The following is a 57,671-nucleotide window of genomic DNA, read 5'->3' on the forward strand; positions in this document are numbered from 1 at the left end:
TGGCCGAAGAGATCAAGCAGTATATCCATGCGCATTACGGAGATGAGCTGACACGGAATGATCTGGCGGAGATCGTCTATCTGAATCCCGATTATCTCGCCCGGCTGTTCAAAAAAGAGACCGGCGTTTCCTTAGGCAGCTATGTGATTCACGTCCGGATCGCGGCCGCCAAGCAGCTGCTGGAGACCACCCGGCTGTCTGTGTACACCATCGCCAACAAGGTGGGCTACACCAACTACTCCTACTTCTCCAAGCTGTTCAAGCAAGAAGTGGGCCTGTCGCCCAATGAGTATAAGAAGGAGCAGCATGATCAGCCTGCAATGTGATGCTTCCGTAAATTAAATAGTTTGTAAGGATGCTTGTCACAAAATGGATATCGAGAAACGTTATATAGATGTTATATAGATGTTGTCCAAAGAGGAGTGAGTGAACAATGAACATTACCAGATCCAAGACTATGAAAAAAATGATTGCCGTAACCACATTGTCGGCCACGCTGGGGATTGCAATGATGGGCGGCGAATATGCTCCACTAGTGAATGCTGCGGCAGCCAGTATCGTCACAAATGTTGGCAGTGTTTTCAAAATCAGCGACAGTCCGACGTTGAAAGATGTATTGCAACAAGGCTTATCCAGCGCACCTAATCAGGCGGTTACACATGATGGCGTGACGTTGATCTTAACTGACCTTATCTATGACGGCAACGAACTTGTGATGGGCATCCGGCAGGAAGGCGGCACTGTGAAGAAAGATAAAAATATCCTGGACACCGGCAAGTTGGACACTTCCGCAAACGGGAAAAAAATGTATTACAATACGTCCGTTAGCAGTCTGTCAGAAGACCCGGACGCAGCCTTGATTAGACTGTCAAAAGGAGTCGTCAAGCAACAAATTACGGATGAATTTGAGCTGACGCTGAAGGCTTATGTCAGGGAAGTTGAGGAGCCGTTCATCTTTACCATTCCTGTGAAAAAAGTCGCCAGCCTCATAAGCATAACACCGGGCACTACCAAAAAGAGCGGCAAATTCAGCTATACCGTAACCTCCTTTCAGATGACGCCGTTAACGATGCAGCTTCAAATAAGCTATAAGGGTGAGTTTCCCGCAGCAGTCAAAAAGCATCACAAGCTGTTATATGACCTTGTAGATGAAAAAGGAAATGTATTCTCACCAAACGGCAGTGACAATCAACCTTCAAAGACAGGGAAGGATGAACAGAACTACGGTTCTTTTGTAACTGTCCCCCAATCCATAACGATTAAACCTTTTATATATAAATTGGATGCTAAAGGCCAATTATTTAAGGACACCACAGGAAAGTGGGCGAAGTCTTATTATAAGGATTTGGAATTAAAGATATATCAACGTTAACATTAGCAAACATGCAATCAGACGCTCGGGATTCGCTCCCCGGGCGTTTTTTTTTTTTTGAAAAACAATCAAAATATATTGTAAAACGATATATTTTATGCTAAATTCAATGTAACAACAATTAAACGAGGTGCATTTTATGGAACGGGGAACAACACTTTTTTTAAAGGCAGCTGTGATTCTTATGGGCATTCCGGTTCTTGCTTTGTGTATATTTGCGGTGCCTGAGATCGCGGGTTTTGCAGCCGAATTGTATCCGGATATGACTTTTATTAAATATCTGGTATTTATCGACTTGTATGCGTCAGCGGTCCCCTTTTACATTGCGCTGTACCAGGCCTTCAGACTGTTAGGCTATATTGACAAGAACAAAGCTTTTTCGGAATTATCTGTGCGGGTCCTTAAGAATATAAAATACTGTGCCGTTGTCATCAGCGGCTTGTATGTGGCAGGCCTGCCCCTCTTCTATCTCATGGCGGAGAAGGACGATGCTCCGGGCATCATCGTCATCGGTTTGGTCATCATTTTCGCCTCGCTGGTAATTGCCGTTTTTGCTGCTGTTCTCCAGAAGCTATTAAAAGAGGCCATCGAACTAAAATTAGAAAATGACTTAACAGTCTGAGGTGAAGACCATGGCGATTATAATCAATATTGATGTAATGTTGGCGAAACGAAAAATGAGCGTTACCGAGCTTTCCGAGAGGGTCGGCATCACGATGGCTAATCTGTCCATTCTCAAAAACGGCAAGGCAAAGGCGGTTCGTTTATCCACTTTAGAGGCGATTTGCAAGGCTTTGGAATGCCAGCCTGGAGATATACTGGAATACAGAAGCGACGAAGAGACTTAACGTTAACAAGCGGACATATGCTAATAGGGCACTATTGTTTAACAAAAACAGCGGAAGCTTCGGACTCTTATTCCCGTCCATGGCTGCCGCTGTTTATTTTATGAAGATCAGTCTATTCCATTGGATGCTGCTTCACCTGCAGTGACACAGCACTTTTGGGTGCCATGCTGAAGGACAGCGGCTCCTCTCCCGGCAATCTTACCGCCACGGTCTCATGCTCTTCCCCGTCGTTGAACAGGACTGCCCCTACCGATCCGTCCAGGTTGCGGAAAGCAGCGGAAGTAACTGCGGGATGAGTGGAATTGGACTCCAGGCGCAAGGCCTTGGGCCGGATGACTTTGCTGAAATGAGCCAGCGCGTAATAGTCGAGCGTATACGTTAGCTCCCGGGTCTGCTGGTCGATCCGGACAATGCCGCGGCAGGTGCTTCTGCCGAAGCCCGGCACCGCCGGTCCGTTCTGTTCATCCAGTGCCATATTCCACAGGACGAACGATTTGCTGTGATTGCGCAGAATCTCTATCCCTGTGCGGATCACATTGGAGAAGGCCTGTTCAAACGGCGGAATCCATTCGCCGCCGGAGCCTTCGGTGAAATGCACCTCTTTGTCTTCAAAAGCCTGCTTCACCCGGGACTGCGCCGGGGCTGTGCCGCCATACCAGTGCCAGGCCACCCCGTCCACCGCTTCTCCGGCAGCCGCAAGCACGGCGAGCGGATAATCCGGCCGGTCCCAGTTATGGTCATAGCAGAGAATTTTGGCGTTGATCTTGTTCCTTACAAACGCAGGCTTCAGGTATTCCCGAACAAAAGTGGCCTGCTCTTCCGGCAGCATAAGCATTCCCGGATAATGAGGCGGTTCGAACAGCGGCTCATTCTGCGGAGTGAAAGCATAAATAGGAAGTCCGTGCCCGGCGTACGCCTGAATGTACCTGACAAAATAATCGGCATACACTCCGTAATATTCCGGCTTCAGCTTGCCTGTGACCATCGACCCGCTGGTCTTCATCCAGCCCGGCGCGCTCCAGGGCGAAGCCATCAGCTTAACCGCCGGATTCAGCGCCACCGCCTGCTGCAGCAGCGGAATGATGTCGACTTCATCATGGGCGACAGAGAACCGGTTCAGTTCCATATCGGTTTCCCCTTCAGACAGATCATTATAGCTGTACACCGTTCTGGCGTAATCCGAGGCGCCCATCGGATTGCGCAAGACGGATAAGCCAATTCCGGCTGCCGGATCGAACAGCCTCTTCATCAGCTCCGTTCTTTGCTCCGGGTTCAGCACCCGGTTAATCAGATACGCCGCCGAATCGGTAAAAGACGCCCCAAAGCCATCCATCTCCTGGTAGGTTTGACTTTCGTCAATGGTAACGGTGACGGTCGCTTGCGCTGAACCGCCAACTTTCTGCTGCTCAGGCGGCTGCTCGATGAAAAGCTCGTTTTCACCTGTGGACCTGTACATGATAAGTTCCTGCAATGTGGTTTCCCTCCAAATGACTATTTATTTTAACTGTTATTTAGCTGTTCCATTCCCTTTCAAAAATCAGGTCGGAACACTCTCTGTTGCACTTTATACAGCAGATACCCCTATAATCCACCGAAAAATAGTATCTATTGCACTCTGTACAGCAGAATTTCACAGAAAGGGTGCTTTAGAGATAAAATTCAGAAATCTGTTGCACCAAATACAGCAGAATGCGATTTGTCGCAAAAATTTGACGCTTTCTATTGCAGAAAGTGCAATCACTCAAGCTAAGGCGGTCACCTTATGTTCCATAATCCTATAATTACACTCTGCTGATTCACCATTCTCCGGTTCATTCCATTCAGTGATAGAACAGGCCCTCCAAAGAGGCCGCATTTCCAACACAGCTTACTTCAGCCCCAGCTTTTCCTTGTTCTTCTTCATCTTGTCCGTGCGGATTTCTACAATTTTATCCCATTTGTTATTATCCAGGAAGGTTTTGTAGTCGGCCAGGAGACGGTCAAAGCTTGCATCATCCTTGGAGCGGAGCATACTGACCATGGTTGTGTTCCACTGGGTGTTGATAGCGGTGAGGGCCCGCGCTTCCGGTGTCCCTTGGTCCGGATTGATATTCTCCAGAATAAAATGCGGCTTCAGCTTGCCTTTGCCCCATTCCTGCATCTGCTTGATGGATTCCGGAAAGGCATCTTCGCTCAGGGCTTTGTCGCGGTCATGTCCGAAGAACATGAATTCGCCCAGCCGGTAATCCTTTTTGAATTTGTCGGCATTGTTTAACTGCAGGTCCTTCACCGCTGGCAGCAGCTCCACCTTGCCGTTCGCATTGATCTGGTAGGTTTCGCCTTCAATGCCGTAGTTCATCAGCTTCTGGCCTTCGTCACTGAGCAGGTAGGTGAAGATCTGCATGGCCTTGGCCGGGTCTTTGCATTTCTTGGTAATGAAGCTGATCATCCAGCCGGTAATCCCGGACTGGTTCAGCGTTGGCGCATGGCCGGCTGTGCTCTGCGGCCCGTCGATTGCGATGTATTCCTTCCCGGGGTTCGCACTCATAAAGATCTGCAGGTTCCCGCCCTGCTGAGGCGTTCCGTCAAGCAGCATGGTGGCGTATTTGCCGGATTTTACTTTTTCTTCAAAAGCCGTTCCGTCATCGGCAAAGCTGTCATCGCTGATTGCGCCGTCTCTGTACACGGCATTTATCGTTTTCAGCCAGGCCAGATAATCCTCATCCAGATTGCGGTTGTAGAATCCGCCTTCCTTGGTTTCCATCGGCACGCCGATGAAATCCTGCAGCACATCTCCCAGCGAGCCGGTGCCTTCACCGATGGAGTTGAAGCCGAACGGAATCAGCTCCGGAAACTTGGTTTTGATCTGGCCCATCACATTTCTGAACTCTTCCGGCGTGCCAGCCGCTGGGCTTCCGAGCGCTTCATAGACATCCTTACGGATCACAAAAGCAGTTTTAGCCGGGATGTTGCCGCTGTCATAATCCGCCTGTGTATTGGAATAGTTCGGATAGCCATAGGTTTTACCGTCCGCCAGCTGGAACCAGTTCAGCGTATCGGCAGCCGCCACTTTAGTGAAGTAAGGGTCATACTTCTCTGCAAGATCATTCAGCGGCAGGGCCCAGGTGGCAGCCTTCTGCACCACCGGCGAGTTGGAATCGAAGATCGTCAGCAAATCCGGCATGCCGCCCCCGGCAAAAAATGTGTTCAGCTTCGTATCATCTCCGGTGATGAATTTGATGTTGATGTTCAGATCCTCTTTGATTTTCTTCGTGACCACATCTTTGCCGAAATCGGTATTCCACCAGTCCGCATTCACGTACCAGGTCAGCTCTGTGGTTTCCTCTTTTTTGTCCAGCTTCCAGGCCGGAGTTTCAGCATCTACAGTGTAACGGCCCTCAATCGAAGGCAAATCCGTCTTGCCTGAGCCTGCCGAGTTGCCGCCACCGCCGCAGCCCGACATGACAAGTACAGCCGCCATCAGCACCGTACAGAGCTTGAGTCCTTTTTTGCCATAAGTTTTATTCATGTATTAGTCCTCCTCAAAGTTTTTAAATTTCCGATTTGGGTATTATCGTGACTATGGAGAATGTTTGGACTTCCGGCCGCTGTTGTCTGCAGATTTCTTGATTTTTACCGTTTATATCGGTATACGCTTTCATAAATCCCCCCTGTCACCTCTATTCCTTCACCGCCCCCAGCATCATTCCGGAAATAAAGTACCTTTGCAGTATTGGATAGATCACAACAATCGGCAGAGTCGTAATGACAATCGTTGCGAGTTGAACCCCTTTGGTGGTCGTTTCGATGACTGCTGAGCCGCCTATGTTCTGCATGGACTGGGTCTGCGACTGGACGATGATCTCATACAGCTTCATCTGCAGCGGATACAGCGCCTGATTGGTGATGTACAGCTTGGTGGTCATGAAATCATTCCATTGCCCCACCCCGTTGAACAAAGCAATGGTGGCCATGGCCGGCATTGACAGCGGGATGAAGATTTTCAGGAAAATGCGCCAATCGCCTGCACCGTCGATCTTGGCCGATTCCTCCAGGGATTCCGGGACATTGCGGAAAAAGTTCATCAGAATTACGACATCGTAATAACTGAACAGCGCCGGAATAATGTACACCCAGAAGCTGTTAAGCAGACCCAGCGATTTGATCAGCAGGTAGGTTGGAATCATGCCCCCGGAGAAAAACATCGTAATGACACCCATGGCAACATAAAGCTTGCGGCCTTTTATGTATCTTTTGCTGAGCCCGTAGCCGATCATCGCGCAGAAAAACACATGGGTCATGACGCCGGCAAAGGTTTTGGAGATGGAGACGAGAAAGGACTGCCAGATCGTGTTGTCATTGAATACCGCCCGGTAATTTTCCAGGGAAAATTCCTTGGACCAGAAGATGAATCCGCCTTCGGCTAGCGCCTTGCCTGAGCTGAGGGAGGAGATGATCACATTCCACAGCGGAACCACAATCACTACCGTAACGAGAAACAGCAAAATAATATTTATGGCATCAAAGATCCTGCTGTCGAAATCCTCTTTAACCACTTTTCGATTCACGGCGGATGCCTCCTTTACAGCACAGATTGATTGTCATTTAATTTGCTGGTGATCTTGTTCGCGGTGACGAGCAGAATCACGGAAACGATGGAGACCCCGAGTCCGACAGCGGTTGCATACGAGAAATCACCCTGCGTCATCCCCATCCGGTACACATAGGAGTTGATAACCTCGGCCTTCTCCCGGTTCTGGGAGTTCATGAGCACCAGTGTCTGATCGAGATTAGAGCCCAGTAAACCGCTTACAGTAAGGATCAAATTTAAGCTGATGATCGTCTTCATATTGGGCAGCGTGATATTCCAAATCTGTCTGATCCGGCTCGCACCGTCGATTTTGGCGGCTTCATAATAGGTGGGATCAATCTTGGACATTACCGCCAGATACAGAATCGTTCCCCAGCCGGCCTCTTTCCAAATATCCGACAACGTGGCGATCCACCAGTATTTCCCCGCATCCAGCAGAATGTTGGAAGGCTTCGAGATCAGCCCTAATTCAAGCAGCAGCTGATTGAACAGCCCCGACGTCGAGAACCAGGTGATCAGCATGCCCCCCAGCACGATCCAGGACAAAAAATGGGGCAGATACGAGATGGTTTGCACCAATTTTTTGAAACGTCCCATGTTCAATTCGTAGATCATAACCGCCAGAATAATCGGAATGACGAACCCGATGGCCAGCTTCAGGAAGCTGATGCCCAGTGTATTCATAACCGCGTCCCAGAAATATTCGTCGGACAGGATGATTCTGAAATTATCCAGACCTACCCACGGGGCCGAGGACAGTGTATCGATGACTGTGTAGTTTTTGAAAGCAATCGTTAAGCCGTAAATCGGAATGTAGCAAAAAACAATCATAAAAACAACGCCCGGAATGACCATCGACTGGATCTCCCATTGCCTTCTGAAATCTGCCACCCATTCCTTCATCCTTTGCCCCATAGGCTTTTTAGCCAGCTGATGGACTGCCGGTGCGGGCACCAGGTCTAGTTTATCCACGTTCACCGCTCCCCCTTTCAGTATTTCAAATCAATAAAAACGTTTTTATTTTTGGCAAAAAGATGCCCCTCCCAGGCATGATTACAAGCGAAACGGCTTCGCCTTCCTTTCATCGACGATACCGTTTCGGCGTAAATCATCCTGCCCGGCATTTCAAATCCGCTCATTCCGGTCTAGCTTCACATGGCTTGAGCCTCTGACGATAAGCTCGCCTTTCAGTTTCTGCGCATTGCCCTGTTCTTGTTTCTGTATCATGCGTACCAGATGGTCGATGGCCAATATCCCCTGTCTGGCAATCTGATTCCTCACCGTCGTTAACGGAGGTGAATAGTACTGGGCGATATCAATATCATCAAAGCCGACCACGCTGATATCGTCCGGAACCTCGTAGCCATGGGCTTTGAGCGCTTGGATGCAGCCGATGGCACTAAGGTCATTGCCCGCCAGAAAAGCATCCGGAAGCTTCTCGGGCTGTGCCCGGATGAAGGATTTTACCACATTGTAGGTGCTTTCCTCTTCAAAATAACCCTGTAAAATATATTCCTTACTCACCGGAAGACCGTACTGGCGCAATGCCGCCAGGTATCCCTCCCTGCGCTGTACGCTGTCAAACATCGTATCCACCCCGGAGATGTAGGCGATTTTCTTATGCCCCAGCCCGATTAGATACTTGGTCGCTTCATACCCCGCCTCAAAGGAGTCAAAAATAATGCTGCCCATGTTCTCGTTCTCCAGCACCCGGTCCAGAAACACCGCTTTGATCTTCTCCTTGTTCATCGCTTGAATGTCTTTGTCGCCGATGCCCAGTTCTTCATAAATAATGACACCGTCCACACGCCTGCCGAGGATATTGCTCATCACGACCTGCTTATCCTTCGTAACAAATACGTTCAGCCCGTACCCCAGACGGTCGCACTGCCGGGACATGGCCTCCACCAGCTTATAGAAATAGGGGCCTGCCACACTTGTTGTAAAAAAACCCAGCATCATGGTTTTCCCCGATTTCAGCTGTTTGCCGTTCAGGTTAGGTACGTAATTCAGCCGCTGCGCCACCTTAAGCACATGCGATTTGGTCTCCGGATTCAGAACATCCACATCATTTAACGCATTCGACACGGTTGAGATCGAAACCCCGGCCTCCCTGGCAACGTCTCGGATTGTAATTTTTCCCATCTTCATTTATCCTTTGCTATAAAAACGTTTTTATAGATTATAAAGTAACATAAAACCGTTTTCAGCACAATAGTTTTTCTTGTGAAGGCGGACGCTGCCGCTCTCCACTGTCAAACATCCCCGTTGCTTCTCTCCATGTTTGGTTCTGTGCCGGGTTTACCGGCCAATAGCGCCTTAGCCTCGTCCGCCCAGTCCAAATAGGCCTTGTAGACATGCTCCCCGAACAGGACAGTCAGATAAAAGTACAAATGATCCTTGTCGGTATGGAGAACACGCTCCAGATTGCCTTTGAACATCTGAATCAGCTGGAGATTCTGTATATGCCGTTCCTTGAAGTCTTCAATCCGCGCAAGATTGCTCTCATCCGGAACCAGACTTCCAAAAAAGAGCTTGAGCAGGATCTCATATTTCGTATACTCCTTCTGCTCGGGAAGCATTACCCACTCCTTCAGCAGCTCCCGCCCTTTGTCCGTGATGGAATAGATGTTTTTCTCGGGGCCTTTGGAGCCGGTGCCCTTATGTTTGACTACCAGCTCCTCGGCAACCAGCTTCGCCAGGGTGGGATAAATCTGCCCATAACCAACTTCCCAGAAACCGCTGATCATCACATCTATCTTTTTCTTAATATCATATCCGCTGAGGTCCTCATGGTTCAGCAGGCCTAATATGATGTAGACCGTAGTATTTTCCTTCGGCATAATCTTTCCTTAAGCTCCCTCCGTATAGTTGCTTTTGGCAGCAGATTGCTTCTGGCCGCCGAAGCCTACCCGAAGCACTTGCTTCGGACACACCGCCTCGCAGCTGCCGCACAGAATACATTCATTGCTGTTCATGTCCCTGTTCTGCACCATTTCATTAACCTTCAGGCTCATCGGGCAGGCTCTGTCGCATTTCTTGCAGCTGATGCAATCCTCGGTTCTGGCCTCCAGATGCAGTGAGGGGTAACCCAGCTTATTCTTGAGGGTATTGCCCAAGACCATGAACGGGGCCATCCAGCAGAGCGAATGGCAGAAGGACCGGCGCCCGAAAATCAGGGACACACTGACTATTAATAATACGACAGCAAAGTACGTAATGAAAGCCGGAGGGGCAGAAACTGAAATTCCGTGGTCGGTAAAATAAACCGGGTTGACGGCTTTGATCCCGCCAGCAGTCACAAATCCGGCCAGAATAGATAGAACCCACGGCAGCCAGATCAGGTATTTGATGATGTTCTGCCTTGATCCTGCCGGTTTATTCACAACCTGGCTGCAGGTATCCTGCAACCCCCCAGCCGGACACACCCAGCTGCAAAAAGCCCTCCCAAACCATAAAGAGGAGCCAAAAAGTGCGGCAAACAGCAAAAAGCTTCCGGTAGCAATACCGGCAAAACTGCCTTGGACAATCAGATAAGGCGAGAAATAGTTCAAGGTAACCGGAAACAGCAGCATTGACAGCAGAAGGAGAGTCTTTCGGAGCGTTTGCTTACGCATGCTTCATCACATTCCATTCTTTTTAGAATAAAGTCGTCCCTTACAGGGCAAGCAGTATATCATGATGATATAGAATATGGTATCAAGTTGATACAGAAGCTGTCAATGAGCTTTTTGCCATTCGATAGCCGGATTAAAGCTTGCCAAGTACTTTTTTTGTTGCTGTTGACTCGATTATTGAAAAGTTATGCTTTACTTTATCGCCAGCGGAGCAGTGCTGCCGCAGGTTACAGCCGCTCTTCATGTGAAATAGAAAGAGCCGGCATGCCTATTACAGCAGCCGGCTCTTTTCATCTATCTTGGCCTATTTTTAGATACCGGGCGCAGTTCCGGGTACTCTCTTGATCTCATCATCCTGATCCGGATTTTTCAACTTCCGGCTGAAGAGGATAAACAACACAAGCCCCATTGCACTCGTAATCACTTCAGTTACGGTCATGGACCAGATCACGCCATGCAGTCCGAAAAATTTATGCAAAAGAATAATTACGGGGATATACAGCACGCCCTGGGTAATGGACATGATCGCTGTCGGTATTCCCTGCCCTGTCGCCTGAAAGATGCTGGTGAACAAACCGGTGAACCCATTGAACAGCGCCGACACCAGCATGGCTCCGATGATATAAGCACCCATTTCCAGCACAGAAGGATCGTTCGAAAACCAGGAAATCACCGAATCTCTGAACACATATACCAGACCTACAAATAGTACAGCCATACTCCCGATATACAAAAAAGCATGTCTGATGCCCGATTTCAGTCTGGGTATATTTTTACTGGAATAGGTAAAGGCAAAGAGCGGAATCAGGCCCAGGAACATTCCCATGGACAGAAACTCCGGAATCTGCACAATTCTGAGCGCCACCCCGAACCCGGCGACCACACTTTCTCCATACTGGATGGAGTAGTTGTTGAGCAGCAGCGTAGTCACAATCATAAATGCGGCCAGCAGCAGCTCGGAGATGCCGATTTTGTAAATTTCCAGCTTATCCTTCAGCGATATTCTGTAGTACTTCAGGAAACCTCTTAAGTTATCGCTTTTCCGGTCCAGATAGTAGACATAATAGATTGCGGAGCCCAAATTCGCCAGACACATAGCCAGCGCCGCTCCAGCAACATGCCAGTCCAGAACCAGGATAAACAGCGGATCAAAAATCAGACTTAATGCCGTACTGACAAATATGCCGTACATCGATTCCTTGGAGGCCCCTTCCGAGCGCACCATCTGTTCCAGCGCAAAATTCAAGACAATGGCGAAGCCGCCCGCAAAAAGTGTCAGTGTATAGGTTTTGGTAAAATGGGCCGTTGCCGCATCTGCACCCAGCAGCTGAACGATGGGGTTAACCGCTAAAAACGCAATCAGGGCAATGACCAGCCCTGCCAGGATACTCGCGTAAAAGGTATACCCGGCGATCCGCTTGCCTTTCTCCGTCTCCTTCTGTCCCGCAAGCCGTGTGACAAAGGTTCCCCCTCCAACCCCCAGCACATTTCCGAAGGCCATCAGCACGGTAAAAATCGGCAGCCCCAGCGTAATAGCTGTCAGCATGCCCGTATTATGCAGCAGGCCGATAAAATAAGCATTAATAACATTGTAGACCGTGCCAACCGACATCCCGATCATCATCGGAATGGATAAATGGGCAATAGCCTTCTTCATCGGCGCGGATTCCAGGTAATATTGATTCGACATTTTTTTTGCCATCATAAGTCCTCCCCTTCTTTCTTGACCAACAATTAATTGGTGATGTTATTTCTTAGTTAGAATTCTAAGTAACACGGCAATCATAATAGATAGAAACCTAACTGTCAATACTCTAATTAAAACTCCGCAAAACAAAACTTCCTCCGGGCGCTCAACAACGGCATTTCTGCTAAACAAAAACAAAACGGCCGCACCATCCTTTATTGGATAGCGCTGCCGTTTTCGGTTGCGGGGTGCGGGTGAGTGCGGGTGCAGGTGCGGGTGAGTGCGGATACGGTTGCGGGGTGCGGGGTACGGGTGCAGATGCGGGTGCGGATACGGGTGCAGATACGGGTGCGGGTGTCTAGGCCTTCCTCTCAGAGTAGCTTGTGTTTTCTCCCGGTCCTTCCAGGCATCCTTGGACTCGGCGGCAAGCTGAAGTGGAAAAAGTGAACTTAAATCCTCTCCATCCCGTTTCTCCACAAGCATTAGTTGGAAAAAGGATAACTAATCTGACGGATTTACACCCTCTCAGGAGAATTCGTCTAAATTAGGTTTACTTTTTCCAACTATTCCTTCTACAGCAAGCTTTTTGGTCAATTTAAGTGGACAAATTCCCACTACTTCGTCTCATGCCTTAAAACCCGGGCAGCTTCCTTATCGCACCAATGTTCCACACAAGTGGTTATGCCGATGGGGCTGCCGGGTTGTCCTCAGCGACCATTGTTCTGTTTCTTCCGTTGCTCTTGGCACGGTACAGTGCCTGATCTGCCTTCTTCAGCAGTTCCGCCTGCTCTGAGGCATGCTGCGGATAGTGGGCGATGCCCTGCGAAACGGTAACTTGCGTTGGAATAGGCCCCTTCCTCTGCTCCAGCGCCCGGCGTACTCGTTCGGCCACATTGAAGGCTTCAGCCGGGCGGGTGCGGGCCAGCAGAATGACAAATTCTTCACCGCCAAAGCGGTGGCACACATCATCCGGGCGAAGCGAGGAGACGATCACTCCGGCCACATGCTTCAGCACCTCATCGCCGGTGACGTGGCCATAGGTATCGTTCACGAACTTGAACCGGTCCACATCCAGCACGATCAGTGAAAATGGAATCCCTGAGGCCATCCACTGGCTCAAGGTATATTCCAGCGACCTCCGGTTCTTCAGCCCGGTCAGCGTATCGGTCGCTGCTTCCTGTGTCAGTTGATCCGTCTGTTTCTGGATGTCCGCTACCGCCAGAAAGACTGCCTTGGTCAGCAAATCGGCCTCCCGGCTCCAATGCGGCTTGGCCGGCGGAAGCACTATTTTTTCCTTGCCCATCTTACTTACCAGATCGGCCAGATAGACAAACGGCCGGGCCAGCCTGTGGGCCACAAAGATCACCGCGCTTAGCAGTATTATGAACGGAATCAAAGAATAGGCGATAATGGTCTCAATATGCCTGGTCAGCTCCTGGCTTATTGGCCCCGTCGGAGAGACGACCACAATTCCCCAGCCGCTCTCTGGAACACTGGAGTATCCGGCGAGCAGTTCTTTTCCATTGAGGCTGCGGACCTGCTGTTCCCCGCTTTGCCCCTTCATCAGCTTCTGAACAACCCTGTTGCCGCTGATATCCTTCCCAAAGAGCCTCTTGTCCGGGTGATACAGCAAATGTCCGCCGGAATCCACAATATAATAATAGGAGCCAAGCTCATCCACGTTGTTATTCCCAAAAATCCTGGACAGAACGTTATCCTCCTGCAGGTAAATAGTACCGCCCAGTATACCAAGATATGTACCGTCATTGCTGAAGATCGGCTGGCTTAAGAAGACGATTAGTCTATTGGTGTTCTTTGTCATGTATGGAGCAGAAATATAAGGCTGTTTGAGCTCCAACGCTTTTTTAGCCGCTTCAGAACTGATATGTTTGCCGGGGGTCCCTATAGCAGACGGCTCCAGGTTGCGGACCACTCCATCCTTACTGATGACAATGATGGAATTAAAATAATTGCTGCTGTAACGCATCAACTCCAATTGATGGTTTACTTGTTCCGGTGCCATGGCCTCCACATTGGAGAGCATCTGCGCATTATGTGCCAGGCTGCCGCGTATGGATTGAAATAAGGAATCCATTGTTCTCGCCATGCGGTCAGCATTGGAGAAATTCAGATGGAGCGTTGTCTCCATCAATGATTGTTTTTTGGAGTCATATGAACCCACCATAATTATGGTTGAGGTTAACAGAACCACCAGCGTCACAAGGCCCGTAAAAAGCGATGTTAGACTGAGCTTTTTACGTCGACGCCGCCCGGGCTTTCTCTGTATATGCAAACTATTACCCTCCTTGATTCTGGAAAACGGCTTAGCTCCATAATACAACAAACAATAAGGTTATTCGACAAGAAATGAGCATCACTCCTCATTTCGCTCATAGTGGTTTGCCGCGTCCTTCCGATGGAAATAATCATACTGTAGAATGCGAATCAGATCATATGGAGCGGATATTGTGCAAAAAATCTCTGCCTATCAGTTATTTACCATAACTTTTATTTTTCAGCTCGGGACGACCATTATCTTTGGCTTTGGAGGTACGGCCGGCCGGGAGGCATGGATTGCCGAACTGATTTCCTGTTTTCTGGGGGTAATCATTATTCTAATCTATTACTTATCAGAAACAAGTAGATGGGGAAGGAGTAAGCTAACTGGTAGCCGTGTTTATAATGGAACACTCCAGCCTGTACGGCCAGCCATTCGGTTCCGGCAGACATCACCGCCCAGAAGAGAATATACACAACCGTCATGATCTCGAACATCCGCAACCGCTCATACCCGTAAATAAACAAGTATCCAAACGGCGCGTACATAAAATAAGAGAATAGATCAATCAACTCGTACGTTGAGTTGTCCCCCGCATCATATAGATCAAACGGCGGTGTCCCGATCGAATGGTCGAACACAACCCCAAAGGTAATGCCAATAAGCAGATTAAAGGTTGTCTGGGCGGGGGAAAACCGCCGGGGAAGCAACCAGACCGCCGCAAAAGCCAGTACAACGATCCCGATGACGAACCACTCATTCCCATTAAAATGATTGTCATAGACGATTATTTTCATCAGCGTATCCATCCTTCCTTAGACACCATTCGTTGAAAGAGACGCCCCATCAGCAAAGTATAGATCATTAAAGCTATGATCATCACCGCCTCCATAAAGAGGTTCCACCCCGTATAGATAAGCACGGAGTTCCACCTTAGCATCGCTCCAACGAACATCTGTACAAGAAAAGTATAGACCGATATTCCCCAGCGGGTGCTGGCTTTGGAGGCAGTCAGAAACACATTCGCAAAGGTAAGAAGGACGAAAGTAACGAAGACGTCATTTTCCAGGATCATAGATAGGTAGCGGGGGATACTACTTGTATTTATTTGGATCAGTTTTAGATTGTAAGTCAAAACCGTTAATTTGTTAGTCACAATAACTTCAATAACCATAACCAGAAGAAAGTTGGCGGCCAGTGGCAGCTTATTCGGCAGGCTGACCATCACTGCAATACAGAACCACGCGAGCAAGAGAAATATGACAACGACCAATGTAAAATGCCTCCCCCAGATTTGTTAAGATTTGACTTCTAATTTTCCCTATATGCATGTGGCTTATGCACGAAAATAACCCCACTATATCTTTTCTGGTATGTAAAAAAGAAGAGCGGAGCCCGTCATGGACTCCACTCTTCTATCGCCTTCTGATATGCTGCTCCCTAAGTCGTCCGGCTTCGCTGAACTCAATCTATCTTCGCTCCATAGGAGCGCAGGAACAGGACAGCCTGTTCCATATCCATCCGGACACCGGTAACATCCAGAGCTTTCAGATTCATCCCATCCAGCTTGGCGCCCCGCAGATCGGCCCCCTTCAGCATGGCTTTGCTCAGCGATACCCGTGTCAAGTCACAGTCCCGCAGATCAGCCTTTGTCAGATCACTCTCCGAAAGATCCGCTTCATGGAAACGGATCCCGCGCAAATCCTGCTTTCCGAGCTTGGCATGACGCAAATTCGTATAAGACCAGTCGCCCTGGCTTAGCGTAATGCCGTCAATCTGAGCGCCCGAGAAGTCCGATCCGGTCATTTTGCAGGAGATAAATTTGGTGACGAAGAGATTGGCACCGCTGAATTTACAATTTTCGAACGCGGATTCGGTATGGATAGATGCATTCAGGGCAGCGCCTTTAAAATCGCATTCCATGAAACGGCAATGGCTGGTATCGATTTCTTCCATAGAGGTATTCATGAACGTGCAGTTTCTAAACGTGCAATGGATAAGCTCCCCGTAACGTAAATCATGCCCGTCAAAACGGACATCCGTAAATTCCCGGTCGTTGTACTGATACATATGATTCCTCCGATGATAGAAAGTTCAACACATCATTAATTTTAACATATGGATGTCAAGTACATTTACCAGTTTGTGTCATTTTCTGAGTGATTATCGGATGAGGTTTCCCCCCTGCATTTTTTTATATTGCCGGTTCGCTTTGAAGAAGAAGAATAGATAAAGAATAATTACAGTGGGCAGGAGGTATATGCCCAATCCCCTAAAAAGTGCAAACGGTGTTTCAAACAGAAAGGCCCGCCAAAACGAACTGCCTGTCTTCTCCCATAATCCGGGTGTCAAATAGAAGGCTTCGGGATTCAGCAAAGCAGCCGGCTTAAAAGTGCCTGTAGTCCCCAGCACTACACAGATAGGAAAATAGGTCACGGAAATCGAGAGCCACATCTTGGACAGACGTTTATACCGCCCGGCTTTAGAATCGGCATCCGAAAAAATATCCTCACTCCCCTGGCCGCTCACCTTCCTGAAGTACTGATACCCCGAAGATTTCGAACCCTGGATATGCTTCCAGCCGCTGTCCTCAAAGAGGGCCCGGTAATCCTCGAAATCCGCTTTTCTGGTAAAAGGACGGTAATCCATTTTTATGCGGGTATCCTCTGGTTCAGCCTTTTGAAAATGGTAGCAGATAGACTTCCCCACAAATTCCCAGCCCTGTCTGGCCATATGATTCAGCCATTTCTCTTCTTGGTCAAAATTCAAAAAGCATTTAAATTTCCGCATTGCGTTCCCTCCCGTCTGGGTTCCAGATTCTCCGCGTCGTTTCGATCATATGACTCATCCGTTCGAAGTCGAGGCTTAGAACCGTTCTTCCTGCTTCCGTAATAACATAGACCTTGCGGCGGCTGCCGACACTGCCAACAGGTTCAATGAATCTCAGCTTAATCAGATTCTCTATCGCTCCATACAGCGTTCCCGCTGCCATTCGCACCTGCCCTCCGCTGAGCTCCTCAACCTTCTGAAGGATCAAATAGCCGTGGGCCGGCTCATGCAGAGCAAGCAGGATATAATATACCGTTTCCGTCAGCGGCAGATGTTTGTCTCTCCCCATACCTCTTCTCCTTTATTTGAAATGAATCCGGGTACTCCAAGTGCTCTCAATAATTCAGTAGAATTATTTAGCCGTGAATTACTTAGTTCAACTGTATAGTTAAACTATATACAACTTAACTGTATATTTCAACTGTATAATTATCTTTCCTGCGTTATAAGTGACCGAGAGGGCAATCTACAATATGAGCCTGACCGGCCATTTGCAAAAAAAACCCCCTTTTTCAGCAACAAAAAGCGGGGAGGATTAGACTCTCCCCGCTCTTTTTGCTTCCAAAGAGGTTTCGGTCATTATAGAACCCGGAACACCGGCTGGTCTGCAATAAAATGAACCGGCACCTCGGGAAACTGCGCGGACAACAGCCCGGCCAGATGTTTCATACCGGGTGCTTCGCTTTCTGCATGGCCCAGCATGATCAGAGCCTTATTCCGTCCCTGGCGGGCAGCGTCCCTGATGTACTCCGGTGTCTCCCATTCCGGTCCTTCCCCGGCTATGATAACATCCAGGGAATCTTGATCATACAAGGGGATTGCCGTGGAGCCGCCTCCTCTGTAGCCAACGAGTATCCCCGCTCTTGCACAGGAAGCGGCCAAATTCCCCGCAACCCGCACATAGGGAATTTGCAGCTGCAGCTTCAAATGCTCCGCGATTTCTTCAACCTTCATCTCAGGAAGGGCCAGAATGGAAACCGCCGGCCGGTGCTCGGTTACATATTCCTGCCAGCCCAGCTCCCGGAGAAGCCCGTCCATGATCCCATCCGGTGTGTAGCGGTGCAGATAATCATGGAAACGGTAAATCCCGAGGCCCGAGCCTGCGATCAGTTCAGCTTTTTGCTTATACACCGGGTCCTGCTCCAGCTCAGCCCCATGATGCTGGTGGCTGTAAAATACTCCTTCATGTGTGATAATCAGGTTCGCTCCAAGCGTTATAGCCTGCTCGATGACATATTGCGAAGCGGCGAAGGCAGTTACGATTCCTCGCACCTCTGTCTCCGGGTTCCCAGACTCCAGCTTGTCTACGGTCTGTTCCGGCCCGGCGGTTCCAGCCGTCAGGTGAGCGATGAGTTGTCCGAACGTGAGCATGATAATATCCTCCTTGTATGCACTGTTTGAATGGACTTGAATGCCTTTTCTATCGGGGCGAATGTACCTACTACAGGCACTCCTTATACTCAAAATAATCAAAATCCGCAGCATGAAAGGTGCCGCTGAGGTCCTGGGCACACATTCCGATAAAAGTCCCTGTAAACCTGATGTACGCCGGGAAGTCATCGGATAAATGATATATATCCAGGTCCGGGCCAATCTTCTCCCAGCTTGTATTGTGTACACTGTAATAAAACTGTGCGAATTCCCGCTGGATCACTACCTTTAGCCGGCAGCTTGAACCGGGCGCCAGAGGAATCTGAGCACATACAGAATCGTCGTATACACCGTCCACGGACCGCACTATCCCCAGACACTTGCCCAACACTTCATCATGGGTGATCCGCAAGTACTCATAATCCTTTGTGTCATAATAGACAATCAGCCCGGCCATCTGCTGAAAATGCTCCGGCTCGAACTCAAGCTCCGTTTCAGCACTGCAGCAAAAAGCCTGCTGGCGCAGGGCAACCAGACTCTGGCGGTGCAGGGAGCTCATTGATTCTCTTCCTCTCAGGCGCAGGAACCCTTGCCGTTCCTTCAGCGAGAGCCAGGATTCATCGGCAGGAACACGCAAGGTGCTCCAGCGCACATCCAGCTCCGGCGCGTCAAAATCATCCCTCTCCGCAGCTGCCGGAAAGGGATGGGCCGGAATATCCGGGCCTTCGACGGTAACGGAAGGCCGGTTTGTTCCATCCGCAAGGGCCAGCCATGCTTCCTCAGTAAACACGCAGCGCTGTATCGCCGTCTCCCGGCCCAAATTGCAGTATTTCTCCTTCACCGGACGGCCGCATAAGTGAACCATATACCACTCATCCGTATGCGTGTGGACCAGACAGCCATGCCCCGCCTTTTGCAGCTCCAGTCCGTTGTCGCCGGCAGAAGTCAACACCGGATTATGCGGACCGGTCTCATAAGGGCCTTCAATATTCTGTGACCGGGCGACCGTCACCGCATGGTTATACTGAGTGCCGCCTTCAGCCGTAATGAGGTAATACCAGCCGTCTTTCCGGTACAGATGCGGGCCTTCCGTCAACCCCAGTGCTGTTCCTTTATAGATAGGATACACCGGCCCGATCAGCCGTTTCAGCTCTGCCGAATACTCCTGCAGAACAATTCCGGCGAAGCTGTTCTTGTCCGTCCGGTGATCCCACAGCATATTGACCAGCCATTTACGCCCGTCCGGATCATGGAACAGGGACGGATCAAAACCGCTGCTGTTCAGATAGACCGGCTCTGACCAGGGGCCTTCGATATTCCGGGCGGTGACCAGATAATTGGGAGTATCCTTGAATGCCCCCTGTCTGCTTTTTACGTCGGTATATATCAGATAAAAGATTCCATTGTCGTAGCTGAGACACGGCGCCCACACTCCGCCGGAGTCCAGATCCCCTTCCATATCGAGCTGTGATTTGCGTGTAAGCGCATGCGTGAGCAGCCGCCAATGGACAAGATCACGGGAATGATGGATGCGGACTCCGGGAAACCATTCAAAAGTAGATGTAGCAATATAATAATCTTCTCCTGCCCTGCAGATGGACGGGTCCGGATGAAAGCCGCGGAGAATTGGATTCTGAATCAGATTTCTGCTCATTATTTCCACCCCAATGCTTGCCGGCCCGCTTCGAGCGCGGCAATGATTTTATCGGTATCATAGACACAGCCTTGCCAGGTTCCGCCGCTTACGGCCTGCAATGCTGCCCACAGTCTGGTATCATCCGGCAATCCCGGATCAACAGCCAGGAACGGGTGAGCGGTCCGGGCGGCCAGAATGTTCGCCCCTTCTTCAGGTGAGCCGGGTTGTCCGCCGTCTCCAACCAGATTTACACTTCCTTCAAGCTTGACCGTATCGACAGTAACCTCCACCCAGTCACCATCCTGGAGCCTGCCAAGCGGCCCTCCCGCCAGCGCTTCCGGACCGATATGCCCGATGCAGGCCCCCGTGGACACACCGGAGAAACGGGCGTCGGTAATGAGCGTAACATACTTGCCAAAGGGCAGATGCTTCAGCGCGGATGTCAGTTGATACGTCTCTTCCATTCCGGTTCCACTGGGGCCGCGCCCGATGATCGCAAGAATATCTCCCGCCTGGATAAGTCCGTCCTTAATGCTTCGGATCGCGTCCTTTTCTGCAGTAAAAACCTTAACTCTTCCCACATGCCGGTAGACCCCTTCACTGTCCAGGACCGAAGGATCTATGGCTGCCGATTTGATGACCGAGCCTTCCGGAGCCAGATTGCCGGTAGGGAAGGTCATGGTGGAGGCAAGCCCCTGCCGCTTTGCCTCCCGGGGACTCATAATAACGGTATCGGGATCGATGCCATCCGCCTCTCTCAAGCGGCTTCGCATATCCTGCCGTCTCTGCGAGGATTCCCACCAGTCCAGGTTTTCCCCCAGCGTTCTTCCCGTTACCGTCAGCACTGAATCGTCAATCAGTCCCAACCGGCGCAGATGCAGCATCACTTCAGGAACGCCTCCGGCAAGAAACACGCGGATTGTCGGGTGCGGAACAGGCCCGTTCGGCAGCACACTAACCAGGCGCGGTACCTTGCGGTTCACTTCATTCCAGTCCTGCACGCTTGGAATGCGCAGGCCGGCGGCATGGGCAATGGCAGGCAAATGGAGCAGCAGATTCGTGGACCCTCCAAACGCCGCATGAACTACCATTGCATTCGTGATTGCCTGGCTGGTCAGGATATCCTTCATGACCATTCCGCTATGCTCCATATGCAGAAGCGCGCGGGCAGATTGACGGCCCATATTCTTCCATACCGATTGTCCCGAAGGAGCCAGAGCGGAATGGGGAACCGACATGCCAAGCGCCTCGGCAACCACCTGGGCCGTCGCGGCGGTCCCCAGGAATTGGCACCCGCCGCCGGGAGTTGCGCAAGCCCGGCATCCGAGGTCCGCCGCATCTTCCAGAGACAGCTCGCCATTGCTGAATCTGGCCCCGATGCTCTGTACTTTACCGGCATCCTCCCCGTGAACCGGGGGCAGAGAGACTCCACCCGGCACAATAATCCCCGGCAGCTCCCGCATGCCTGCCAGGGCCACCATCATTGCAGGCAGCCCTTTATCACAGGTGGCTACACCGAGCACCCCTTTACGCGTAGGCAAAGAACGGATTAACCGGCGCAGCACCATGGCAGCATCGTTCCGGTACGGCAGGGAATCGAACATGCCTGCAGTTCCCTGGGAGCGGCCGTCGCAGGGATCGCTGACATAGCCTGCAAACGGGATTCCCTGCTGTGCCGTAATTTCCTGCGCGACTTCCTCCATCATCAGCCCAATCTCCCAGTGGCCGGTATGGTAGCCAAGGGCAAGCGGACTGCCGTCCTCGCGCCGTATTCCACCCATGGTACCCAGGATGAGATATTGCGGCCTATTCAGGAGCAGCGGATTCCAGCCCATTCCCGAATTCTGGGTCATTCCAAAGATTTCACCGCTCGGGGCACTCCGCAGCATCTCACCTGTAATAGGCAGCCTGCCTGCCGGGCCTGCGGCAGCAGTATGTACAGAAGCTGAACCTCCGGGGTCTTCCCGCATAATCTCTTGCAAGCTTATTTCCACTCTGAACCCTTCTCTCTTCGGATATTTTGAGGTAGCAGCAGATGATTAAGTCAAGGACAGCTTCTTCCCAAGCCGGATTACTTCTTGAAGCGCCGTTTCCTGCTTATCAAGGTAGGCATGCCGCAGCATGGAAGTACTTACTGCCGCAACCGCATTCCCCGAAGCATCAAGGACCGGTGCTGCCGCACAGCAGATTCCCTGAATAATCTCTTCCTGATCCACTGAATATCCGCTGCTGCGGATTTCCGCCAATGCTGCGGTGAATTCATTCCAGTCTGTTATCGTATGTGCAGTTACCGGAGTTAAATTTCTGTCCGGGTACCTCCGGTCCAGCTCATCCGGCGGGAGCAGCGCAAGCATCATCTTTCCCATTGCAGTCGCATGAGCCGGAAACCGCATCCCCGGACTGGACTCCAGCTTCACCAGCGATGGCCCTTCCAGCTTGGCCAGATAAATAATTTCACTCCGGTCCAGCACCGATAGCTGAAAGGTTTCGCCAACGGCCTTAATACTCTCTGCAGCAGTCTGGAGAAAATGTTCCACCAGATTGTAGTTCTGCTTGTGCGACTCATTGAACACCGTATTGAGATAAGCTACCCCTGCTCCAAGCGCATAGGCTTCCTTTTCATCCTTCTTCACCCAGTTCAAGGCTTCCATCGTCCGCAGCAGGGAGAACATCGAGCTTTTATTGATGCCTGTCTCATCACACAGATCGGTCATTTTACATTCCCCCGGCTTCCGGGAAATTGCCGTCAGAATCAAATCGGCCCGTTCCAAAGCCGGAACCCAGTATCTACGGTCCAATCCCTCCATCCCCTTTCTTAAAAATAGCTATTGAGATTAAAAACAACGTTTGAGATTAAAAACAACGTTTGAGTTTAAAGACAACGTTTGATCAACCCCCTCAGAGTTTGAGACTAAAACAGTGTTTGATAAACTCCTATGAGTTCAATATAATAATCATATGTTTATAATATCAAACCGGGAGGCAAAAACAAATGAATATTATTCATACGAATGCAGGCATTATCCCCCCAGTTCCCACCATACTGAATGAGCAGCAGAAATTCGACCGTGACGGAATGCAGCTTTTAATCGACAGCCTGATACACAAAGGCGTTCATGGCCTGTTCTTCCTGGGAACCGCCGGTGAGTTCAACCAGTTCGACGCGGGGGAACGGGAGGAAATTGCAGAGTTCTGCATTGATTATACAGACGGGCGCCTCCCGGTCTGGATTGGCACGGGGAGCAATACGACCTCCGAAGCGCTCCGCCTCACCCGGCATGCTGCCCGCAGCGGGGCCACCGGTGTTGTCATCATCAACCCTTACTACTGCAAGCTAAGCGAGGAAAGCCTGTTCACGCATTATGCCGCTATTGCCGAAGCATCAGAACTCCCTCTGATGCTGTATAATTTCCCGGCGCTTACCGGCCAGGATTTGAGTCCCGCCTTTGTTAGACGCCTTGCGGCGCGCTACTCCCAGGTGGTTGGCATCAAGGAAACGGTGGACCAGCTAAGCCATATCCGCCAGATGATTTTGCAGGTCCAAGAAGTAAACCCGGCGTTCGCAGTGTTCTGCGGCTTTGATGAATATTTGCTGCCAACCCTTGCCGCAGGCGGAACCGGGGCCATCGCAGCCAGTGCCAATTTTGCTCCTCAGCTGATGCTGGGCTTATACAGCAGCTTTCAGCAAAATCAATTCACAGAGGTGCTTGAATATCACCGGAAGCTGATTCAAATTCCGCCGCTATATGCGCTGGATGATCCCTTCATCCCCGCCATCAAGGAAGCGGTCCGTCTGGCCGGTCTTCCGGTTCCTACGTTCAGCCATGCTCCGGCAACCCCCTGGAACGAAGAGAAGGAGCGGCAACTGAAACAAATATTCACCAACGCGGGGATTCCCTTTGCATAATGGAACCGTTCTCAGAAGAAAACGGCTACTCCGTCCATTACCGGGACAGTATAGCCGTTTTTATCTACGGTCCAGGTTGTCTGGGGACCCCGGAGTCCGCCATTAGGGGTGAAACACTCCTCCTCCCTTCGCGCGCTTTAGACACACATTGTTGTATAACGTGCAACACCCCCTCCACTTTCGCGTGGTTTGGGCACACTTTGTTGTACAAGGCCGTACCGGTCCTCCCTCGTTCGATCGGCGGCAAGCCCAAGTGGAAAAAGTGAATCTGATTTGTCCCATCCTGCTTCCCCACCAGCGCTAGTTGGAAAAAGGATACCTATTTCGGCCGATTTGCCCTCTTACAGGTAAAATCAACTAAATTAACTCTACTTTTTCCCACTATTTCCTGCTGCTGAACACTTTTGAGCCGATTTAAGTGGACGAATTCCACTCCGCTCCGCCCTCCTTCAATCGTCTTCCTCTCTCCAAGTCCCTCCAGCATAGAAGACGCCAAAAGTTCAGCACACAATACCCAATGTTACTTATTCTGGAGGTTGATTAACAGTGGAGCTATCGTGAGCGGAATTCTTGTACAATGTGCATGACTTCCTCCCACTTCGCGCGCTTTTGGCACACTTTGTTGTACAACGTGCAACACTTCCAACCTTTCGCCCACTTTGGGCACACATTCTTGTACAACGTGCAGCACTTTCTCCCCTTTCGCGCACTTTGGGCACACTTTCTTGTACAATCCCTCACGAACAGGCACCACTACAGAGATTTATGCAATAATCAGTTGATTTGCGTCATACCGCTCATCGGCATCGGCCAGGAGGTTATAGCTTCTTTTTCCATTGCCAGCATGACCGGTCTGCGATCCGGGCTGCGTATTCCCGGCATAGCCCGCAAGCGCCAATTCTTGATTCGCGTTATCCGGATGCAGGCGCTTCCCGTACATTTTGCAGGACTCTGCTTTATTAAAAGAATACGTTTAAGGACAATAAATGCATAAATGATTGCATATATTAGCTTCGCGATTAACGGTATACTCTCGTGTAAGCGTTATCAATAAAAAGAATGGAGGCGATTCTTTTCATGTATGCTCGGATCATAACCTCGATGAACAACCTGCGCCTGCGGACCAAACTCTTTCTGTCCTTCGGCTGTGTCGCCCTGATACCGGTGCTTATTGTGGGAGTGTTCCTGACGAGTGAGCTGCGGAATATGGCGATGGACAATGCCCTGAAGCAGATTACGTCCAATGTGGACCGGGTGAAAAAAAGGACCGGCGAAATGCTGGATGTTCCACTCGACATTGCTTACCGGCTGTCCAATGACAGCCGTCTGGAGGAGGCCGCCAACCACCGTTACATATCGGTCTATGATGTGGTGCAAGCCTACTGGAATTACCCCGATTTCCGCGAATTTGTCCGGCTGTACAGAGAAATCTCCAGCATCCGCCTTTATATTGACAACCCGACGGTTCTGGACAACTGGGAGTTCCTGCAGGCAGACGAAACGGTCACACAGGAGTCATGGTACCGGACCGCAATGGCCCAGAAGGGGCTGGTCTGCTGGAACTATATCCGCGACAACCGTGATGGCCGGTATTACCTCAGCCTGATCCGCAAAGTCAATTTTTTTAAGCAGCGGACTTCGGGTGTGCTGGTTGTGAACGTGAATACGAACAGACTGAATGGCATCTTGAACCAGGAGTCCTTTGAAACTCTGATTGTAGATGAGAACGACAACATTGTGGCTTCCAACCGCACGGAACTCCTCGGCCAAACCCTGAATGACATGAACTTCAAGGCTGAATCCGCTGCAGGAAAGGGGCCTTATGATGTATCGATTGACGGGAAACCCTTCAAAATGCTGATTGATGACTGGCAACCGGGAGGAAGTTCGAACAGCCTGCGCATCATCTCCATCTTTTCCGTGGACAGCATTGTCAAGGAGCCGAACCGGATTATTATGCTGGCATCTGCTGTCATCCTCTCCGCATTGATTATGGCAATTCTGCTGATCTACTATTTCTCGCGGCTGCTCACCGGACGGATGCTCCAGCTAAGCAAGCATATCTCCAAGGTCGGTTCCGGCAATCTGGGGGCCACGCTTGTCATTGACGGTAAAGATGAAATCGGCCAGCTGGCCAGACAGTTCAATCATATGGTACGGAACATCAATGATCTGATGAGTGAAGTTCAGGAATCCAACCGGCAAAAAAACGCGATCCTGCTGAAGCAGAACGAGATCAAATTCAAAATGATGGCCAGCCAGATCAACCCCCACTTTCTCTTCAATGCCCTGGAATCCATCCGGATGAAGGCCCATGTCAGGGGCCAGGCTGATATTTCTCAAGTCGTGCGGCTGCTCGGTAAAATGATGCGCAAAAATCTGGAGGTCGGCAACCGGAGAATCAGCCTGCAAAGCGAGCTGGAGACGGTGGGCTGCTACCTGGTTATCCAGAAATTCCGCTATGATGACCGGCTCGCTTATGAGCTGCATGTAGATCCCAAGGCGAATTTTGTTCAGATCCCTCCGCTGATTATTCAGCCGCTGGTGGAGAACTCCGTGGTCCACGGGCTGGAGAACCGGATTGACGGCGGTATGGTCCGGGTGGATATCCGTACCGAAGACGGACTGCTCAAGGTTCAGGTCTCTGACAATGGAGCGGGCATCTCCAAAGCACGGATGCAGGAAATCCGCCAAATGCTGGAGAGCAAGGATGACTATGAAAGCAATAATATCGGAATGCGCAATATTCATCTGCGGCTGAGGCTGACCTATGGCCCGGAATGCGGGCTTACACTGGCAAGCCAAGAGGGCTTCGGCACGCAGATCAGCTTTGAAATCCCCTTAAGGAGTGATGATTCTAATGTATAGTGTGCTGATTGTGGATGATGAACTGGCCATCCGGGAGGGGCTTGCAGCCCTGCTGGACTGGGAGAGCCTAGGCTATGTGGTCGTTGATACCGCAGCGAACGCCATAGAAGCGAAGCATAAATTTGAGCTGCATTCCCCGGACCTGATGATTATCGATATCCGCATGCCCGGCAGAGACGGGCTGGAGCTGATTGAGGAGCTGCGGGAAGGCGATCCGGAGATGCATATCATCATCCTCAGCGGGTATGCGGATTTCAGCTATGCGAAACGTGCGATGTCTATGGGGATCGGCAATTACCTGCTGAAGCCGGTGGACGAAGATGAACTGCACCTGTACCTGTCCAATCTGTCTACAGAGCTTGCAGCGCGCGCCGCCCACCGGAAGAAGCATGCCGCCGTCAAAATATGGAGCCGGGAAATGCTGGTCCAATCCCTGCTGCTGGATAACAGCCCGCAGGCTCCAGCGGCAATGGAGGCAGCGGCGCTGGAGTCCGGACTGCTCTGGGATTCCTATCAGGTGGTTCTGATCCGGCTGCTGCTTCAGGACAACGCGGACAACGGACCGTCAACGGCTGTCAAGACCAGGCTTGCGGCCAGCTTTGAAGAACAGGAATGGGGGGTTGTCTTCTCTCTGGACTCTTATCTGGGCGTGTTGCTGCAGCCTTCGTTTCAGAAGGAGCTGGTGCGCCGGCTGATGGTCCAGAATATCCAGGAAGCCGTGACCGCCCAAGGGATGGAATGCATCATCACCGCAGGGGATATGGTGGACTCATTGGAGGAGCTTCCTGCTTCCAAAGAGTCCGCGCTGACGCGGATGAAGGAGCATTTCTTCTACGATGAGCCGGGGATGATCGGACCGGATTCCCTCAAGCTGAAGACCGGACTGCCGCTCAAGCCGGAGGAAGTGGAATCGGGCCTTACGGCTGTGACAGAACGGCTGTATTTTGCCATGGATATCGGCAGCATCAACATTCTGTCTTCGCTGATTCAGGAAGCTGGAGAACTGATGATTGCCGCCGGTTATTCTGAAATGGCCGTAAAATCCCGTTATGTCCGCCTGGCCGCCTACCTGATCAACAAGCTGTCGCTTCAGCACAGTGAGCTGGATCTGCTGCACAGCAGAATGGATGAACAGACCGAGCAAATTTACAAGCATACCTCCCTGCCGAAGCTGCAAACCCATATCAACCATCTCCTGGCGCAGTATGCAGGCGGAATTGAGCGCGACGATACGGAGGTGCTAATAAAGCGGATGCTCGACCTCATTCACCGCCATTACCCTGAGAATCTGAAGCTGGAAACGCTGGCGGATGTGTTCACTTACAGCAGCGCCTATCTCGGCAAGCTGTTCAAGACCAGCACGGGCCTCTCCTTCAACAGCTATCTGGACAATATCCGCATCGGAAAAGCCAAGGAGCTGCTGGACCAGGGCTGTAAAATTCATCAGGCCGCAAGCGAGGTCGGCTTCAGCGATGTGGATTATTTCCGGGAAAAGTTCAAGAAGATTGAAGGCCTCTCCCCTTCCGATTACCGCAGAAAAAATTCTGTATAGCAGGCCGCATTTTCAGAAAGCGCTTGCGAAAAAAGCTGATTTTTCCCTGTTTTTTAGCTCAAATCTTCGGGTGTTTCCTGCCTTCCCTGTGGATTATGATAAGGCCATATCGAAGGAGGGACCTAAATGAAAGCGATTACCGTCAAAGTGAAGCCGGAGCCGAAGAAGCCTGCCTCACGTTTTTGGCCGACGTTCCTGCAGCAGAAATATCTCTACATGATGGCTCTCCCGTTTGTGCTCTGGGCCTTTGTTTTCAACTATCTGCCTTTGTGGGGATGGACCATGGCCTTTCAGAAATACAAGCCGGGCAAATCTTTTTTCGAGCAGAAGTGGGTGGGCCTGCAGTACTTCAGGGAGCTGTTCCAGGATGAGCAGTTCTTCAATGCGCTGCGCAACACACTCGCGATGAGCCTCATGGGCCTGCTGGCCGGATTCATTATTCCCATTGTATTCGCCGTCCTTCTGAATGAATTGCGGCTGGTGTTTCTGAAACGTTTTGTCCAGACCGTCTCTTATCTGCCCCACTTCGTGTCCTGGGTGGTTGCGGCCGGGATTATTACCAAGATGCTCTCTACCGACAACGGTGCGGTGAACGATCTGCTGATGAGTCTGCACCTGATTAGCGAACCCATACAATTCATGGCCAAAGGCAATCTGTTCTGGGGCATAGTCACCGCCTCGGATGTCTGGAAGGAAACGGGCTGGAACACGATCATCTATCTGGCTGCGATCTCCGGTATCGGTCCGGAGCTCTATGAAGCCGCAAGAGTGGATGGGGCCAGCCGGCTCCAGCAGGTGCGCAATATTACACTGCCGGGTATCCGGACTACGGTTATTATCCTCCTGATTATGTCGATCGGGCATTTAATCAGCATCGGATTCGAGAAGCAGTTCCTGCTCGGGAACAACCTGGTACGCGACTATTCGCAGACGCTTGACCTGTATGCACTGAATTACGGGCTGGGGCTGGGGCGTTTCTCCTTCGGGACAGCCATTAACATTTTCAACTCGGTGGTAAGCGTGATTCTGCTGTTCGTCGCCAACGGCATTTTCAAAAAAATAACGAAGGAAAGCATCATATAGGAGGCCCTTTATGCTGAGTAAAAAACTGGCCGCCGCATCCTGGTCGGACCGTATCTTCGATTTGGTAGTCTATGCTGCGATTACTGTGGTGACCATTGCCACGTTGTATCCATTTCTGAATGTGCTGGCGATTTCCTTTAACGACTCCACGGACAGCATCAAAGGCGGAATTACAGTCTATCCGCGTGTGTTCACCGTCAAGAACTATGAAACAATCTTTGCTTATTCCGGGCTGATGACCGGACTGAAGATTTCCATCCTGCGCACAATCATCGGCACAATACTAGGGCTGGTCAGCGCCTCCATGCTCGCTTTTACCTTAAGCCGGGTGGACTTTCAGGCCCGCAGGTTCGTCTCCACCTTCCTGGCGCTGACCATGTATGTCTCGGGCGGACTGATTCCGGTCTACATTCTGATTAAAAACCTGCATATGATGGGCACCTTCGGTGTCTATGTCCTTCCCGGTCTTGTCAGCGCCTTCAATGTATTCGTCATCCGCTCCTTCATCGACGGCCTGCCCTACGCCCTGCAGGAATCCGCCAAGCTGGACGGAGCCAATGACTTCACGATTTACTGGCGGGTGATTCTCCCGCTGACCAAACCGGCGCTGGCAACGATTGCGCTGTTCCTGGCCGTCGGCCAGTGGAATGCCTGGTTCGACACCTATCTCTACAACGGCTCCAAGGACGGGCTGACCACCCTGCAGTTTGAGCTGATGAAGGTCATCCAGAGCACAACAACCAATGCGGATAATTTCCGCGGCCGCAATATGACCGAGGTGATGGCGCAAATCTCCCCGGAATCGGTCAAAATGGCGATCACCATCGTGGTCACGGTGCCCATTCTGGTTGTCTATCCTTTTTTGCAGCGTTACTTCGTCAAGGGCATGACGCTGGGTTCGGTAAAAAGCTAGGCTGCTTCCGGTATCGCCAGGCATTGCCTGTGTATACAACAATACATTTTTTGACCAGAAAAAGGGAGGGTTTCTATTCATGACAAGCAATACAGCGAAACCGTACGTGCTGCTGATGGTCTTGACCTTGCTCCTCAGTGTGCTGGCAGGCTGCAGCGGTTCAAACAATACCAAGAATACGGCGGAGAATGCCGCTGCGACTAAAGCTGCGGGTGAAAGCAATGCCAGTGCAACCGCAGAGGCTACGGCGGAAAACGAAGATTTGAGTCCGCTGACACTTTCCTTCTTCGCGGAAGACCCGAATCCGAACTGGAATAATATGAAGGATGATATCAGTAAAGTCATTACGGAAAAAACAGGTGTCACGCTGGATGCGGAATTTGCCGTGGGCGACCCGCAGCAAAAAATCGCCCTGATCGCAGCCGGCGGCGAATATCCCGACATCATCTCCGCCAAAGCGGATATCGGCAAGCTGGTCGACGCCGGAGCAGTGATTGATCTGACTGAGCTAATCGATAAATACGCTCCTAACATCAAGCGGGTGCTCGGCGACAATCTTGCCCGGGCCAAATACACCAACGAGGACCAGTCCATCTATGCCATCCCGACCTGGGCTGCGGTCGATGAGAAGAAATTCGTAGCCGGCGGCGGGTTCGAGCTGCAGCACCGTGTGGTGAAGGAAGCCGGATATCCGGAAATCCGCACGGTTGCCGATTACGAGAATGTGATCAAAGCCTACCTGGAGAAACATCCCACCGATGAGAACGGCAACAAAAATATCGGGCTCTCCCTGAACGCTGATGACTGGCATATGTACATTTCCGTCACCAACCCGGCCGTGGCGACCACTGGCGGCTCGGATGACGGGGAATATTACATCGATCAGGAGACCCATGAAGCCATGTACCACTTCCGCCGCCCGGAGGAGAAGGAATATTTCCGCTGGCTGAACCACATGAATGACATCGGCCTGCTCGATAAGGAGAGCTTTGTGCAGAAGTATGACCAATACAAAGCCAAAGTCGCTACCGGACGGGTGCTTGGCCTAATTGACCAGGACTGGGACTACAATGATGCCCAGCAGGCACTTAAAACGGCAGGCAAATTTGACCAGACCTACGGCCACTATCCGGTCACGCTGACGAAAGAATATAAGGAAACCAGCTTCTGGCCTACCGGCTTCATGGGCGGCTACGGCATCTCGATCTCCAGCACCAACCCGGACCCGGTCCGTACGATCAAGTTCCTGGACTACCTCGCTTCCGACGAAGGCCAGATTCTGAACAACTGGGGCATTGAAGGCAAGCATTATACGGTGGAAAACGGCAAACGGGTCGTTATTAAGGAAGTTCAGGACCGCATCAACAATGACAATACGGCATTTACCAAAGAATCCGGACTCGGCTTCTATTGGAACATGATGGTCCATTACGGCGACGGTGCCAAGGACTCAACCGGCAACTATTACACCAGAAACTTCCCGGAACAGCTGGTGCTTGGCTACAGCGATGTCGAAAAGGAAACCCTGGCCGCCTATAAAGCCACCACCTGGAAGGATCTGTTCCCGAAGGAAGAGGAATTCAAGGAAAAAGCCTATGGAGCGGCCTGGAACATCGCCATTCCCGGCGAGGATGAAGTGTCCATTCTGGGCAATAAAATGAGGGATATCACGTGGAAACGGATTCCCCAGGCCATCCTGGCGAAACCGGCGGATTTTGATAAAATCTGGGATGCCTACATGGCGGACCTGGAAAAAGCCGGCGTGGAGAAAATGGAGAAGGGCTACACCAAATATGTTCAGGACCGCGTGGCTTTGTGGAGCAGCAAGTAAGGGGTAAGATTCACTTCCCCCAAAACATATAAATTCTTATCTTTTAACAAAAACGGCTGTGCCGTCCTCCACGGGGCTGCACAGCCGTCTTGGTTCTAGCGTTACCTAGAGAACGGCTCCCCGTGAATCCTACGGCAACTTCAGCTCATTTCGCCATTGGACAAGAAAAGTGGCCTAATTAGGTTTACTTTTTCCACTTAAATCTCAGGATTTCTTGATTTCCGGAAAAATAAGTTCCCTTCTTCCAACTAGCACCTGCGAAGAAACCGGTTTGTAATTTATCCAATAAACAAGGGGTGTTCCAAGCCATTTCATGGCTTTTGGAACACCCCTGTTTTACGTTATACACTACATCCCTACGGCTGAGGAAATTGCCGCAAAAATCGCCGCCACCAGCCAGAGGATCGGAAACAGCTTGAGGATCACCTTCAGCCATTGTCCAAAATTGATCCGGGCGATGGCCAGACCTGCCAGCAGCACCCCGCCTGTCGGAGAGATCAGATTCGTTAATCCATTTCCGAATTGGTATGCGGTTACTACCGCTTCGCGGTTAACTCCTACCAGATCGCCTAAAGGTGCAAGCACGGGCATCGTCAAGGCCGCTTCCCCGGATGAAGAAGGGACCAGGAACGTTATAATATTGTGAACGATCAGCATGATGGTGGTGAACAAATAATTCGGCAAGCCTTTAAGCATGTTTGCCAGCCCGTTTAGAATGGTATCGATAATCATCCCGTTCTCGGCAACGACAAGAATTCCCCGGGCCAAGCCGATGATTACCGCAGCGTAGATAAATTCTCCACAGCCTTTGACAAAATTCTCGGCGATTTCCTTCTGGCTCATCCGGGTCACAATGCCCGAAAAAATGCCAAGTACAAAGAAAAGCGCTCCGATCTCGGTCATATACCAGCCTTTGCTCAAAATTCCCCAAACAATAATCCCCAAGGTAACGATAAAGCCGCCAATAATCAATTTATCCCGGTTCGAGAATTTTACCTCTATCCCGTCATTCTCCTTGATGAAGTGCTGGCGGTTGATAATATCGTTCTGGAAGACTGCCGATTTCTCAGGGTTCATCTTGACCCGCCGCGCATACCACATCGTAAAACCAATCGAGATCCCGGTAAAAACAATCCATTCGATAAATCTCAGCCATAGCTGCGGATTTCCCTGCACTCCTGCTACACCTTGCGCAATCAGTACAGAGAACGGATTGACAGTTGATCCGACATAGCCGATCTGTGTTCCGAGATAAAGGATAAGAATCGCCGTCATGGAGTCAAAACCCAAGGCAAACATTAACGGGATAAAAATAGCATAAAGAGGTATGATTTCTTCACTCATCCCAAAGGTGGAGCCCCCCAGGCTGAAAATAAACATGGCGATCGGAATCAGCAATATTCCTTTCGTTTTGAGCCTGCCGGCTAAAGCCGTCAATGCCCGGTCAATCGCTCCAGTCTGCAGAATAATTCCAAAAGCTCCGCCTACAACCAGAACGAAAGCCACAACATCGGCAGCATTGATAATGCCCTCCATCGGCGCACTGGCAATTTGGGCAAAACCCTGTCTCAAATCCCCTTCTTCACTGGTTTTGGGTACGGTGTGGTAGGTTCCCGGGATAATGGCTGTCCGGGTAGAACCATCCACCACAACCTCCTGTCGGTCAAATTGCCCGCTTGGGACAATCCAGGTCAGACCGGCAATAACGATGATAATCATGAAAATCAATGTATAGCTATGAGGAAGGGACCATTTCCATTTACGTTTTGCCGTTTCCATTTCTACCCCTCGTTCCTGGCCGCATCATAGGTAATCTGACCGGCGGTAATCGTCAGGATCACATGTGCGTCTCTAATCACAGTTGCTGTTGTATCCAATAGATTACGGTCAAATACAGCAATATCCGCAGCTTTTCCAGCTTCCAAAGTTCCTGTGCGCTCTTCCATCCCGCAATGCCGGGCACCGTTGATAGTCCAAGCCTTTAAGACTTCTGCAGCAGGCATCCCCTGCTCCAAATGCCATCCTCCCGAAGGCGATCCATCAGGGAACAGCCGGAAAGAAGCCGCATACAGCGAATCAGGCACACTTGTAAGGAACAGCGGCAAATCCGTGCCAATCGTAACCGGAACATTGGCTTCCAGCATGGACTTGTAATTATAAAAGCGGCTTTCATTATCCTTACCGGCCACGGCCGCCATATAAGCCTCCTCATAGGAAGGATTCAAGAGCAGAATCTGTGCATATACCTCGGCAAATATCCCAATGTCGCCCATCCTCCGAATATCGTCGGGATGCGGATATTCCAAATCACTGATCGAATGCCTGATCCGCTGATCTCCCCGGCTGCGGTTGCAGCCTTCGATCATATCCACTGCCTTGCGGATCGCCGCATCCCCTTCAGCTGTAAGACAGCATTTAATCCCATGGCTGTCCGCTGCCTGCAAGGCTGCTTCAACCGCTGCGTAATCAACGGGCCGCAGGGTGGTAACACCCGGCATATCCGCATAAGGCTCCAGCATATCTCCCGTATGATCGGCTACTACACCGTCCAGCATCAGCTTATAGCCCTGAAAACGAAGAAATTCTCCTTGATAACGCTCTTTGTACTGCAATCCCGCGGGAATATCAATCGGGTGCAACACAGGTTCAAGCGCAAAATGAACCCGCAGCGGCAGCTCCCCTGCAGCTTCCAGCTCTTCAAGGACCGGAAGCAAACCGCTGTGCCGGTCAAAGCCGATATCTTTTATAGAAGTAACCCCCCGCTTGGCAAGCATCCGGGCGAAGTCCAGGAACTCCTGCCGGATTAATTCCCGGTCCAGCATCATGTCCTTCAGGAGACGGGCACGTGATTCCGCACTGCATTGGTCAGGGGCAAACTGATATTTACGCTGGGCGAATGAATTCATCCAACAATAGCTTTTGGTCCGGTTAATGGCGATTACAGCCCTATCGGGAAAAACTTCGTCTAATAAGCTTTGCCCGGGAAGCTGTCCCCAACCCTCTTCACTCCAGCCGAAAGCGTATACATTTTGCTCTGAAGGACTTTTTTCTGCTTCTTGTTTAAGCAGCTGGAGGGCCTCGTCAATCGTAGCCGCATTTGTCAGATCCACACCACGGTGCATAGACATGTAGCCGGTAAAAAAGACATGGTTATCATGCACACCGGGCATAATGAACGCATCCTTCAGATGATGAACAACTGTGGCAGGCCCAATCCAAGCTTCGGCTTCTGCCGGGCTGCCAACCGCGACGATGTGCTCACCTTGCAGGGCAACAAATGCCGGTGAAGCGCTATCCCCTATTCCTGTAAATACTGCATTAGACATTAGTACTCTATCTGCAAAACCATGTATTGCTGCTTCCATGATTTCAACGCCTTTCTGCCGAATATCAATACGACTTATAACGTTATATCAAAACTTCTGCTCCCTGCTTGCCGCAAGAAGCAGAATGAATTACAAAGTAAATTGATAACGGTCACCAACAATGTACTGCTTGCCCACATGAACAGGCTTACTATGCTGGTCATAAATAATTGTATTCATATAGAACAATGGCTGGCCAATCGGAATTTCCAGTAATTTCGCCTGCTGCTCATCAGCCAGGGTGATTTGCAATATACTCTCTCCCGGCTGGTTAGGATCAATCTGATAACGGTCCCGCAGCAGCTCATACACTGATCCTTCCAGACTTTCCTCCATTAAAAAGGAGAATCGCTCAAACGGATAATAGTTATTTTCCAGCATAAGCGGTCTATCACCGGCATATCTTTTGCGCTGAATATAGAGTACCGGCTCACCCTGCTGGATTTGCAGCCGCTCTGCAGTTTCCAGGTCGGCCTTAATCTTCTTCCTCTCGGTGATGGTGCTGTGCGAAGATAATCCATTAGCTCTGCAGGCAGCCGTAAAACTGATAATATGCTCAATTTTGCGGCCGATCTTGTGGGCATTGACAAAGGTCCCCTTGCCCTGGCGTTTCGTCAGATATCCTTCACTCACCAATTCCTCGATAGCTTTCCTTACCGTAATCCGGCTGACATTGTATGTCGCGCTAAGCTCAATTTCAGTAGGGATTTTATCTCCGGGATTAAAGGTTCCGTTCGCAATGGCGGATTGGACCGCTTTTTTCAATTGGATATATAGGGGCTCTACCTGTTCTGAATTTAACATCCTTTACCCTCACTTGTGATATAACGTTATATTACTCTATGGTTAGAGTAACAAACGATTCTCTTTTTCACAAGCAAAGATAGAACGTTGCCGTTGTCAGTAACGGGCGCCGAATCCAAAGGAACCTTCTACCATACAGCTCTTGGCCGCTAATCTGGAGCCTTCCTGCATGGCCGCTTGAATATTCCCGTCCTTGATCATGCTCATTAAAAAGGCTGTAATATAGGAATCGCCTGCTCCCATCGTATCCACGGCCTCAATAAGCTCCGGGGTTTGGTAATAAAAGGCTGCTCCATCATAGGCAATGGATCTGTCGCCGCCGCGGGTTGCAACCAATATCTGTCCGTCCCTTCTGCGTTTGGCCTCAATATAGTTCCGCGTCTCTTCGTCAGTCATATGGCTGCAGGAAAAGAAAGCAAAATCCGCATTCCCGATATACCGTTCTACTTGCTCATCCTCAAAGTCATCCGAGAAATCAAAGGAGAGGGGAATCCCCAGTTCATTCAGCTCCGCAAGCAGATGTCCAGTGTGGCTGTAAAGCCCTGTATGAATAATGTCGAATCCCCGGATATATTCTCGGTCGGCTTCGCTCAGCGTAATTGGATTCAGTCTGGTGACTCCGCCTTCGTTGCTGCCCAGAAATATCCGCTCCCCATTCTCCAGGGTAACACGTGCACATCCGTTCTCGCCGCTGTGGTGTCTGCAATGTGAGATATCGATCTCTAGCTGCTGCAGCGTATTTTCCACAAGCCGTGCTTCGTCATCATCGCCGAAAACACCGAGGAAAGCCGCGTCTGCACCTTCTCCTTTGGCGAAAACACTGAAGTTAAGCGCATTGCCGCCGGGATACATCATACGCTGATGAACATACTTGTCTACCACATTATCGCCAATCCCTAAGACTTTCATGGTTGTTCCTCCCGATTAGTAGGCTACTTTCCCCATATAACGGCGGGTTTCCAGCGGATGATTTCTTACTTCGGCAAGAGCCTCGCGATAGACACAAATGATACTGTAGAATAATACCGGATTGAAGAATTCAACGACTTCATCGGCAATCGTACCAATTCCAAGCTCCTTGGCATCAATCACTTCGACTTTCTCCGCATACTGATCCAGGAATGTCCGGGCACGTTCATCCAGCTCACGGGTACGGCCTTCATTCATCATCAGGATGAATGGTGTTTCTTTATCCGTCACTTCAAAAGGACCATGGAAGTACTCGCCGGAGTGAATTGCCGCCGCATTCAGCCATTGCATTTCCATCAGCGAGCAGATTGCAAAGCCATAAGCATGTCCGTACGAAGCTCCGCTTGTCAAGATATAGTAAAGCTCCTCATTGCGGTACTTGTCGGCAAAAACACGGGCACGCGGAGCGACCTGCTTCTTACCATGGTTGATAATGCCGTTGATGGTTTCCAGGCCTTTTTGAAAAGCTTCAACATGCGCATACCCTTCAACCACATGCAGCAATTGAACGGCAAGATCCAGTATGATAGCCATCGGATTGTTTTTGACATTGCTGTCATCTCCCCATTCATACAGGAAGGAATAATCGGAGTAATTCAGCAGCGCGGCTTCCTTGTTGTGGGTCAGGCCAATGGTGTGGGCCCCATGCTCTTTGGCTGCTTGCGCCGCAGCTACCGATTCCGGCGTATTTCCGCCATGGGAACAAACGATGACTACCGATTGTGCGCCGAGACGTTTAGGCAAGGCATGAACGAATTCATTCGCCGTATAAAGTCCTGCTACCAGCTTCTTCGCTTCACTATCAAGAAAATACTTGGAAGGATACATATCGACGAGCGAACCCCCGCAAGCTACAAAATATACCTCTGAAATTCCTTCGGCCACTTGTTCACGGATACTCTGTACAACCTGATTTACGTTCATTTGATTCTCTCCTTTGACATAACGTTATATAACGTATTGTTTACGAGATAAATATAACCGCTTTCAAAAAAGCTGTCAAGACTTTATTCATAAATTTAAAACGAAGCCAGAGTAAATCCGCCTGGCGGTATACTTAGTTGGCATCAGGAATGTGCCGGTTTCCTCTGCAAACACATTACAGAGCCTATCTGCTAGTGATCCGGACTGAAGATCCGTTATTGCGGTGGTTCAAGCTGTTCTCCAGGTAGTTACCTCATTCTTCCTCTGAAACTTCAGTCCTACATTCTTTTGTTTTTTAATTAAAAAACGGCCGCACTGTCCTCACTGGATAGCGCAGCCGTATAGGACAACATGTCCATTTTCTAGTTCAACCAGTCAGACCAAGTGGAAAAATGGAGCTTAAATCCTCCCCCTCCCATGCTCCGCAGGCATTAGGTGGAAAAAGGATAACTAATCTGACCGCTTCGCATGCTTACAGGCGATTCCGGCTATATTAAGTCTACTTTTTCCCACTATTTCCTCTAAAATAAGGTTTTTCGTCATTTTAGGTGTACTAATTCCACTTCACTGTGCTGCTCAGATTCGGTCAGACGCTCCATAACAGGCAGACCTACCCAAATGATGCCTAATAATCCGGCTTATCCGCAGGCGTTGCGGTTGGCAAAATAACAATGACGGTTGTTCCCCGGCCGGGCTCACTCTCTACCCGGATTTCTCCCTGATGAAGCGAGATGATCTGTTTCACAATGGCAAGTCCCATACCGCTGCCGCTGTATTTGCGGCTGTGCGAGCGGTCCGCCTTAAAAAACCGTTCAAAGATACGCTTTTGGTCCTCAAGAGAAATTCCTATGCCTGTGTCGGAAATCCTGACGGTCACGTGTTTGATCTCTTGTCTGATGCTGACGTTAATCACGCCGCCATCCCTGGAAAATTTGATGCTGTTGCCGATAAGGTTCGTCCATACCTGATTTAATTGATCCTGATCCGCCATTAGCCGGACGGGCTCCAAATCGAGCTCGAAACGGATGTTCCGGTCTGACCATTGCGGCTGGACCGCGACGATGACCCGTCTAATCTGTTCATCAAGGCTGAACGTGCTGAGCCGCAGCTGCAGTGACTGCGATTCAAGCAAGCTTAGCTTAAGCAGGCCATCGCTCATCTTGGACATCCGCTCAGCCTCAGCGATGATAATATCGAGATAACGGCTTCGCTCCTGTTCTGCAAGGTTTACTTGCTTGAGCGCTTTAGCATATCCGGATATTGAGGTAAGCGGCGACTGGACTTCGTGAGACACATTCGATACAAAGTCCCTGCGCATCTGCTCAAGCTCCTGCAGGTCATGCATCATGTCTTCAAAGCTGCGGGCCAGAGTGCCCAGCTCGCCCTTTTGCTTAATATTCAGCTTGACGCTGAAATCTCCGGTGGCGATCTGTCTGGTCGCTTTTGTCAGCTTTTTGATCGGTCTGACCAGGAACACGGCAGCAACCAGAATAATTAGACTGCCTGCGATCAAAGAGAAGACCGCAAAGTTCAAAAGCCACTTGATGAAAAAAGTAGCGGAAGGGGGAGCAACCGAGTTCACAAACAGCGCCTTTTTTCCCGTTCCCGTTTTCAATGGCAGCCCTAAGACGCTCCTTTCCACACCAGTGACTTGAACAACTTCTCCATCCAGTACCGCCTTAATTTGATCCATAGAGACTGTGGAAATATTTCCGTTAAGCGAACCGTAAGACTGGAACTGCCCCGTTTCATCATAAACCCGAATAGAATAATTGAGCTGTTTCATTCCACTTAGGTAAGTGTCTACTTCCCGTAATGGAAATGACTCGTACATCCGGACGATATCCTGGCCAAAATAAAGGATGTTGGTTTTTAAGTTTGCGTTAAACTGATCATAATACACCCAAATTGCCACCAAGAGAGCAATGATCGTGCCCCCGATTACGGAGCCCAGATAGGTCAGGACGACACGTGTGTATAAGGATCTGATCATTCGTGAGCCTCAAGCCGGTAGCCAAGCCCGCGCACCGTTTCGATCCGAAAATCAGGTGTATCCGCGAACCGTTCGCGCAGCCGTTTAATATGCACATCTACCGTACGGTCATCACCCGCGTAATCGATTCCCCATATCTGATCGATCAACTGCCCGCGCGTATAGACTTGTCCGGGTGTTCCAGCCAGCTTATACAGCAATTCGAACTCCTTCAGCGGCAATGTTAGCGACTCCGTTCCCCTCATCACCTTATAGGTCTGCCGGTCAAGGATGACATTGCCGAATTGAATTTTCTGTGCGGAGCCAATCCGGTATCGTTTCAGTAAGGCCCGGACACGCACCGTCAATTCGAGCGGATCGAAAGGCTTCGTCAAATAATCATCCGTCCCAAGCTCGAAGCCTTTCACCTTCTCCCAGGTTTCGCCTCTCGCCGTCAGCATAAGCAGCGGAAGATCAGGATTAATCCGTCTGAGCTCCTTGCATAACGCCCAGCCATCCATAACCGGCATCATGATATCCAGTACGACAAGATCGACTTGGGCCGAGCTATATACCGTCAGCGCTTCCTTGCCGTCCGCAGCTTCAGCTGTCTGGAATCCGTCATTACGTAGAAATAAACTTACGAGCTCACGAATGTTCGCATCATCGTCAGCAACCAATATAGTAGGCATTCGTTCCCTCTTTTCTTGTTGTCCATCCTAATCATTATACAAAAAAATAAACTATAATGTTCCCTTCGCCTCACTTCATCATTTGTCTTCTGCTTAGGTTTAATGGATAGGATTATGCGATGATCCTGCTCAGCTTTCTGCAGTATGTAAGCGGAAATTAGCAATTTTCGGGGGTAGTGTCACGATTCGATCTGGTGACCTTTCGGACGAATATGGAGCTGAATAGTAAGAAAAACCACCAATTTGTCTAAGAAGATCACAAAAAAGTAATCCCTTAGAACGTTAGCAAACTGATATATATTTCCATTAAGGAAGCGTCGTCCGGTACATAGCGGGGATCAATTACAGGGTGAGCTTTCCTCATACTTCTGGTGTTTCAGCAGACCAAACACTGTGACCTAGCGTCTGCTGGTATATGCTCGTTCGAGCTATACTAATCAAGACTCTTTCTAGTTCCAGATGCCGCGATTTACCTTTAACCTCATTTATTTACCTATTCTCTCTCTTCTCACTTAACAGATCAGCTAGCTCTTCCGAATTCTGATCTTTTAAATCCAGCATCGTTTCGCTATTGCTATTTTTGATCAAAAATCCATTTTTATTCTTAAAATCCATATAAAGACTGAATTCAACAACCTCAGAATCAGCGTAAGTAACAGTCATTCGATAGGTTGGTGGGCCTACATCAACAGCCCCGCGTACTTTCTTTACACTTTTTATAGCATCTTCGAATATTTGAATGCTTTCAGTGTCAGTGTAAGTAATTTGCGTTGTTTCAGATGCCAGGCTAACGCTAACAATCTCTTGCTTTGGTCTGACAAGTACAAATATTACAACCAACAAAATTATCAATGAAATTGAAAGGACGCTAATCCTTTTCATAAACTACCTCCTTATTGAAGAAAGATGGAGACTGATCATTCAGTCTCCAAAATAATTTTATAACTCATTTGAGTATGTGTTGGCAATCTCATTAAGTAAATTATCCCTAACATTATTATCTCGTGTTATAAAAGTTTCTGGTTTATTAGTAATTGCAGAATTCACCTCATCCAGTGTAAAGGTTCCTTCGTTTCGATTTACTATTTGATACTGGCCTTGTGGATCCTTCTTTAAAAATAAGATATATTCTTGTCCTTTTTGGGTTTCTTTATATCCATCATTTATCATCTTTATTTTTCGCGCACCAAATTCGACTATACTATTTGATTCAATAACTTCTAAATTTTCTCCTATGTTTGACGAATCTCCTGCTAATACTTTTTTAATACTAAGATTATTTAACGTGTAATAATCTTGTAAATCGCCTGTATCGTAAAAAGTTGCTATATGTTTTCTATTTTCAAAATCATCTGTTGGTGATGCAATAACTATGACGTCTGAATAATTTGACAATTCCGATAAAGTGGCATAGCTTTCATATTGCGTTTCAACGTTAATCTCATTTTGATTAGAAGTATCTGTGTTTAAGGAAAGAGCCATTAATGCAGGTCCTCCATAAAGGGATCTTAACTCACTGATATCGTAGCTTGAAGGAGTGTTGATGTCTCTATTAAGAGATGGATTATTACCTTCTGTCATTAGCGATGTACTAACTTGAGTGCTTGAAGTTGTGTGTGCTAACCCAAGTGAGTGTCCCACTTCATGGGCAGTAGTATGTCTAATTCTTGTTGACGTAAAATTAACACCGTTATTGTGATTCCTTAATTGATTGTCATATACCGAAACAACAGAGCGGCTCCAAGAAAACCAATCTGGATCTACAGATATACCTAGATCATTATACCAAAGATTCCGTCCATATAAACCTAATTCCGTTGTAGTTCCAACATAATACCTGTCTACCTGACCAGAATTATTTAGTGTCTTGGAAATCGAGACATTTGCATTTCTTCCGTTCCAAGTGGATACAGCGTGATCAAAATGACTTGTATAACCATATGATGATATAGATGAATCATACCAGGCTTGAATATGACCATTGTCATTGCCACCTCGTGGGCTATGAGTGTCAGCACTAACAATAGAAGAGAATAATAACGATGTACTTAAAACAAAAAAAGCTGAAGTTCTTTTCTTCATCTTTACCTCCATATTGTGGGAAAATTTAACTGCAAAACTAATATAGCACATATAATAGGTAGAATTGAAGTTTTATACTCAAAAAAACAATAAATGGGTTAATATAACTATAAAACGTTACCCGTGGGATTATATCCATGAACCAGCATATTCAATGTTCAACGGTACATCTTTGTTACAAACGTACGACTTTATTTCAACCATACAGGCCGTATCCACAAATTAAAACGGTGCCCCGGAAGCAGGCTCCTGAGTCCGAACCAGCAGGAGAACAACAAAAAAGCCCTCAAATCCGCTTGGTCAGCGGTCTTGAAGGCTCTTGCTTCTACTAATTCATATAAATTCACCTTATCTACACGATCTGCAACGACTTCACCTGAAACCGCCGCAAGATCCGTTCAACTCATCCCCGGGATAGAGGAAACCCAAAATACCGCTCGGCGTTATGATAGCAAATGTCCTGGACGATGCTTCCCAGGAAAGCCAGATCCCTTGGCGCATCGCCGCTGGCGACCCAGCCTCCGATCAGATTGCAGAGAATCCGCCGGAAATACTCATGCCGGGTGTAGGACAGGAAGGATCTCGAATCCGTGAGCATCCCCACAAAGCAGCTGAGCAGACCCAGATTGGACAAAGACGTTAACTGCTTGATCATCCCGTCCTTCTGGTCGTTGTACCACCAGCCGGAGCCGAACTGGATTTTGCCCTTGATGCCGCCCCCCTGAAAAGAACCCGCCATCGCGGCCAGCACATCATTCTGCACCGCATTCAGATTATACAGGATCGTTCTCGGAAGCTCTCCGGTCCGCTCCAGCCCGTCGAGCAGCTTGTACAAGCTGTCCGCATAGCTGTTATCCCCGATGGTATCAAAGCCGGTATCGGGACCCAGCTCACGGAACATGCGCGAATTCGGATTGCGGATCGCACCGATATGAAGCTGCATCGCCCAGCCGCGGGCGGCATATTTACGGCCCATGGCCAGGAACAACGCCGTCGCGAACTGGTCGGCTTCCAGACGGCTCAACACCCCACCGCTTAAGCGTTTGCTGAAGATGGCTTCCAGCACAGAAGGCGCTGCCTCTGCGTAAGGAAGATGCGAGAAGCCGTGGTCGGAGACCTTACAGCCATGCTTGTCGAAATATTCAATCCGCTCCAGGAGGGCGCGTTCCAGCAGCGCATAGGACGTGATGGCATAGCCGGCAGCCTGCTCCAGACTGCGGACATAATCCGGAAAAGCTTCCGCTTCAATCTGCAGCGCCTTATCCGGTCTGAACGTCGGGGTAACCCCGGTTTGGAACCCCGGTTGTCCGGCAATTTGACCATGGTAGCGCAAATCGTCGGCCGGATCATCCGTGGTGCAGATCCATCTCACGTTGGAACGGGTAATCAGCCCCTGGGCCGTGAAGCCGTCCTGGGCAATCAGCGTATTGCAGTGGTCATAAATCCGCCGCCAATTCTGCGGGCTGAGCTGCTCCTCTACGCCAAAATAGGCTTTCAGCTCCAGTGCGGACCAATGGTACAGCGGGTTGCCGACCGTATAGGGCAGCACCTCGCTCCATTTGGCGAACTTTTCTTCGTCCGAAGCATTGCCGGTTATATATTTCTCTTCAACACCGAACGTTCTCAGCGCCCGCCATTTATAGTGGTCTCCGCCCAGCCAAACCTCGGTGATGCTGCCAAAGCGCTTGTTCTCGGCAATCGCCCCCGGGTCAAGGTGGCAATGATAATCGATAATGGGCAAAGCTTCGGCATACTCATGGTAGAGCACCCGCGCTTCTTCCGACTGCAGCAGAAAATCCTCGTGAATAAAAGCCTTCATCGCTATACTCCCTTCCCTACTTCAGATACTTCTCCAAGGTTCTCCGCACGGCTCCCGGTCCTGCCAGCATTTCCAGGAACATGCCCTCAATCTTGCTTCCAAGGCCAATCTCATACAGCGGGACACCAAAAAGCTGCTCATCTTCAAGAATCGGGCGCACACTGGCGTTCCGGCCGCCGAGGGCAACCCCTTGCAAATGTCCCTGCAGCGTTTCCAGCAGCGGGTCAGGACTCAGCGTGAAGGCTTCTCCTTCATCATTCACGCCAAGCAGATAGCGGCACCAGACCGCAATGGCCAGCGGGATCGCCGTCAGCTGCGCCGGATCAAGATCTTCCCGGCGGATATATGCTTTAATGGTTTCTCCGAACCGGATGCCCACCTTCTGCGAGGTGTCGGTGGCGATCCGCTGCGGCGTATCCGGAATGAACGGATTGGCGAAACGCTCCGTCAGCACTTCATCCAGGAACTGCTTTGGACTGAGAATGCCAGGGTCCACTACAACAGGCAGACCTTCCTTATAACCGATCATCTCAACGAATCTCCGCAGAGTATCGTCCTTCATTTCATCCGCTATCAGAGTATAGCCGAGCAGGCAGCCGGATACGGCAAGCGCCGTATGCAGCGGGTTGAGGCATGTCGTGACCTTCATCGTCTCCACATTGTTGACCGTATCCCGGTCGGTGAAAATAATGCCCGCTTCCTCAAGCAGAGGCCGGCCGTTCGTGAACTTGTCTTCGATGACCAGGTATTCGCTGATTTCCGCGTTAACGAAGGGAGCGGTATAGGTGTTTTTGGAGGTAATGATTACATCCATACCGCCAATCCCCTGCTCCAGCAGCGCGGCTTGGACGGTCTCTGAAGGGCGCGGTGTGATTTTGTCGATCATCGACAGCGGGAAGGCAATCAGCTGCTCATTCTCCAGATAGGCGACGAAACCTTCTTCAACGAGACCTCTGGCCGTCCATTCCTTGGCAATCGTTACGACACCCTTCTTCAGCTTGTCGCCGTTATGGGAACAGTTATCCATGCTGACGAAGGTCATCGGGAAGGCCCCTTTTAAATACCGCTTGTATGCAAGAGAAGCCACGATGCTCATGGCATGAACCGGCTGCTCCGGTCCGCCTTCGATATCCTTTTCCACAATGCCCAGGTATTTACCGTTAGGCCCCGTCAACGAGTATCCCTTCTCCGTAATAGTGAAGCTCGCCATTTGCAGACTGGGGTTCTCGAACACTTCCGTCAGGCGGCGGTCATCTGCTTCACGGCTCTTATCTGCAGTAATTCCCTCAACGATGCTGTTTACGATTCTTTTCTGAAAATCGCCGCGTGCATTCATCAACACCAGCAGGGTCAGGTTGTCATACGGCTTGTATACCTTGTCGATCATCTCGAAATCAAAAGTTTCCGCCGCGATGATACCTGTATCGGCTTTGCCGCTATCCAGCAGCTTCTGGTGGGCATTGGCTACGAATCCCCGGAAAATATTGCCCGCCCCGAAATGAATCCATTCCGGCTTTTGCTGCGTATTCTTCGCCACCTGCTCATAATCGAACTGCGGCAGCTCTACTCCCGCAGCGGTCCAGGCCGCTTGTTCCCGTTGGATACTGCTTCTGGTCAAGCGCAGCATTTATTTCGCCCCCTTGACATTGTCCAGGCTGTCCCAGACGCCAAGCAAATACATGATGCCGAGCGCTCTGTCATAGAGCCCGTAGCCCGGACGGCAGTTTTTCTCTTCGCCCCAAAGGTGGCGTCCATGGTCGGGCCGCACATAACCGGTATACCCGTTCTCATGATACGCCTTCACAACCTCCGCCACATCGACACTGCCGTCGCGTCCGCGGTGCGAGACCTCGATGAAATCCCCGTTCTCAAACACCTTCACATTGCGGATATGGGCAAAATAAATACGGTCATGGAACTCGCGGATCATTGCCGGCAGATCGTTCTCCGGATTGGAGCCCAGTGACCCCGTGCAGAAAGTCAGGCCATTGTACGGGCTGTCTACGGCGTCAAGCATACGGCGGATCGTATCGCGGCTGCGGATAATGCGCGGCAGGCCAAAGATCGGCCAGGCCGGATCGTCAGGATGAATGGCCATCCTAATGTCCACTTCCTCGCAGACCGGAATGATGCGCTCCAGGAAATATTTAAGGTTCTCGAACAGTTTTTCTTCAGTCACACCGGCATAGGCTGCGAACAGCTCATCCAGCTTCGCGAGGCGCTCCGGCTCCCAGCCCGGCATAGTGAACTGTCCCGCTCCCTTCAAGATCCGGTCCACCATTTCACGCGGATTATCGGTAATGGCAGCCTTTTCATAAAAGAGGGCATTAGAACCGTCCGGCAGTTCTTTGTACAGCTCGGTACGCGTCCAGTCGAACACCGGCATGAAATTGTAGCAGATCACCTTCACGCCAACCTTCGCCAGTTTGCGGATGGTGTCGATATAAATATCGATATATTGATCACGGGTCGGCAGGCCGATTTTGATATCATCATGAACGTTGACGCTCTCCACCACTGCTGTGCTGAAGCCCTTGCTGGTGATTTGATCCGCCACTTCCTGGATCCGTTCCATTTCCCACACTTCACCGGCTACCTTCTCATGCAAAGACCAGACAATACCCATAACCCCCGGAATCTGCCGGATATGGTCAAGCGTAATATTGTCATTGCCTTCACCATACCATCTCCACGTCATGTTCATTGATAAACCCTCCTATGATTGTCATCCTCATAACCAATCTTGTATACAAGATTTTCTTGATCATAGAATAAGAATCCCCCGATGTCAACACATTAAAATAAAGAGTTTTTATGAGCATGGACACTAGCACAGCCTCTTTATTATGATAAATATTTTTATTACCGCCAAACATCATGTATACTAGTCATATCCGTCAATACCTATGGAAAGCAGGAAGAGAAATGTCGATCAAAGCTGAAATTATGAATACACTGAAGCACGAAATCCTTACGCTGGCCTTGAAGCCAGGCACCATTCTGAGCGAAACCGCCCTGTCTGAACGCTTTCAGATTTCGCGGACGCCGCTGCGTGATGTGCTGAAACAGCTGGCTCTGGAATCCTATACCGATATCTATCCGAAAAAAGGGAATATCGTTTCCTATATTGATCTTGAATCCGTTGAACAAATCACCTATCTGCGGAGCACACTGGAGAAGGAGATTCTTAAGGATCTGTCTTCACAGTTACTGCTGACCGGCGTGCATGAGCTTAAGGAAATTCTGGAAAGGCAAAAGGAAGTCATCGGAAAGGGGAACGACATCGATTCCTTTCTTAATCTGGATGACGCGTTCCACAGGGCATTGTACCGGCTTGCGGGGCGCGAATTTCTGTGGAATCTGATTCAGCAGTCCAATGTGCACTACCTCCGGTACCGCAGGCTGCATATGCTGAAGACCGAAAAACTGGAGGGAATCTGGAAAGAGCATCAATCCCTGCTGGAGCTGATGGTGCATAAGGACACAGAGCAAATCGGGCCCCTGATCTATCATCATCTGCGGGAAGATATTCATTCCCTTGACTTTCAGGAGAACTTCTCGGAGTATCTGAAGAAATAGGCCTTTGCTCTTTAAAATAATGCACTGCCAAGCGCATAGAAAAAAGCTTTCTGCTTGAGAAAGCTTTGAAATAGTGCGTGATAAAACGCATTGTAATATACTGCAAAATTATGGTAAATTTAGGTTGAATAAGGTTTCACATTTGTAACCAATAAGCTACTAATTAGCTGTAACAAATCTCTCGTAAAAATAGTAAAGTATATGCTGATAAGGAAATTATACCCTTAATATGCGACGTATATCGGTATAATGTACAAGTCAATATTTTACAGTTAAATACTTATGCTAGGAGGGATTTCAACTTATGATTATCTATGAAGACGAGCTGGCTCCCCATACTTTCCCTTTATTGCAACAGCTGCTTCCTGTCCATGTACAGCGGCATATCGTAGATGTTCTTGAATCGAATTCAACCTCTCATTTTTACTGTAAAGTTGAGCATCATGCACCCAATGTAAATGTTTTTCTGATTGAACATAATCCCGGAGAGTCATATACAACATGCCATTGCTATGCCTATGACCAGATCGGAGAAGATTATCTGTACAACAACATGGCTGTAGAACATGTCCAAGCCGTTGCTGAGTTTATTTCACGGCTTAATCTCCTTTAGCAGCTTCTATTTCTTTCTTGATGCGTTCGTATTCTTCTTCAATCGCTTTGGAGAGCAGTTCGGTTGCCGTCATATTCAGCTTTTTGGCGGCTTCAGCCAATTCTTTTTTTATGTAGGCCGGTACATCATAATGAAACTTCACCTTATTCCCGTACGCCAATGCAAGTTCCTCCTATCCCATGACTTCTTGATATTTCTTTTCAATAATCCGGATCAGCAGCTGGGTGGCCGACACATCTTGTAAAGCTGCCGCTTCGATCAACTTCTCCTTAATCTCGGGCTGAAATTCATAAGGCAACTTCAATTTAGGTTCAACCATCCGGCCATCTAGTGTTTTTTCAGCATCTATGGCAAGCTCCAGCAAAGTTTGAAACGAAGATTCACTAGTGGCCTCTCTTCCGTACTTTGGCAACACACGCACCAGATATTGCTTTAGGGCTTTTTGATTCTCTTCCGTTATTTCGATACTCAAACCTTCCCCCACAAGCTTAAGCTCACAATCAACGCTGTAGCCGAACAAGTTAATCGAGTATTTCATATTCAGCCTCCTTTGGTTATCTTTTGCTATTATATAGCGATTCGTTACGTTGCACAATATTTATTCCATGTTTTGGTGAAAAGTGTATTTTATATATAGCGTAACGCAACGTTATATAATATAATATAGGCATAAACCTATTGAAAGGATGAGCAAATTATGGATCTGCAATCACTTGTACAGTTAGTCGGCAACGTTGGATTTCCAATTGCTTTGTCCATCATTCTTCTCCAAACGATTCTGGTTACATTCAACCGGCAAGTGGAAGGGCTAGAGAAGCGGTTATCCCAGCTTGAGAAAACAATGAATATGCTGGTCAAGACATTCCATCAGTCTGCCTTACGTGTTCCACCACAAGGACAAAATAAGGAGGAGAGCAAACACTGACTATAATTATTAATCCTTCATGTCAACATTGAAAAAATCACCCCTTCTTAAGACGCGCTTGCCGCTGGATAACCAAAAAAACAGGACCGCGGATCGAAAGTCTTTCCTTTCAACCCGCAGTCCTGTATACATTACTCATGCAAAATGAAGATAGGCCTCCCCTTGAATACTTTACAGCTTCAAGATTTTACGCGCTCTTTCCTTAACACCGGCCAGCTCGGATTCAGACATTTCGCAATAGCTGCTGTTTTCTTCCGTGGTATTGGCATGCTGTACATACGCAAGCTTGGTGTCTTTTTGGACAATGGTATAGAACCAGGTGTTCTTCGGAACATTGTAGACTTTGCCGATTTCCATCTCGATCAGATCAATATCGAACTGGTCCTTCTTCCGGTCCGCCACCAGGAGTATGGCTTTTCCGTTGATCAGAATGAACTGTTCGTCGGTCTCCAGGTGGACCTCCAGACGGTGGATTCCGTCGATGTCGTTATCCGGTTTCCAGTTCTTGATGCACACGAGCCATTCGTCGTTTTTATATACACATTGGATGCCTATGCCGTCATAAGCATATATGTCAGCTTTCATCTCAAATCCCTCTTTCTCAGCTACTGCAGCTGATATATTTAACTTGTTCGTTCATCCCAGGTGCTTGCCGAACCAGGCCAGCGAATCGCGCATCGCTTTCTCCGGGTCCAGCACATATCTCCGGTCCAGCAGCTCAAGGCCTAAATATCCCTTATACCCGCTGTCATTCAGCGCCTGCAGTGCTTCTTCCAGCGGCAGCCCGCCTTCGCCGGGTACCAGATGTCCTCCGGGGTTGCCGTCTACAAAGTGCACGTACCCCAGGTTACCGCCCAGTTCTCTGATAAAGTCGTGAATCGTATCTTTTCCTGTAACCGCCATGACATCCGTATCCGCCAGCCCCTTCAGGTTCGGGCTCCCAACCTCTTTAATCATTCGGGAGATATGCTCGGCGCTGTTAAATACATGGGTCGAATATGAGGTAAACGCTTCCACAGGTAAGATTATGCCTTCTTTTTCTGCGGTTTTGCAGATCTCGCCAAGCGATTCCCTGCACCATTTCCACATTTCCGACTCATCTTCATCCAGATAGGCGAGTCCTGTAGTCACCAGCATCTGGTCACACTCCAGAAGAGCGGCCACTTCAATATGCCGGCAGAAAAATTCCACGCTTTTCTTGCGGTACACCGGGTCCGGATGACTGATACTGATCGGGTAGACACTCTGTTCCGGGGTAAGGCAAATGACTTTGAGTCCCCGGTCTTTTATTTTCCGCTTCAGGTGCTGAACATCCTGCGGGGTGTAATAATCCAGGTGGAAATGAGGACCCGACGCCCACAGTTCAATATTTTCGAATCCGAGCCGGGCGGCCGAATCCAGAAAATAATCCAGTGAATAGCGTTTGTAATGAAAGTTAGCAGCGGCAACTTGATTAAGCTGTATCATAATAATCTTCTTCCTCCCTTGTTATCCTTCATATAATCCATACTTCTACACCTGAATTCGTGATACACCTAGATAAGAGCGTTTCCAATTAAAGTGGCGGTGACTACAGATACTACTATGTTAATCATCCCTGGCAGCATGAAGCTGTGATTCAGCACGAACCTGCCGATTCTGGTGGTTCCCGCCGTATCAAAGGAGATGGCTGCAAGGCACTGGGCGGATACTGGCAAAAAGAAGTTGGCGTTAACGGCCATCCACGCGCCAACGATGATGTACGCCGGCAGATCAAGGCCAATGGCAATCGGGATCATAATTAATGTCGTAGCGCCTTGACTGGTCGTTAAAGCGGCAACGATAAACATGATTACAGCAAGCATCCACGGCTGGCTGTTAACAACCGCAGCCACATGCTCTTGGATAAACTCCGTTTGTCCGCCGATAAAGGTGTTGCTCATCCAGGCCAATCCGAAAGCGCAAACCATGGCCAGCGCCCCGGCCCGGAAGATGGTGCCGTTAAGAATCGTTTCAATCGCCGGACGGCAGATGATAATAATCAGCGAAGCACAGACCAGCATAATAATTTCGATGGTATGCGCCATCGTTAACACAGTCGTTACGCCGTCTACAGTCCAGGAAGGGCGCAGATCGGGGAACAGCCCCAGAATGACAATGGACAGAACCGCGAGCAGGAACAGCACTACTGAAGCTTTTGCACCCTTCGGCGTCGCCTTTTTCTCCGGTTGCTCTTCCGGTGCGCTCTCAACCAAACCTTCAGCAAGTCTGCGCAGATACTCCGGATCTTCCGCCAGCTCCTTCCCTTTGCGCAGTGTAAGCAGAGCACTTACAATGACTCCCAGCAGGGTAGCTGGAATGGCGATGGACAAAATCGTACCGAGACCCACACCAAGCGGAGCCATCAGTCCAAGCATGGCAGCGGTCGCCGCCGACACCGGCGAACAGGTGATAGCCTGCTGGGATGCAATGATGCTGTTCGATATCGGCCGCTCCGGACGGATTCCGCTGTCAATAGCCAGCTTATTGATAATGGGCAGCAGACTGTATACAACATGCCCTGTTCCCGACAGGAAAGTGAACAGCCAGCAAATAACGGGAGCGACAATGGTGATATTCTTCGGTGATTTGTGCAGCAGTTTTTCCGCGACGTGAACAAGAAAGTTCAACCCGCTCGAAGATTGGAGTGCCGAGGCAGCCAGCACAACCCCCAGAATAATGAGCATAACATCGACGGGAGGGGATGCAGGCTGAACATGAAAGATAAATACGAAGATCGCAACACCGACACCGCCGAGCAAGCCCATAAATACGTCGCCGACCCGGGCGCCAAAGAAAATGAGCAAAAAGATGATTAAGAGTTCTAACCAAAACATAAAAATGTCCCCTTTTTGTTTGTACTGAACACGCTTACAAATTAAGGTAAAAGGAGGGGAGCCTCCCCCATTGGCTGTTATACCAATGGGGTGCCGAAGCCGAATGCACCGTTGACCCGGCATATTTCCGCTGCAAACTCCGCTCCCTTGCTCATGCTGCTCTTGATCTTGCCAAGCATTTCGCTCTCCTGGCCAAATTCGATCCTGCCGTCCGAATTCCGGATCAGCTCCACGAGAAAAGCAGTGATATAAGAATCTCCCGCTCCCATCGTATCCACCGCTTCGGTCGAAACTGCCGGATGGTAGATCCACTGATCGCCGAAAAGGGCATACGACCCGTTCTCCCCTACTGTTCCGACCACAATTTTAGATCCGAACCGCTGCGCCTTCCGCATTTCCCTCTCCCGTTCTTCTGCAGTCAAATGGCTGCATGATAGAAAGGAAATGTCCACATTCGGGCATACCTGCTCCAGATATCCGTCATTCCAGCGGACCGAAAAGTCATACGAAATAGGGACACCACTCTCCCGGAGTACGGTCAGGTCCTGTTCTATATAGCTGTTCAAGCTAGTGTGGATCACAGCAAATTGTTTGATGTAATCCAGATCGCTTTTGGTGAATTGCCATGCATGTTCCTTGGCGATTCCGCCCTTGTTCGATCCCAGGAATACGCGGTCGCCGTCTTCCAGGGTGACACGCGCATAGCCGTTCTCCCCTTCATACTCGCGGCAGCAGCTGCGGTCAATCTTCAGCTCGTCAATCACCTGGCGGATATACCCGGCGACTTCATCGCTGCCGAATTTGCCCAGATACGCAGACTCCATGCCGCACATGGTAGCGTATACACTGAAGTTCAAGGCATTTCCACCAGGGTACATAATGCCCTGGTGGACGTACTTATCCACTACATTGTCGCCAATTCCGATTACCTTATACTGTTTCATAAGAATATCCCCTCTGAAGACTGCTGAAATAAGCAGAGATTAATATTCAACCTTCCACATGTATCTGCGGGTGGTAAGCGGATGTTCTCTTTCCACAGCCAAAGCCTGATTGTAAACAGGATACACGTTGTTAAACAAGGAGTGATTGAAGTAGTCGACGACCGAGCTGTCGATAGTAGACAATCCGAGATCCTTTGCGTCCAGCACTTCCACCCGCTTGGCGTACCGGTTAAGGAAGCTCAGTGCTCTCTCGTCAAGCGCCCGGGTGCTGCCTTCCGATACCTGAATGACGAACGGAATTTCGGCGTCCGTAATTTCAAATGGTCCATGGAAGTATTCTCCGGAATGGATGCTCGCAGAGTTGATCCACTGCATTTCCATAAAGATACAGATGCTTTCCATATAAGCCGCGCCATAGCCCGCTCCGCTGGCCATTGTATAGATAACGGAGTCGTCTTTGTGTTTCCGGGCAAATGTCAGGGCGCGGTTCGCCACATGCTTGCAGGCCTGCTTCACAATCCGGTCAATTCTCGATACACCGTCCATGAATTTATCGTAGTTCTCGTATCCTTCCGTCTGTTTCAGAATTTCCACCGCCGTCATCAGCGCTTGGACCGTCTTCTCTCCGGCGATATCTTTATTTTCTCCAAAGGAATACTTCACCACGTAATCCGCATATTCCGTGATAGGAGAATCTTCAATCCAGGTAAGCGCAATAACCGGTACCCCTGCTTTTTTGCCCAGTTCTGCGGCTTTTACTGTTTCCGGCGTATTGCCTTTATGGGAAGCTACAACCAGCACTGAATTTTCCCCGAATGCCTTAGGCGTGTTGTGTACGAACTCATTGCTGTTGTACAGGCCTACTTTAATATCTTTAGCTTCTTTCTCAAGAAACGTCTTGGCTGGGTAGAATGCTCCGTAAGAACCTCCGCAAGCTGCATAGTAGACCTGCTTGATGCCGCCAGCCTCTTTTTTATCCGCTGTAATTTGCTCGATGATTTGTTTGATATCCATTCTGTTTCTCCCCTTGTATGATACATTTATTGGCTTTACATTCCACGCCGGCTTTTGTATGGGAATGTCATGAACAAATAATAACACAAAGCAATACATGGCGCAAGAGAGGGCTTTCATTTTTTATGAAATTTCTAATTCAAGCCTATTTCGGAACAGTTACGACAATATTTGGAATGAAAAGAGATGTAAACTGTTAACAAATTGTATATATTGTTATACTATAGAGATATGTGAGTAGTACATTGCAATACATTTCGCAAGGCGGATGTCATATGATTCTGATGCCATGCCGGTAAAACCTTGCCCATTTCCAGCCATAGTGCAAATTTTATAACCGATTTTCGAACCTGGAGGTATAACGAATGCTAGACCATTCCGAATCATCGCCGCTGTACAAGCAGCTGCAAGAGAAAATATTAGATTCCATCCGTGACGGTACACTGAAGCCGGGGGATAAACTTCCTACAGAGCTGGAATTAAGCGAAACGAATCAGGTAAGCCGCGTAACGGTCCGGGCCGCCCTGGATACACTCACCTCGGAAGGCTACCTGGTGCGGATTCCGGGTAAAGGCACATTCATTACAAAAGACAAAATTCAAAAAAATGTTGCCGAGACGATCGGATTCAGCGATACATGCAGGCTGCAGAATAAGACGCCCGGCGCCAAAGTCATCAAATGCCTGATTGAAGAAGCCACCGCAGCGGATCAGGAGCATCTGGGCCTGAGCCCCGGAGACAAAGTGATTAACATTGAACGTATCCGGTATGCCGACAACGTCCCCATCTCGGTGGAGTATTCGCGTTTCCCCTCTTCCTATTCTTTTTTGCTTAAGGAGGATTTGAACGATAAGTCGCTGTATGAAATTTTAAGAAGCAATTACAAAGTTTCCTTCGGGCATTCAAGAAAATATATTGTCATGGAGTATGCCTCCTTTGATGTGGCCACTTATTTGAATATAGAGGAAGGTTATCCGCTGCTCAGCATCCGAAGCACGGTGTCCAGTCCGGACGGACAAAAAATCCACCGCTCCAAGCAGCTCATATTAGGGGATAAATTCGAGTTGATTGTGTAATCCCGCATAACAGAGAAGGGCTGTCTCCACCGCAAACCCTGCGATGCAGACAGCCCTTCATTTTTTTGTATGAACCCTATGTAAGTTAACCCCACCTACTCAGCAATTCCAAAATGATGAGCAATTTCCGGGTATCCAGTGCGGGCAGGGCCAGCGGTTTGCGCAGCTTCTGCAGCTTGACCAGCAAATCCTCCTTGTTGGCATAGACAAAAGGGCTCTTCCAGCTTGATTCCAGGGTAATCAGCTCGCTTGCCGCAGGCTTCATCGACGGATAATTCAGAATCCAGCTCCGCAGCTGATCCTTGCCGATATCCGTGCCGTCCGCATTATCCACATACCGCATATCCATCAGCACATCGATATCCAGCCCGCCAAGCACATCCACAATACTGCTGAACGCCTCAAAGTTAATCAGAATCATGTGATCGATATCCATCTGCAGAATATCGCCGTAGAACTCTCTGGTCTTGCTTAAATCCTCACCCTTGTTATGCGCATAATAATAAGCATAGCAGTAATTGGCTTTATGTGTACCAACCTCACTGCTTGCGATCTTCATATCCCGGGGAATGGACAGGATCGACTGGTTCCTGCTCACAGGCTCATAGACCACTGGCATCAGCACATCCGTGTTCAGCGTTCCGCCGCTGCCGCTCCTGTTGTCGACACCGGCGAGCAGAAAGGTGAGCGGTTTACTCTCCTCTTCTGCATTAACCGCCGCAGCGGCTGCAGAAGCTGTAGGCACGGGTGACGCTGGTCCGGCTGTCTCGCTGGGGGCAGAGCCTGCCGCCGAGATCCGGTCAAGCGCCCGTTCCGCCTTGTAATAGAGCGTTCCCGCATAGACTGCGCCGGCGATCAGGCAAGTGCCGAGCACCGCGGACAGGGTGAGCAGTGTTTTTCGGGTGCGGACTTTTCCCCGTTTGGCTTTCCTTCTCTTGCTTCTTTCCTCCATTCCTTTCCTCCTGCTTCATCTCATTTCCGATCCGCTGGCCTGCAAAAGTTGTATAATAAGTAGAACTTATAGAAAAAGGATGTCCTGACATGCTTCTTGCTGTGAACCGTACGCTTAACCGGATGATGCCGCTGATTACTCCATTAAGCGTTTTGACCGGAGTGCTCTGCGGAAGTGCACTGTCCTCTTATACCTATCTGTCTCCCTGGCTGTTTGCGTTTATGACGTTTGCCGGAAGCATCAGCCTGGGATTTAAGGATTTCGTGAACGTACTCAAAAAGCCGTTGCCCCTATTCGCCTGTCTATTCATTCTGCACATCGCTATGCCATTGGTTGCTTTAGGCTTGGGGAATATGCTGTATCACGCGGATGAATTCACAATTACGGGCCTTGTGCTGGCCGCAGTCATTCCTACGGGAGTTAGCAGCTTTATCTGGGTCAGCATTTACAAAGGCAATACTGCCCTCACCTTGTCCATCATTCTGATCGACACGCTGCTGGCTCCCTTTGTTGTGCCCGGCGTATTATCGCTGCTGATCGGAACCAGTGTGGAGCTGGACACAGGCGCCATGATGAGCAGTCTGTTCTGGATGATTGTCGTCCCTTCCCTGCTGGGCATGGTGCTTAATGAATGGACCAAAGGTGCGGTTGCTCCTGTCTGGAGTCCCAGACTGAACCCGTTCTCCAAGCTTTTCATGGCTGCAGTGATTATGATCAACGGCTC

At 49.6% G+C, this 57,671-nt stretch carries 54 protein-coding genes and 1 pseudogene (2 of these 55 running past the window's edge); 16 read left to right on the top strand and 39 right to left on the bottom strand.

Annotated elements, in window-relative coordinates; translation table 11 throughout:
• The 4 genes from BLQ82_RS14405 to BLQ82_RS14420 form a co-directional block, all read left to right on the top strand.
• Positions 1 to 326: the final stretch of a response regulator transcription factor gene (locus BLQ82_RS14405; RefSeq protein ID WP_074648245.1), read on the top strand. 1,285 nt of this gene lie to the left of the window's left edge; 326 of the gene's 1,611 nt are visible here — the last part of the coding sequence; its start codon lies off the left edge, out of view; the stop codon is at positions 324 to 326.
• A 131-nt stretch (positions 327 to 457) separates the two neighbouring features.
• On the top strand, positions 458 to 1,372 hold the full coding sequence (locus tag BLQ82_RS14410) for a DUF4179 domain-containing protein (protein WP_163704450.1): 915 nt from the start codon (positions 458 to 460) through the stop codon (positions 1,370 to 1,372).
• Between the two features lie 139 nt (positions 1,373 to 1,511).
• Positions 1,512 to 1,994, top strand: coding sequence for a DUF2975 domain-containing protein (locus tag BLQ82_RS14415; protein WP_062527471.1), 483 nt, complete (start codon positions 1,512 to 1,514; stop codon positions 1,992 to 1,994).
• 10 nt (positions 1,995 to 2,004) lie between these two features.
• Entirely contained in the window at positions 2,005 to 2,220 is a 216-nt protein-coding gene (locus tag BLQ82_RS14420) for a helix-turn-helix domain-containing protein (protein WP_020429023.1), read from the top strand.
• 112 nt (positions 2,221 to 2,332) lie between these two features.
• On the opposite strand, the gene BLQ82_RS14425 is transcribed toward BLQ82_RS14420, so the two are convergent.
• The 9 genes from BLQ82_RS14425 to BLQ82_RS14465 all read right to left on the bottom strand — a co-directional run bounded on the left by BLQ82_RS14425 (position 2,333) and on the right by BLQ82_RS14465 (position 14,387).
• Entirely contained in the window at positions 2,333 to 3,691 is a 1,359-nt protein-coding gene (locus BLQ82_RS14425; RefSeq protein WP_143013435.1) for a glycoside hydrolase family 30 protein, read from the bottom strand.
• Positions 3,692 to 4,087: 396 nt separating this feature from the next.
• Positions 4,088 to 5,728, bottom strand: coding sequence for a type 2 periplasmic-binding domain-containing protein (locus BLQ82_RS14430; protein WP_062527469.1), 1,641 nt, complete (start codon positions 5,726 to 5,728; stop codon positions 4,088 to 4,090).
• A 151-nt stretch (positions 5,729 to 5,879) separates the two neighbouring features.
• Positions 5,880 to 6,767 (bottom strand): carbohydrate ABC transporter permease, encoded by an 888-nt coding sequence (locus tag BLQ82_RS14435; protein WP_062527468.1) that lies wholly within the window; start codon positions 6,765 to 6,767, stop codon positions 5,880 to 5,882.
• 14 nt (positions 6,768 to 6,781) lie between these two features.
• Positions 6,782 to 7,705 (bottom strand): ABC transporter permease, encoded by a 924-nt coding sequence (locus BLQ82_RS14440; protein ID WP_062527830.1) that lies wholly within the window; start codon positions 7,703 to 7,705, stop codon positions 6,782 to 6,784.
• Positions 7,706 to 7,915: 210 nt separating this feature from the next.
• Positions 7,916 to 8,935 (bottom strand): LacI family DNA-binding transcriptional regulator, encoded by a 1,020-nt coding sequence (locus tag BLQ82_RS14445; RefSeq protein WP_062527466.1) that lies wholly within the window; start codon positions 8,933 to 8,935, stop codon positions 7,916 to 7,918.
• A gap of 110 nt (positions 8,936 to 9,045) precedes the next feature.
• On the bottom strand, positions 9,046 to 9,633 hold the full coding sequence (locus BLQ82_RS14450; protein ID WP_062527464.1) for a PadR family transcriptional regulator: 588 nt from the start codon (positions 9,631 to 9,633) through the stop codon (positions 9,046 to 9,048).
• 9 nt (positions 9,634 to 9,642) lie between these two features.
• Positions 9,643 to 10,407: a 4Fe-4S binding protein gene (locus BLQ82_RS14455; protein WP_062527462.1), complete on the bottom strand. Its 765-nt coding sequence runs from the start codon at positions 10,405 to 10,407 to the stop codon at positions 9,643 to 9,645.
• Positions 10,408 to 10,717: 310 nt separating this feature from the next.
• Complete coding sequence (locus BLQ82_RS14460; protein WP_244280786.1) at positions 10,718 to 12,112, bottom strand: MATE family efflux transporter; 1,395 nt, start codon at positions 12,110 to 12,112, stop codon at positions 10,718 to 10,720.
• 661 nt (positions 12,113 to 12,773) lie between these two features.
• The gene (locus BLQ82_RS14465; protein ID WP_062527458.1) at positions 12,774 to 14,387 is read right to left on the bottom strand and encodes a sensor domain-containing diguanylate cyclase; all 1,614 of its coding nucleotides are present in this window, start codon (positions 14,385 to 14,387) and stop codon (positions 12,774 to 12,776) included.
• A 145-nt stretch (positions 14,388 to 14,532) separates the two neighbouring features.
• On the opposite strand from BLQ82_RS14465, the pseudogene BLQ82_RS33200 reads away from it, so the two are divergent.
• A pseudogene (locus tag BLQ82_RS33200) lies at positions 14,533 to 14,664 on the top strand (hypothetical protein); the annotation flags it as partial.
• A gap of 40 nt (positions 14,665 to 14,704) precedes the next feature.
• On the opposite strand, the gene BLQ82_RS32650 reads toward BLQ82_RS33200, so the two are convergent.
• The 9 genes from BLQ82_RS32650 to BLQ82_RS14515 form a co-directional block, all read right to left on the bottom strand.
• The gene (locus tag BLQ82_RS32650) at positions 14,705 to 15,169 is read right to left on the bottom strand and encodes a hypothetical protein (RefSeq protein ID WP_074648249.1); all 465 of its coding nucleotides are present in this window, start codon (positions 15,167 to 15,169) and stop codon (positions 14,705 to 14,707) included.
• On the bottom strand, positions 15,169 to 15,645 hold the full coding sequence (locus tag BLQ82_RS14480; RefSeq protein ID WP_244280787.1) for a hypothetical protein: 477 nt from the start codon (positions 15,643 to 15,645) through the stop codon (positions 15,169 to 15,171). Before BLQ82_RS14480 ends, BLQ82_RS32650 begins: the two co-directional genes overlap by 1 nt.
• Before the next feature lie 191 nt (positions 15,646 to 15,836).
• A complete protein-coding gene (locus tag BLQ82_RS14485; protein ID WP_062527456.1) occupies positions 15,837 to 16,442 on the bottom strand; it encodes a pentapeptide repeat-containing protein in 606 nt (201 codons plus the stop codon).
• A gap of 93 nt (positions 16,443 to 16,535) precedes the next feature.
• Positions 16,536 to 17,162, bottom strand: a complete 627-nt coding sequence (locus BLQ82_RS14490; RefSeq protein ID WP_062527454.1) for a DUF2812 domain-containing protein — start codon at positions 17,160 to 17,162, stop codon at positions 16,536 to 16,538.
• The gene (locus tag BLQ82_RS14495; RefSeq protein ID WP_062527452.1) at positions 17,149 to 17,490 is read right to left on the bottom strand and encodes a PadR family transcriptional regulator; all 342 of its coding nucleotides are present in this window, start codon (positions 17,488 to 17,490) and stop codon (positions 17,149 to 17,151) included. The genes BLQ82_RS14490 and BLQ82_RS14495 overlap by 14 nt, the downstream gene beginning before the upstream one ends.
• Before the next feature lie 290 nt (positions 17,491 to 17,780).
• Positions 17,781 to 18,575 (bottom strand): Nif3-like dinuclear metal center hexameric protein, encoded by a 795-nt coding sequence (locus tag BLQ82_RS14500; protein ID WP_062527824.1) that lies wholly within the window; start codon positions 18,573 to 18,575, stop codon positions 17,781 to 17,783.
• Positions 18,576 to 18,642: 67 nt separating this feature from the next.
• Positions 18,643 to 20,226 carry a glycoside hydrolase family 43 protein gene (locus BLQ82_RS14505; RefSeq protein WP_062527450.1) on the bottom strand — a complete coding sequence of 528 codons (1,584 nt, stop codon included), beginning with the start codon at positions 20,224 to 20,226 and terminating at the stop codon, positions 18,643 to 18,645.
• Positions 20,226 to 22,178, bottom strand: coding sequence for a YjhG/YagF family D-xylonate dehydratase (locus BLQ82_RS14510; protein ID WP_062527822.1), 1,953 nt, complete (start codon positions 22,176 to 22,178; stop codon positions 20,226 to 20,228). The genes BLQ82_RS14505 and BLQ82_RS14510 overlap by 1 nt, the downstream gene beginning before the upstream one ends.
• A 69-nt stretch (positions 22,179 to 22,247) precedes the next feature.
• Positions 22,248 to 23,006 carry an IclR family transcriptional regulator gene (locus BLQ82_RS14515; protein WP_062527449.1) on the bottom strand — a complete coding sequence of 253 codons (759 nt, stop codon included), beginning with the start codon at positions 23,004 to 23,006 and terminating at the stop codon, positions 22,248 to 22,250.
• A gap of 194 nt (positions 23,007 to 23,200) precedes the next feature.
• Between BLQ82_RS14515 and BLQ82_RS14520 the strand changes: the two genes are divergently transcribed.
• On the top strand, positions 23,201 to 24,115 hold the full coding sequence (locus tag BLQ82_RS14520; protein WP_062527446.1) for a dihydrodipicolinate synthase family protein: 915 nt from the start codon (positions 23,201 to 23,203) through the stop codon (positions 24,113 to 24,115).
• Positions 24,116 to 24,878: 763 nt separating this feature from the next.
• Here the strand turns inward: BLQ82_RS14520 and BLQ82_RS31995 are convergent.
• Positions 24,879 to 25,055, bottom strand: coding sequence for a hypothetical protein (locus BLQ82_RS31995; protein ID WP_157243856.1), 177 nt, complete (start codon positions 25,053 to 25,055; stop codon positions 24,879 to 24,881).
• A 137-nt stretch (positions 25,056 to 25,192) separates the two neighbouring features.
• Here BLQ82_RS31995 and BLQ82_RS14525 point away from each other — a divergent pair, with 137 nt between their 5' ends.
• The 5 genes from BLQ82_RS14525 (at position 25,193) to BLQ82_RS14545 (ending at position 32,362) form a co-directional block, all read left to right on the top strand.
• Positions 25,193 to 26,983, top strand: coding sequence for a sensor histidine kinase (locus BLQ82_RS14525; protein ID WP_062527444.1), 1,791 nt, complete (start codon positions 25,193 to 25,195; stop codon positions 26,981 to 26,983).
• A complete protein-coding gene (locus BLQ82_RS14530) occupies positions 26,976 to 28,535 on the top strand; it encodes a response regulator (RefSeq protein WP_062527443.1) in 1,560 nt (519 codons plus the stop codon). The genes BLQ82_RS14525 and BLQ82_RS14530 overlap by 8 nt, the downstream gene beginning before the upstream one ends.
• A 126-nt stretch (positions 28,536 to 28,661) precedes the next feature.
• Positions 28,662 to 29,618, top strand: a complete 957-nt coding sequence (locus BLQ82_RS14535; RefSeq protein ID WP_062527441.1) for an ABC transporter permease — start codon at positions 28,662 to 28,664, stop codon at positions 29,616 to 29,618.
• Positions 29,619 to 29,628: 10 nt separating this feature from the next.
• Positions 29,629 to 30,531 carry a carbohydrate ABC transporter permease gene (locus tag BLQ82_RS14540; RefSeq protein ID WP_062527440.1) on the top strand — a complete coding sequence of 301 codons (903 nt, stop codon included), beginning with the start codon at positions 29,629 to 29,631 and terminating at the stop codon, positions 30,529 to 30,531.
• Between the two features lie 79 nt (positions 30,532 to 30,610).
• Entirely contained in the window at positions 30,611 to 32,362 is a 1,752-nt protein-coding gene (locus tag BLQ82_RS14545; RefSeq protein WP_062527438.1) for an ABC transporter substrate-binding protein, read from the top strand.
• 348 nt (positions 32,363 to 32,710) lie between these two features.
• Here BLQ82_RS14545 and BLQ82_RS14550 read toward each other — a convergent pair whose 3' ends face one another.
• From BLQ82_RS14550 to uxuA, 12 genes are all read right to left on the bottom strand, one after another.
• A complete protein-coding gene (locus BLQ82_RS14550; RefSeq protein WP_062527436.1) occupies positions 32,711 to 34,141 on the bottom strand; it encodes a YfcC family protein in 1,431 nt (476 codons plus the stop codon).
• Between the two features lie 2 nt (positions 34,142 to 34,143).
• Positions 34,144 to 35,688, bottom strand: a complete 1,545-nt coding sequence (locus BLQ82_RS14555; protein ID WP_244280788.1) for an amidohydrolase — start codon at positions 35,686 to 35,688, stop codon at positions 34,144 to 34,146.
• A 129-nt stretch (positions 35,689 to 35,817) separates the two neighbouring features.
• A complete protein-coding gene (locus tag BLQ82_RS14560; protein ID WP_062527433.1) occupies positions 35,818 to 36,531 on the bottom strand; it encodes a GntR family transcriptional regulator in 714 nt (237 codons plus the stop codon).
• Between the two features lie 96 nt (positions 36,532 to 36,627).
• Positions 36,628 to 37,440 carry a fructoselysine 6-kinase gene (locus BLQ82_RS14565; RefSeq protein WP_062527431.1) on the bottom strand — a complete coding sequence of 271 codons (813 nt, stop codon included), beginning with the start codon at positions 37,438 to 37,440 and terminating at the stop codon, positions 36,628 to 36,630.
• A gap of 15 nt (positions 37,441 to 37,455) precedes the next feature.
• Positions 37,456 to 38,424, bottom strand: coding sequence for an SIS domain-containing protein (locus tag BLQ82_RS14570; protein WP_062527428.1), 969 nt, complete (start codon positions 38,422 to 38,424; stop codon positions 37,456 to 37,458).
• 625 nt (positions 38,425 to 39,049) lie between these two features.
• Positions 39,050 to 40,417: a sensor histidine kinase gene (locus tag BLQ82_RS14575; protein WP_062527426.1), complete on the bottom strand. Its 1,368-nt coding sequence runs from the start codon at positions 40,415 to 40,417 to the stop codon at positions 39,050 to 39,052.
• Positions 40,414 to 41,088, bottom strand: coding sequence for a response regulator transcription factor (locus BLQ82_RS14580; protein WP_062527424.1), 675 nt, complete (start codon positions 41,086 to 41,088; stop codon positions 40,414 to 40,416). Before BLQ82_RS14580 ends, BLQ82_RS14575 begins: the two co-directional genes overlap by 4 nt.
• Positions 41,089 to 41,577: 489 nt before the next feature.
• Positions 41,578 to 41,970 carry a YhfM domain-containing protein gene (locus BLQ82_RS14585; RefSeq protein WP_062527422.1) on the bottom strand — a complete coding sequence of 131 codons (393 nt, stop codon included), beginning with the start codon at positions 41,968 to 41,970 and terminating at the stop codon, positions 41,578 to 41,580.
• Between the two features lie 57 nt (positions 41,971 to 42,027).
• Positions 42,028 to 43,170 (bottom strand): matrixin family metalloprotease, encoded by a 1,143-nt coding sequence (locus BLQ82_RS31450; protein ID WP_074648251.1) that lies wholly within the window; start codon positions 43,168 to 43,170, stop codon positions 42,028 to 42,030.
• A gap of 403 nt (positions 43,171 to 43,573) precedes the next feature.
• Complete coding sequence (gene uxaC, locus BLQ82_RS14595; protein WP_062527418.1) at positions 43,574 to 44,989, bottom strand: glucuronate isomerase; 1,416 nt, start codon at positions 44,987 to 44,989, stop codon at positions 43,574 to 43,576.
• A 16-nt stretch (positions 44,990 to 45,005) separates the two neighbouring features.
• A complete protein-coding gene (locus BLQ82_RS14600; RefSeq protein ID WP_062527416.1) occupies positions 45,006 to 46,616 on the bottom strand; it encodes a mannitol dehydrogenase family protein in 1,611 nt (536 codons plus the stop codon).
• The gene (gene uxuA / locus BLQ82_RS14605) at positions 46,617 to 47,693 is read right to left on the bottom strand and encodes a mannonate dehydratase (RefSeq protein ID WP_062527414.1); all 1,077 of its coding nucleotides are present in this window, start codon (positions 47,691 to 47,693) and stop codon (positions 46,617 to 46,619) included.
• Between the two features lie 221 nt (positions 47,694 to 47,914).
• On the opposite strand from uxuA, the gene BLQ82_RS14610 reads away from it, so the two are divergent.
• Positions 47,915 to 48,568, top strand: a complete 654-nt coding sequence (locus tag BLQ82_RS14610) for a GntR family transcriptional regulator (RefSeq protein WP_062527412.1) — start codon at positions 47,915 to 47,917, stop codon at positions 48,566 to 48,568.
• 304 nt (positions 48,569 to 48,872) lie between these two features.
• The gene (locus BLQ82_RS14615; protein WP_062527410.1) at positions 48,873 to 49,181 is read left to right on the top strand and encodes a hypothetical protein; all 309 of its coding nucleotides are present in this window, start codon (positions 48,873 to 48,875) and stop codon (positions 49,179 to 49,181) included.
• Here the strand turns inward: BLQ82_RS14615 and BLQ82_RS32000 are convergent.
• Together BLQ82_RS32000 and BLQ82_RS14620 are read right to left on the bottom strand one after the other, a co-directional pair.
• On the bottom strand, positions 49,168 to 49,341 hold the full coding sequence (locus tag BLQ82_RS32000) for a hypothetical protein (protein WP_167330776.1): 174 nt from the start codon (positions 49,339 to 49,341) through the stop codon (positions 49,168 to 49,170). The genes BLQ82_RS14615 and BLQ82_RS32000 overlap by 14 nt on opposite strands.
• A gap of 12 nt (positions 49,342 to 49,353) precedes the next feature.
• Positions 49,354 to 49,719, bottom strand: coding sequence for a hypothetical protein (locus BLQ82_RS14620; protein WP_046505027.1), 366 nt, complete (start codon positions 49,717 to 49,719; stop codon positions 49,354 to 49,356).
• Between the two features lie 159 nt (positions 49,720 to 49,878).
• Here BLQ82_RS14620 and BLQ82_RS14625 point away from each other — a divergent pair, with 159 nt between their 5' ends.
• Positions 49,879 to 50,106, top strand: a complete 228-nt coding sequence (locus BLQ82_RS14625; protein ID WP_039833305.1) for a hypothetical protein — start codon at positions 49,879 to 49,881, stop codon at positions 50,104 to 50,106.
• Between the two features lie 171 nt (positions 50,107 to 50,277).
• Here BLQ82_RS14625 and BLQ82_RS14630 read toward each other — a convergent pair whose 3' ends face one another.
• The 5 genes from BLQ82_RS14630 to BLQ82_RS14650 form a co-directional block, all read right to left on the bottom strand.
• The gene (locus BLQ82_RS14630) at positions 50,278 to 50,691 is read right to left on the bottom strand and encodes a hypothetical protein (protein ID WP_062527408.1); all 414 of its coding nucleotides are present in this window, start codon (positions 50,689 to 50,691) and stop codon (positions 50,278 to 50,280) included.
• 51 nt (positions 50,692 to 50,742) lie between these two features.
• Positions 50,743 to 51,573: a sugar phosphate isomerase/epimerase family protein gene (locus tag BLQ82_RS14635; protein ID WP_062527406.1), complete on the bottom strand. Its 831-nt coding sequence runs from the start codon at positions 51,571 to 51,573 to the stop codon at positions 50,743 to 50,745.
• A 68-nt stretch (positions 51,574 to 51,641) separates the two neighbouring features.
• Complete coding sequence (locus tag BLQ82_RS14640) at positions 51,642 to 52,961, bottom strand: anaerobic C4-dicarboxylate transporter family protein (protein ID WP_039833302.1); 1,320 nt, start codon at positions 52,959 to 52,961, stop codon at positions 51,642 to 51,644.
• Between the two features lie 77 nt (positions 52,962 to 53,038).
• Entirely contained in the window at positions 53,039 to 53,905 is an 867-nt protein-coding gene (locus BLQ82_RS14645) for a fructoselysine 6-kinase (RefSeq protein ID WP_062527404.1), read from the bottom strand.
• A 39-nt stretch (positions 53,906 to 53,944) separates the two neighbouring features.
• Entirely contained in the window at positions 53,945 to 54,919 is a 975-nt protein-coding gene (locus BLQ82_RS14650; protein ID WP_062527402.1) for an SIS domain-containing protein, read from the bottom strand.
• Between the two features lie 365 nt (positions 54,920 to 55,284).
• On the opposite strand from BLQ82_RS14650, the gene BLQ82_RS14655 reads away from it, so the two are divergent.
• On the top strand, positions 55,285 to 55,995 hold the full coding sequence (locus tag BLQ82_RS14655) for a GntR family transcriptional regulator (RefSeq protein WP_062527400.1): 711 nt from the start codon (positions 55,285 to 55,287) through the stop codon (positions 55,993 to 55,995).
• A gap of 85 nt (positions 55,996 to 56,080) precedes the next feature.
• Here BLQ82_RS14655 and BLQ82_RS14660 read toward each other — a convergent pair whose 3' ends face one another.
• The gene (locus BLQ82_RS14660) at positions 56,081 to 56,947 is read right to left on the bottom strand and encodes an LCP family protein (RefSeq protein ID WP_062527398.1); all 867 of its coding nucleotides are present in this window, start codon (positions 56,945 to 56,947) and stop codon (positions 56,081 to 56,083) included.
• Positions 56,948 to 57,036: 89 nt separating this feature from the next.
• Between BLQ82_RS14660 and BLQ82_RS14665 the strand changes: the two genes are divergently transcribed.
• Positions 57,037 to 57,671 carry the 5' portion of a bile acid:sodium symporter family protein gene (locus tag BLQ82_RS14665; protein WP_062527397.1) on the top strand. 334 nt of this gene lie beyond the right edge of the window, so 635 of the gene's 969 nt are visible here — the first part of the coding sequence; its start codon is at positions 57,037 to 57,039; its stop codon lies beyond the right edge, outside the window.

The sequence above is a fragment of the Paenibacillus jilunlii genome (assembly GCF_900102965.1).
Lineage (GTDB): Bacteria > Bacillota > Bacilli > Paenibacillales > Paenibacillaceae > Paenibacillus_AQ > Paenibacillus_AQ jilunlii.

What these genes read in the sequence shown, in the direction of transcription:
- BLQ82_RS14520 (WP_062527446.1), top strand. Translation starts at nt 23,201, where the DNA reads ATGAATATTATTCATACGAATGCAGGCATTATCCCCCCAGTTCCCACC.
- BLQ82_RS14440 (WP_062527830.1), bottom strand. Translation starts at nt 7,705, where the DNA reads ATGGGGCAAAGGATGAAGGAATGGGTGGCAGATTTCAGAAGGCAATGG.
- BLQ82_RS14485 (WP_062527456.1), bottom strand. Translation starts at nt 16,442, where the DNA reads ATGTATCAGTACAACGACCGGGAATTTACGGATGTCCGTTTTGACGGG.
- BLQ82_RS14560 (WP_062527433.1), bottom strand. Translation starts at nt 36,531, where the DNA reads ATGTTAAATTCAGAACAGGTAGAGCCCCTATATATCCAATTGAAAAAA.
- BLQ82_RS14575 (WP_062527426.1), bottom strand. Translation starts at nt 40,417, where the DNA reads ATGATCAGATCCTTATACACACGTGTCGTCCTGACCTATCTGGGCTCC.
- uxaC (WP_062527418.1), bottom strand. Translation starts at nt 44,989, where the DNA reads ATGAAGGCTTTTATTCACGAGGATTTTCTGCTGCAGTCGGAAGAAGCG.
- BLQ82_RS14505 (WP_062527450.1), bottom strand. Translation starts at nt 20,226, where the DNA reads ATGAGCAGAAATCTGATTCAGAATCCAATTCTCCGCGGCTTTCATCCG.
- BLQ82_RS14585 (WP_062527422.1), bottom strand. Translation starts at nt 41,970, where the DNA reads ATGAAAAGGATTAGCGTCCTTTCAATTTCATTGATAATTTTGTTGGTT.
- BLQ82_RS14565 (WP_062527431.1), bottom strand. Translation starts at nt 37,440, where the DNA reads ATGAAAGTCTTAGGGATTGGCGATAATGTGGTAGACAAGTATGTTCAT.
- BLQ82_RS14535 (WP_062527441.1), top strand. Translation starts at nt 28,662, where the DNA reads ATGAAAGCGATTACCGTCAAAGTGAAGCCGGAGCCGAAGAAGCCTGCC.
- BLQ82_RS14450 (WP_062527464.1), bottom strand. Translation starts at nt 9,633, where the DNA reads ATGCCGAAGGAAAATACTACGGTCTACATCATATTAGGCCTGCTGAAC.
- BLQ82_RS14490 (WP_062527454.1), bottom strand. Translation starts at nt 17,162, where the DNA reads ATGCGGAAATTTAAATGCTTTTTGAATTTTGACCAAGAAGAGAAATGG.
- BLQ82_RS14555 (WP_244280788.1), bottom strand. Translation starts at nt 35,688, where the DNA reads ATGTCTAATGCAGTATTTACAGGAATAGGGGATAGCGCTTCACCGGCA.
- BLQ82_RS14645 (WP_062527404.1), bottom strand. Translation starts at nt 53,905, where the DNA reads ATGAAACAGTATAAGGTAATCGGAATTGGCGACAATGTAGTGGATAAG.
- BLQ82_RS14615 (WP_062527410.1), top strand. Translation starts at nt 48,873, where the DNA reads ATGATTATCTATGAAGACGAGCTGGCTCCCCATACTTTCCCTTTATTG.
- BLQ82_RS14495 (WP_062527452.1), bottom strand. Translation starts at nt 17,490, where the DNA reads ATGGGGAGAGACAAACATCTGCCGCTGACGGAAACGGTATATTATATC.
- BLQ82_RS14455 (WP_062527462.1), bottom strand. Translation starts at nt 10,407, where the DNA reads ATGCGTAAGCAAACGCTCCGAAAGACTCTCCTTCTGCTGTCAATGCTG.
- BLQ82_RS14415 (WP_062527471.1), top strand. Translation starts at nt 1,512, where the DNA reads ATGGAACGGGGAACAACACTTTTTTTAAAGGCAGCTGTGATTCTTATG.
- uxuA (WP_062527414.1), bottom strand. Translation starts at nt 47,693, where the DNA reads ATGAACATGACGTGGAGATGGTATGGTGAAGGCAATGACAATATTACG.
- BLQ82_RS14570 (WP_062527428.1), bottom strand. Translation starts at nt 38,424, where the DNA reads ATGAACGTAAATCAGGTTGTACAGAGTATCCGTGAACAAGTGGCCGAA.
- BLQ82_RS14625 (WP_039833305.1), top strand. Translation starts at nt 49,879, where the DNA reads ATGGATCTGCAATCACTTGTACAGTTAGTCGGCAACGTTGGATTTCCA.
- BLQ82_RS14430 (WP_062527469.1), bottom strand. Translation starts at nt 5,728, where the DNA reads ATGAATAAAACTTATGGCAAAAAAGGACTCAAGCTCTGTACGGTGCTG.
- BLQ82_RS31450 (WP_074648251.1), bottom strand. Translation starts at nt 43,170, where the DNA reads ATGAAGAAAAGAACTTCAGCTTTTTTTGTTTTAAGTACATCGTTATTA.
- BLQ82_RS14610 (WP_062527412.1), top strand. Translation starts at nt 47,915, where the DNA reads ATGTCGATCAAAGCTGAAATTATGAATACACTGAAGCACGAAATCCTT.
- BLQ82_RS14620 (WP_046505027.1), bottom strand. Translation starts at nt 49,719, where the DNA reads ATGAAATACTCGATTAACTTGTTCGGCTACAGCGTTGATTGTGAGCTT.
- BLQ82_RS14530 (WP_062527443.1), top strand. Translation starts at nt 26,976, where the DNA reads ATGTATAGTGTGCTGATTGTGGATGATGAACTGGCCATCCGGGAGGGG.
- BLQ82_RS32650 (WP_074648249.1), bottom strand. Translation starts at nt 15,169, where the DNA reads ATGAAAATAATCGTCTATGACAATCATTTTAATGGGAATGAGTGGTTC.
- BLQ82_RS14510 (WP_062527822.1), bottom strand. Translation starts at nt 22,178, where the DNA reads ATGCGGGAAGACCCCGGAGGTTCAGCTTCTGTACATACTGCTGCCGCA.
- BLQ82_RS14660 (WP_062527398.1), bottom strand. Translation starts at nt 56,947, where the DNA reads ATGGAGGAAAGAAGCAAGAGAAGGAAAGCCAAACGGGGAAAAGTCCGC.
- BLQ82_RS14525 (WP_062527444.1), top strand. Translation starts at nt 25,193, where the DNA reads ATGTATGCTCGGATCATAACCTCGATGAACAACCTGCGCCTGCGGACC.
- BLQ82_RS14420 (WP_020429023.1), top strand. Translation starts at nt 2,005, where the DNA reads ATGGCGATTATAATCAATATTGATGTAATGTTGGCGAAACGAAAAATG.
- BLQ82_RS14545 (WP_062527438.1), top strand. Translation starts at nt 30,611, where the DNA reads ATGACAAGCAATACAGCGAAACCGTACGTGCTGCTGATGGTCTTGACC.
- BLQ82_RS14550 (WP_062527436.1), bottom strand. Translation starts at nt 34,141, where the DNA reads ATGGAAACGGCAAAACGTAAATGGAAATGGTCCCTTCCTCATAGCTAT.
- BLQ82_RS14635 (WP_062527406.1), bottom strand. Translation starts at nt 51,573, where the DNA reads ATGATACAGCTTAATCAAGTTGCCGCTGCTAACTTTCATTACAAACGC.
- BLQ82_RS14540 (WP_062527440.1), top strand. Translation starts at nt 29,629, where the DNA reads ATGCTGAGTAAAAAACTGGCCGCCGCATCCTGGTCGGACCGTATCTTC.
- BLQ82_RS14650 (WP_062527402.1), bottom strand. Translation starts at nt 54,919, where the DNA reads ATGGATATCAAACAAATCATCGAGCAAATTACAGCGGATAAAAAAGAG.
- BLQ82_RS14600 (WP_062527416.1), bottom strand. Translation starts at nt 46,616, where the DNA reads ATGCTGCGCTTGACCAGAAGCAGTATCCAACGGGAACAAGCGGCCTGG.
- BLQ82_RS14445 (WP_062527466.1), bottom strand. Translation starts at nt 8,935, where the DNA reads ATGGGAAAAATTACAATCCGAGACGTTGCCAGGGAGGCCGGGGTTTCG.
- BLQ82_RS14640 (WP_039833302.1), bottom strand. Translation starts at nt 52,961, where the DNA reads ATGTTTTGGTTAGAACTCTTAATCATCTTTTTGCTCATTTTCTTTGGC.
- BLQ82_RS14630 (WP_062527408.1), bottom strand. Translation starts at nt 50,691, where the DNA reads ATGAAAGCTGACATATATGCTTATGACGGCATAGGCATCCAATGTGTA.
- BLQ82_RS14580 (WP_062527424.1), bottom strand. Translation starts at nt 41,088, where the DNA reads ATGCCTACTATATTGGTTGCTGACGATGATGCGAACATTCGTGAGCTC.
- BLQ82_RS14410 (WP_163704450.1), top strand. Translation starts at nt 458, where the DNA reads ATGAAAAAAATGATTGCCGTAACCACATTGTCGGCCACGCTGGGGATT.
- BLQ82_RS31995 (WP_157243856.1), bottom strand. Translation starts at nt 25,055, where the DNA reads ATGTACGGGAAGCGCCTGCATCCGGATAACGCGAATCAAGAATTGGCG.
- BLQ82_RS14460 (WP_244280786.1), bottom strand. Translation starts at nt 12,112, where the DNA reads ATGATGGCAAAAAAAATGTCGAATCAATATTACCTGGAATCCGCGCCG.
- BLQ82_RS14655 (WP_062527400.1), top strand. Translation starts at nt 55,285, where the DNA reads ATGCTAGACCATTCCGAATCATCGCCGCTGTACAAGCAGCTGCAAGAG.